Origin of the sequence: Neorhizobium sp. LjRoot104, from assembly GCF_964253725.1 — a bacterium.
GTDB lineage: Bacteria > Pseudomonadota > Alphaproteobacteria > Rhizobiales > Rhizobiaceae > Neorhizobium.
The window spans coordinates 1,560,799-1,617,214 of the sequence record NZ_CAXURS020000001.1 but is presented as its reverse complement, the minus strand read 5'-3'; the positions used below and the strand labels follow the sequence as shown (position 1 = coordinate 1,617,214).

The 56,416-nt window shown below is 62.0% G+C and carries 55 protein-coding genes (1 of these 55 cut by a window edge); 30 read left to right on the top strand and 25 right to left on the bottom strand.

What is annotated here, in order from left to right:
* Positions 1–51: the final stretch of a hypothetical protein gene (locus tag ACSQ8R_RS08230; RefSeq protein WP_436252891.1), read on the top strand. 129 nt of this gene lie to the left of the window's left edge; the window shows 51 of its 180 coding nt (coding positions 130–180); its start codon lies beyond the left edge, outside the window; the stop codon is at positions 49–51.
* Between the two features lie 69 nt (positions 52–120).
* Here ACSQ8R_RS08230 and ACSQ8R_RS08225 read toward each other — a convergent pair whose 3' ends face one another.
* Positions 121–381, bottom strand: a complete 261-nt coding sequence (locus ACSQ8R_RS08225) for a DUF2171 domain-containing protein (protein WP_436252890.1) — start codon at positions 379–381, stop codon at positions 121–123.
* A 103-nt stretch (positions 382–484) separates the two neighbouring features.
* Positions 485–826 (bottom strand): hypothetical protein, encoded by a 342-nt coding sequence (locus ACSQ8R_RS08220; RefSeq protein WP_436252889.1) that lies wholly within the window; start codon positions 824–826, stop codon positions 485–487.
* 248 nt (positions 827–1,074) lie between these two features.
* Here ACSQ8R_RS08220 and ACSQ8R_RS08215 point away from each other — a divergent pair, with 248 nt between their 5' ends.
* The 4 genes from ACSQ8R_RS08215 (at position 1,075) to ACSQ8R_RS08200 (ending at position 5,033) form a co-directional block, all read left to right on the top strand.
* Positions 1,075–2,361, top strand: a complete 1,287-nt coding sequence (locus tag ACSQ8R_RS08215; RefSeq protein WP_436252888.1) for an efflux RND transporter periplasmic adaptor subunit — start codon at positions 1,075–1,077, stop codon at positions 2,359–2,361.
* Positions 2,362–2,372: 11 nt separating this feature from the next.
* Positions 2,373–3,089 (top strand): ABC transporter ATP-binding protein, encoded by a 717-nt coding sequence (locus tag ACSQ8R_RS08210; protein ID WP_436252887.1) that lies wholly within the window; start codon positions 2,373–2,375, stop codon positions 3,087–3,089.
* Entirely contained in the window at positions 3,079–4,284 is a 1,206-nt protein-coding gene (locus tag ACSQ8R_RS08205) for an ABC transporter permease (RefSeq protein WP_436255414.1), read from the top strand. Before ACSQ8R_RS08210 ends, ACSQ8R_RS08205 begins: the two co-directional genes overlap by 11 nt.
* Positions 4,285–4,409: 125 nt before the next feature.
* The gene (locus ACSQ8R_RS08200; protein WP_436252886.1) at positions 4,410–5,033 is read left to right on the top strand and encodes a GntR family transcriptional regulator; all 624 of its coding nucleotides are present in this window, start codon (positions 4,410–4,412) and stop codon (positions 5,031–5,033) included.
* 6 nt (positions 5,034–5,039) lie between these two features.
* On the opposite strand, the gene sufA is transcribed toward ACSQ8R_RS08200, so the two are convergent.
* From sufA to ACSQ8R_RS08160, 8 genes are all read right to left on the bottom strand, one after another.
* Complete coding sequence (gene sufA, locus ACSQ8R_RS08195; protein WP_436252885.1) at positions 5,040–5,429, bottom strand: Fe-S cluster assembly scaffold SufA; 390 nt, start codon at positions 5,427–5,429, stop codon at positions 5,040–5,042.
* Positions 5,430–5,506: 77 nt separating this feature from the next.
* Positions 5,507–5,887, bottom strand: coding sequence for an SUF system Fe-S cluster assembly protein (locus tag ACSQ8R_RS08190; protein ID WP_436252884.1), 381 nt, complete (start codon positions 5,885–5,887; stop codon positions 5,507–5,509).
* A gap of 11 nt (positions 5,888–5,898) precedes the next feature.
* Complete coding sequence (locus ACSQ8R_RS08185; RefSeq protein WP_436252883.1) at positions 5,899–7,140, bottom strand: cysteine desulfurase; 1,242 nt, start codon at positions 7,138–7,140, stop codon at positions 5,899–5,901.
* A 14-nt stretch (positions 7,141–7,154) separates the two neighbouring features.
* Positions 7,155–8,429 (bottom strand): Fe-S cluster assembly protein SufD, encoded by a 1,275-nt coding sequence (gene sufD, locus ACSQ8R_RS08180; protein ID WP_436252882.1) that lies wholly within the window; start codon positions 8,427–8,429, stop codon positions 7,155–7,157.
* Between the two features lie 23 nt (positions 8,430–8,452).
* A complete protein-coding gene (gene sufC, locus ACSQ8R_RS08175; RefSeq protein ID WP_007752089.1) occupies positions 8,453–9,208 on the bottom strand; it encodes a Fe-S cluster assembly ATPase SufC in 756 nt (251 codons plus the stop codon).
* 63 nt (positions 9,209–9,271) lie between these two features.
* Positions 9,272–9,493 carry a hypothetical protein gene (locus ACSQ8R_RS08170; RefSeq protein WP_436252881.1) on the bottom strand — a complete coding sequence of 74 codons (222 nt, stop codon included), beginning with the start codon at positions 9,491–9,493 and terminating at the stop codon, positions 9,272–9,274.
* Positions 9,493–10,962 carry a Fe-S cluster assembly protein SufB gene (sufB, locus tag ACSQ8R_RS08165; RefSeq protein WP_436252880.1) on the bottom strand — a complete coding sequence of 490 codons (1,470 nt, stop codon included), beginning with the start codon at positions 10,960–10,962 and terminating at the stop codon, positions 9,493–9,495. The genes ACSQ8R_RS08170 and sufB overlap by 1 nt, the downstream gene beginning before the upstream one ends.
* A 147-nt stretch (positions 10,963–11,109) precedes the next feature.
* Complete coding sequence (locus tag ACSQ8R_RS08160; protein ID WP_436252879.1) at positions 11,110–12,276, bottom strand: cysteine desulfurase family protein; 1,167 nt, start codon at positions 12,274–12,276, stop codon at positions 11,110–11,112.
* 240 nt (positions 12,277–12,516) lie between these two features.
* Between ACSQ8R_RS08160 and ACSQ8R_RS08155 the strand changes: the two genes are divergently transcribed.
* Positions 12,517–13,194: an alpha/beta hydrolase gene (locus ACSQ8R_RS08155; RefSeq protein ID WP_345921760.1), complete on the top strand. Its 678-nt coding sequence runs from the start codon at positions 12,517–12,519 to the stop codon at positions 13,192–13,194.
* A 43-nt stretch (positions 13,195–13,237) separates the two neighbouring features.
* On the opposite strand, the gene ACSQ8R_RS08150 is transcribed toward ACSQ8R_RS08155, so the two are convergent.
* Positions 13,238–14,425 carry a diguanylate cyclase domain-containing protein gene (locus ACSQ8R_RS08150; RefSeq protein ID WP_436252878.1) on the bottom strand — a complete coding sequence of 396 codons (1,188 nt, stop codon included), beginning with the start codon at positions 14,423–14,425 and terminating at the stop codon, positions 13,238–13,240.
* A 266-nt stretch (positions 14,426–14,691) separates the two neighbouring features.
* Here ACSQ8R_RS08150 and tyrS point away from each other — a divergent pair, with 266 nt between their 5' ends.
* Positions 14,692–15,945 carry a tyrosine--tRNA ligase gene (gene tyrS / locus ACSQ8R_RS08145; RefSeq protein ID WP_436252877.1) on the top strand — a complete coding sequence of 418 codons (1,254 nt, stop codon included), beginning with the start codon at positions 14,692–14,694 and terminating at the stop codon, positions 15,943–15,945.
* Positions 15,946–15,996: 51 nt separating this feature from the next.
* Here tyrS and ACSQ8R_RS08140 read toward each other — a convergent pair whose 3' ends face one another.
* Complete coding sequence (locus tag ACSQ8R_RS08140) at positions 15,997–19,398, bottom strand: hypothetical protein (RefSeq protein WP_436252876.1); 3,402 nt, start codon at positions 19,396–19,398, stop codon at positions 15,997–15,999.
* Between the two features lie 126 nt (positions 19,399–19,524).
* Between ACSQ8R_RS08140 and ACSQ8R_RS08135 the strand changes: the two genes are divergently transcribed.
* The 5 genes from ACSQ8R_RS08135 (at position 19,525) to ACSQ8R_RS08115 (ending at position 24,426) form a co-directional block, all read left to right on the top strand.
* Complete coding sequence (locus ACSQ8R_RS08135) at positions 19,525–19,992, top strand: peroxiredoxin (RefSeq protein WP_436252875.1); 468 nt, start codon at positions 19,525–19,527, stop codon at positions 19,990–19,992.
* A gap of 15 nt (positions 19,993–20,007) precedes the next feature.
* Positions 20,008–20,835: a ferritin-like domain-containing protein gene (locus ACSQ8R_RS08130; RefSeq protein ID WP_436252874.1), complete on the top strand. Its 828-nt coding sequence runs from the start codon at positions 20,008–20,010 to the stop codon at positions 20,833–20,835.
* A 92-nt stretch (positions 20,836–20,927) separates the two neighbouring features.
* On the top strand, positions 20,928–22,241 hold the full coding sequence (locus tag ACSQ8R_RS08125; RefSeq protein ID WP_436252873.1) for a M23 family metallopeptidase: 1,314 nt from the start codon (positions 20,928–20,930) through the stop codon (positions 22,239–22,241).
* 210 nt (positions 22,242–22,451) lie between these two features.
* Positions 22,452–24,005, top strand: a complete 1,554-nt coding sequence (locus ACSQ8R_RS08120; protein WP_436252872.1) for a DEAD/DEAH box helicase — start codon at positions 22,452–22,454, stop codon at positions 24,003–24,005.
* A gap of 7 nt (positions 24,006–24,012) precedes the next feature.
* Complete coding sequence (locus ACSQ8R_RS08115) at positions 24,013–24,426, top strand: NUDIX domain-containing protein (RefSeq protein WP_436252871.1); 414 nt, start codon at positions 24,013–24,015, stop codon at positions 24,424–24,426.
* A gap of 180 nt (positions 24,427–24,606) precedes the next feature.
* Here the strand turns inward: ACSQ8R_RS08115 and ACSQ8R_RS08110 are convergent, their stop codons facing one another.
* From ACSQ8R_RS08110 to ACSQ8R_RS08080, 7 genes are read right to left on the bottom strand one after another with little or no spacing between them, the layout of a single operon-like run.
* Positions 24,607–24,933 carry a TfoX/Sxy family protein gene (locus ACSQ8R_RS08110; protein WP_046640343.1) on the bottom strand — a complete coding sequence of 109 codons (327 nt, stop codon included), beginning with the start codon at positions 24,931–24,933 and terminating at the stop codon, positions 24,607–24,609.
* A gap of 4 nt (positions 24,934–24,937) precedes the next feature.
* Entirely contained in the window at positions 24,938–26,572 is a 1,635-nt protein-coding gene (locus ACSQ8R_RS08105) for an NTP transferase domain-containing protein (protein WP_436255413.1), read from the bottom strand.
* Between the two features lie 4 nt (positions 26,573–26,576).
* The gene (locus ACSQ8R_RS08100) at positions 26,577–27,272 is read right to left on the bottom strand and encodes an XdhC family protein (RefSeq protein WP_436252870.1); all 696 of its coding nucleotides are present in this window, start codon (positions 27,270–27,272) and stop codon (positions 26,577–26,579) included.
* The gene (locus tag ACSQ8R_RS08095) at positions 27,272–27,598 is read right to left on the bottom strand and encodes an XdhC family protein (RefSeq protein WP_210009699.1); all 327 of its coding nucleotides are present in this window, start codon (positions 27,596–27,598) and stop codon (positions 27,272–27,274) included. The genes ACSQ8R_RS08100 and ACSQ8R_RS08095 overlap by 1 nt, the downstream gene beginning before the upstream one ends.
* On the bottom strand, positions 27,595–28,860 hold the full coding sequence (locus tag ACSQ8R_RS08090) for a vWA domain-containing protein (RefSeq protein ID WP_436255412.1): 1,266 nt from the start codon (positions 28,858–28,860) through the stop codon (positions 27,595–27,597). The genes ACSQ8R_RS08095 and ACSQ8R_RS08090 overlap by 4 nt, the downstream gene beginning before the upstream one ends.
* Before the next feature lie 29 nt (positions 28,861–28,889).
* Complete coding sequence (locus ACSQ8R_RS08085) at positions 28,890–29,819, bottom strand: AAA family ATPase (RefSeq protein WP_436252869.1); 930 nt, start codon at positions 29,817–29,819, stop codon at positions 28,890–28,892.
* Positions 29,820–29,843: 24 nt separating this feature from the next.
* Positions 29,844–30,344: a flavin reductase gene (locus ACSQ8R_RS08080; protein ID WP_436252868.1), complete on the bottom strand. Its 501-nt coding sequence runs from the start codon at positions 30,342–30,344 to the stop codon at positions 29,844–29,846.
* 173 nt (positions 30,345–30,517) lie between these two features.
* Here ACSQ8R_RS08080 and ACSQ8R_RS08075 point away from each other — a divergent pair, with 173 nt between their 5' ends.
* The 6 genes from ACSQ8R_RS08075 to ACSQ8R_RS08050 all read left to right on the top strand — a co-directional run bounded on the left by ACSQ8R_RS08075 (position 30,518) and on the right by ACSQ8R_RS08050 (position 37,774).
* On the top strand, positions 30,518–31,591 hold the full coding sequence (locus ACSQ8R_RS08075) for an ABC transporter substrate-binding protein (protein WP_436252867.1): 1,074 nt from the start codon (positions 30,518–30,520) through the stop codon (positions 31,589–31,591).
* A gap of 61 nt (positions 31,592–31,652) precedes the next feature.
* Positions 31,653–32,342, top strand: coding sequence for a ribulose-phosphate 3-epimerase (gene rpe / locus ACSQ8R_RS08070; protein ID WP_436252866.1), 690 nt, complete (start codon positions 31,653–31,655; stop codon positions 32,340–32,342).
* Positions 32,339–33,076 (top strand): DUF2259 domain-containing protein, encoded by a 738-nt coding sequence (locus ACSQ8R_RS08065; protein WP_436252865.1) that lies wholly within the window; start codon positions 32,339–32,341, stop codon positions 33,074–33,076. Before rpe ends, ACSQ8R_RS08065 begins: the two co-directional genes overlap by 4 nt.
* An 85-nt stretch (positions 33,077–33,161) precedes the next feature.
* A complete protein-coding gene (gene purB / locus ACSQ8R_RS08060; RefSeq protein ID WP_436252864.1) occupies positions 33,162–34,469 on the top strand; it encodes an adenylosuccinate lyase in 1,308 nt (435 codons plus the stop codon).
* Between the two features lie 31 nt (positions 34,470–34,500).
* Positions 34,501–35,055: an RBBP9/YdeN family alpha/beta hydrolase gene (locus tag ACSQ8R_RS08055; protein ID WP_436252863.1), complete on the top strand. Its 555-nt coding sequence runs from the start codon at positions 34,501–34,503 to the stop codon at positions 35,053–35,055.
* A gap of 127 nt (positions 35,056–35,182) precedes the next feature.
* Complete coding sequence (locus ACSQ8R_RS08050; protein ID WP_436252862.1) at positions 35,183–37,774, top strand: sensor domain-containing protein; 2,592 nt, start codon at positions 35,183–35,185, stop codon at positions 37,772–37,774.
* A gap of 77 nt (positions 37,775–37,851) precedes the next feature.
* On the opposite strand, the gene ACSQ8R_RS08045 is transcribed toward ACSQ8R_RS08050, so the two are convergent.
* Positions 37,852–38,166, bottom strand: a complete 315-nt coding sequence (locus ACSQ8R_RS08045; protein ID WP_436252861.1) for a DUF1476 domain-containing protein — start codon at positions 38,164–38,166, stop codon at positions 37,852–37,854.
* Positions 38,167–38,905: 739 nt separating this feature from the next.
* Here ACSQ8R_RS08045 and purC point away from each other — a divergent pair.
* The 12 genes from purC (at position 38,906) to ACSQ8R_RS07985 (ending at position 47,753) form a co-directional block, all read left to right on the top strand.
* The gene (purC, locus tag ACSQ8R_RS08040; RefSeq protein ID WP_007770061.1) at positions 38,906–39,670 is read left to right on the top strand and encodes a phosphoribosylaminoimidazolesuccinocarboxamide synthase; all 765 of its coding nucleotides are present in this window, start codon (positions 38,906–38,908) and stop codon (positions 39,668–39,670) included.
* A 16-nt stretch (positions 39,671–39,686) separates the two neighbouring features.
* Positions 39,687–39,929, top strand: a complete 243-nt coding sequence (gene purS, locus ACSQ8R_RS08035; RefSeq protein ID WP_007770062.1) for a phosphoribosylformylglycinamidine synthase subunit PurS — start codon at positions 39,687–39,689, stop codon at positions 39,927–39,929.
* 19 nt (positions 39,930–39,948) lie between these two features.
* Entirely contained in the window at positions 39,949–40,206 is a 258-nt protein-coding gene (locus ACSQ8R_RS08030; protein WP_436252860.1) for a hypothetical protein, read from the top strand.
* Positions 40,203–40,883, top strand: a complete 681-nt coding sequence (gene purQ / locus ACSQ8R_RS08025) for a phosphoribosylformylglycinamidine synthase subunit PurQ (RefSeq protein WP_436252859.1) — start codon at positions 40,203–40,205, stop codon at positions 40,881–40,883. The genes ACSQ8R_RS08030 and purQ overlap by 4 nt, the downstream gene beginning before the upstream one ends.
* A gap of 56 nt (positions 40,884–40,939) precedes the next feature.
* A complete protein-coding gene (locus ACSQ8R_RS08020; protein ID WP_436252858.1) occupies positions 40,940–41,338 on the top strand; it encodes a hypothetical protein in 399 nt (132 codons plus the stop codon).
* A gap of 220 nt (positions 41,339–41,558) precedes the next feature.
* Entirely contained in the window at positions 41,559–42,113 is a 555-nt protein-coding gene (locus ACSQ8R_RS08015; protein WP_436252857.1) for an acyloxyacyl hydrolase, read from the top strand.
* A gap of 159 nt (positions 42,114–42,272) precedes the next feature.
* Positions 42,273–44,480, top strand: a complete 2,208-nt coding sequence (purL, locus tag ACSQ8R_RS08010) for a phosphoribosylformylglycinamidine synthase subunit PurL (protein WP_436252856.1) — start codon at positions 42,273–42,275, stop codon at positions 44,478–44,480.
* 149 nt (positions 44,481–44,629) lie between these two features.
* Positions 44,630–45,313: a hypothetical protein gene (locus ACSQ8R_RS08005; protein ID WP_436252855.1), complete on the top strand. Its 684-nt coding sequence runs from the start codon at positions 44,630–44,632 to the stop codon at positions 45,311–45,313.
* A 107-nt stretch (positions 45,314–45,420) separates the two neighbouring features.
* The gene (locus ACSQ8R_RS08000; protein WP_007770085.1) at positions 45,421–45,657 is read left to right on the top strand and encodes a BolA family protein; all 237 of its coding nucleotides are present in this window, start codon (positions 45,421–45,423) and stop codon (positions 45,655–45,657) included.
* A gap of 3 nt (positions 45,658–45,660) precedes the next feature.
* Positions 45,661–45,924 carry a hypothetical protein gene (locus ACSQ8R_RS07995; RefSeq protein WP_436252854.1) on the top strand — a complete coding sequence of 88 codons (264 nt, stop codon included), beginning with the start codon at positions 45,661–45,663 and terminating at the stop codon, positions 45,922–45,924.
* A 155-nt stretch (positions 45,925–46,079) separates the two neighbouring features.
* Positions 46,080–46,415: a Grx4 family monothiol glutaredoxin gene (gene grxD, locus ACSQ8R_RS07990; protein ID WP_007770088.1), complete on the top strand. Its 336-nt coding sequence runs from the start codon at positions 46,080–46,082 to the stop codon at positions 46,413–46,415.
* 132 nt (positions 46,416–46,547) lie between these two features.
* A complete protein-coding gene (locus ACSQ8R_RS07985; protein ID WP_436255411.1) occupies positions 46,548–47,753 on the top strand; it encodes a multidrug effflux MFS transporter in 1,206 nt (401 codons plus the stop codon).
* A 56-nt stretch (positions 47,754–47,809) separates the two neighbouring features.
* Here ACSQ8R_RS07985 and ACSQ8R_RS07980 read toward each other — a convergent pair whose 3' ends face one another.
* The 5 genes from ACSQ8R_RS07980 to cckA all read right to left on the bottom strand — a co-directional run bounded on the left by ACSQ8R_RS07980 (position 47,810) and on the right by cckA (position 56,395).
* Positions 47,810–48,634, bottom strand: coding sequence for an inositol monophosphatase family protein (locus ACSQ8R_RS07980; protein ID WP_436252853.1), 825 nt, complete (start codon positions 48,632–48,634; stop codon positions 47,810–47,812).
* Between the two features lie 49 nt (positions 48,635–48,683).
* On the bottom strand, positions 48,684–49,550 hold the full coding sequence (ttcA, locus tag ACSQ8R_RS07975) for a tRNA 2-thiocytidine(32) synthetase TtcA (RefSeq protein ID WP_436252852.1): 867 nt from the start codon (positions 49,548–49,550) through the stop codon (positions 48,684–48,686).
* Between the two features lie 53 nt (positions 49,551–49,603).
* Complete coding sequence (alaS, locus tag ACSQ8R_RS07970) at positions 49,604–52,264, bottom strand: alanine--tRNA ligase (RefSeq protein WP_436252851.1); 2,661 nt, start codon at positions 52,262–52,264, stop codon at positions 49,604–49,606.
* Positions 52,265–52,447: 183 nt separating this feature from the next.
* Complete coding sequence (gene recA, locus ACSQ8R_RS07965) at positions 52,448–53,536, bottom strand: recombinase RecA (protein WP_436252850.1); 1,089 nt, start codon at positions 53,534–53,536, stop codon at positions 52,448–52,450.
* Positions 53,537–53,782: 246 nt separating this feature from the next.
* Positions 53,783–56,395 carry a cell cycle histidine kinase CckA gene (gene cckA, locus ACSQ8R_RS07960; protein WP_436252849.1) on the bottom strand — a complete coding sequence of 871 codons (2,613 nt, stop codon included), beginning with the start codon at positions 56,393–56,395 and terminating at the stop codon, positions 53,783–53,785.
* Between the last annotated feature and the right edge of the window lie 21 nt (positions 56,396–56,416).

Below are 56,416 nucleotides of genomic sequence, written 5' to 3'. Positions count from 1 at the left end.
GAAACCGCCTTCCTGCCGGAACGGTTCGGCGTCCCTGGTTCTACCCAGTGATCGCCCGGAATCTGAATACGAAAGGCCGGCGTCTGTTTCCAGGCGCCGGCCTTTTTTCATTCTATCCGATCAGTGAACGGCCTTGCCGCCCTGTTCCTCTTCGAATGTCACCGCGACATCGCCGTCTGCCGACAGGCGAACTCTGTCACCTTCGATATCGGCGACCAGTTCCAGCGGAATGAAGTGGTGGTGGCCTTGATGGCGGCCCTCTCCGCTGTCCCTTTTGGTCAGCTTGATGCGGCTGCCTTCGACGCGGTCGACCGTTCCAACATGGACGCCATCCGCGCCGATGACTTCTGCGTGTTCCTTGATTCTTGCAGCATCGATCATGGAAAATCTCCTTTTCTGCGTTTTCGACAACGCGCGAGTGAAGATATCGATGCATGCCCTTCGAAAATGTGAGGGCTATTCTCCCCTCGGAGAACTGCCGGAACTATTGATGCAGGGTATAGGAGCCCATTTTGCAGAAGTCCTGCGTATCTTCCATGTCTTCAAGCTTGGAATCCTCCGAGAATTCGAAGCGCATGTCGTATTTGCAGGAACGGCGGCCATCGCGGATGGTGATCTTGATGCTCTGGCCCGGCTCCAGGACGTCATCGCCGAAAACGTCTTCCTCCCAGTCATCCACGCCTTCCGGCGAGGTATAAAAGCGCTCCAGTGTACCCTTGGTTTTATTGATCAGGGTGAACACAAGATCGTCTGCGGCGTGAGCGACACCCGCGGACATCACAACAACTGCGCAAACGCCAGCCAACACCGAGAATTTCTTAATCATAACACTACACCCCTGCCCGTCATTGGGTGCGTTATTACTACCACTCGGCTCTTAAGGCATGGTGAAACGGCGGGTATTCTGACATGCCGCAGGTTACCGATATTTAAGTTTTACCGCTTCCGGTTTCATGCCATTGAGAGAGAAGACGAATTCCGTCTGGCGACCACGCTTGCGACGGATTGCGCCGCATGACGGCGCGGCGGGAGGCTTGGCCCCGGCTGTATCGCTACCCAGCAAAGGACGAACCGTTGAACGTGCAGAACACATCCGACCCGGCAACAAAGACCAGCGGCACGCCCGATCTCGCCGCGATCCTGGCCGCTTCGGGAAACCAGCGCAAGAAGCGCCGCTGGGTCTGGCCGACGGTCCTTATCGTTCTCGTAGCTGCGGCGGCAGGCGCCTACAGCTATTTCGGCAGCAGCGGCCCGCGCTACGACTACACCACCCAGCCGGCGAAGAACGGGGGCCTCTCGGTGATCGTCACGGCGACCGGGTCGGTCCAGCCGACGGATCAGGTGGATATATCGAGCGAACTGTCCGGCACCGTCCGCAAGGTCAATGTCAGCTATAACAGCGCGGTCAAACAGGGCGATGTGCTCGCCGAACTCGACACCAACAAGCAGGAAGCGGATGTTCAGAGCGCCCGCGCTCAACTTGCTTCGGCGAAGGCCAATGTATTGAAGGCCGACGCAGAGGCTGCCTCGGCCAAGAATTCGCTCGACCGCCTGACCGGCCTCGTCAGCAACCGCATTTCGACCCAACAGGAACTGGACGCGGCGAAATTCACCTACGATTCGGCACTTGCCACCAAAGCCGTCAACGAGGCCTCCGTTCTTTCCGCCGAAGCCAATCTGCGGCTGTCGGAACTCAATCTTCTGAAGCTCAAGATCGTGTCGCCGATCGACGGCATCGTGCTGACCCGTGACGTGGACCCCGGCGCGACCGTCGCCTCCTCGCTGAATGCGCCGGTGCTCTTCACTATTGCCGGCGACCTGAAGCGCATGGAACTGCAGGTCGCCGTCGACGAGGCGGATGTCGGCCATGTTCAGGAAGGCCAGACGGCGAAATTCTCGGTCGATGCCTATCCCGATCGCAATTTTCCGGCCACCATCCAGGCGGTCCGCTTTGCATCGGAAACCGTCTCCAACGTCGTCACCTACAAGGCGATCCTGACGGTCGACAACGCCGATCTGCTGCTGCGTCCGGGCATGACGGCAACAGCGGACATCACCGTGCAATCGGTCACCGATGCGCTCCTCGTGCCGAATGCGGCGCTGCGCTATTCGCCGCCGACAACGGCGCGCAGCCGCGGCAATTTCCTGACCCGGCTTTTCGCGCCGCCGCGCCCGCGCGGCAATCGCGGTGGCGACAATGCCTCGAGTGCTGGCCGTGCCGTCTGGGTCCTGCGCGCCGGGGTGCCGACACGGGTTCAGGTCGAGACCGGCCCGACTGACGGGCAGTTCACGGTGCTGAAATCCGGAGAGGTCAGACAAGGCGATCTGCTGATCACGGACGCCGTAGCCCGGGCGAACTGAGGAGGGTTTTGATGACGCTCCCTCCCATCATCGCCTTCAGGCAGGTCTCGAAATTCTACGGGCACGGCGAAGCGACGATCCGTGCTCTCGACCATATCGACCTGTCGATCACGGCGGGCGAATTCGTATCGATCATGGGTCCGTCCGGCTCGGGAAAATCCACGGCGATGAACATCATCGGCGGGCTCGACGTCCCTTCGTCCGGCGAATATCTGTTCCAGGGCATTCCGACGAGCGGCTTCGACCGCGCACAGCTGACGCTGCTGCGACGTCACATGCTCGGATTCGTGTTCCAGGGCTTCAACCTTCTCGCCCGCACATCCGCCGTCGAAAATGTCGAACTCCCCCTCGTCTATCGCGGCATGGATCACCGAGAGCGGCGCAGCCGGGCAATGACCGCGCTGGAACAGGTGGGCCTCAAGGGCCGCGAAGGGCATACGACCCAGGAGCTTTCCGGAGGCCAGCAGCAGCGCGTGGCGATCGCACGCGCCATCGTCACCGATCCCGCCGTGCTGCTCGCCGACGAGCCGACCGGCAATCTCGACACAAGGACCAGCGCCGAGATCATGGAGCTGATCACTCGGCTCAATCGTGACAACGGCATTACCATCATCATGGTCACCCATGAGGAGGATATCGCAGCCTATGGCAAGCGGCTCCTGCGGTTCGTCGACGGCCATCTCGCCTCCGATCAGGCCCAAGTGAAGGAACATGCCCTTGTTCTTTGAGACGGCGAAGCTGGCCTGGCGTGCAATCAGCCGCAACATGCTGCGGTCCTTCCTCACCGTTCTCGGCGTGGTGATCGGCGTTGCGGCCGTGATCGCCATGGTGACTGTCGGCAATGGCACGACGGCGAAGGTGCAGGCAGAGCTATCCCGCCTCGGCACCAACACGCTTTTCGTCCGTCCGGGCCAATGGGGACCGGGACGCGCCAGCAGTGAAGCCAAGCGCTTCAACGACAAGGATGTCCTGGCGATCCAGGAACAGGTGACCGGACTTCGCGCCGTCGCCCCGCTGAACCGCGGCACGGCAACCGTGATTGCGGGCGGCGCCAACCATTCCTCGAGCGTGATCGGCACCACCAACGATTATCTGACCGCCCAGGACTGGGACCTCGCGCTCGGCCGGCAGTTCCTCGCCAACGAGGACCGCGGCAGCCAGGCCGCCTGCATCATCGGGGAGACGGTTCGCAAGGAACTGTTTGGCTCGGTCAACCCGGTCGGGCAGAGTATCCGCGTCAGCAATGTCGCCTGCCCGGTCGTCGGCGTGCTTGCCGTCAAGGGCCAGTCCGGCATGGGCGACGACCAGGACGACACAGTCATCATGCCCCTGAAACTGCACCAGCGGCGGATCGGCGGCACGACGACGATCAGCAGCATCATCCTGTCGGCGCAGGACGGCGTGGCAACCGCAAAAGTCCAGTCGGACGTCGAAAGCCTGTTGCGCGAACGGCGCAGGATCGCGATCGGACGCGAGGACGATTTCTCGGTCAACGACATGTCGCAGATCGCCGCGGCGATGACCGGCACCACCGTGCTTCTGACCGGCCTCCTCGGCGCCGTCGCGGCCGTCAGCCTGCTGGTCGGCGGCATCGGCATCATGAACATCATGCTGGTGTCGGTCACCGAGCGCACCCGCGAGATCGGCATTCGCCTGGCGATCGGTGCCCTTGAGCGGCAGGTGCTGACCCAGTTCCTCGTCGAAGCGGTGATGCTGTCAATCTTCGGCGGCGTCAGCGGCATTGTCGCCGGCCTTGCGCTTGCCTATGGCGTCGTGAGCTTTCTCGGCGTGCCCTTCGTCGCAAGCCCGACGATCATCCTGCTCGCGTTTGCCTTCTCGGCAATGATCGGCATGGTGTTCGGCTACTTTCCGGCCCGCCGCGCGGCACAGCTCAATCCGATCGAAGCGCTCCGCCACGAATGATCGGGCATCGCCTGGCGTTTCCGCAGCGGCGCCATCAATTGCATATCTTTCTCTGATATATCACTCGCGCTTGCCATTCCGAATGCGACATGCCACACCGTGATATATCAGCAAAGGTGAGGCGCATGGCATCCGAGGCGGAATCGCTCAGCAGGCAGGCTTATCGCCGGCTCGAAAACCTGATCGTCACGATGAAGCTGCAGCCCGGTGCGCTGGTCACGGAAAGGGAGCTCATCGGCCTGGCGGGCCAGGGCCGAACGCCGGTGCGCGAAGCAATTCAGAAGCTCGAATGGCAGGGATTGATTCGGGTGCGGCCACGCGTTGGGCTGCAGGTCAGCGAGATCATCGAGAGCGACCACGACAGCATCATGCAGGTCAGGCGCCAGCTCGAACCGGTCGTCGCGGCGCTGGTCGCCGAACGTGCGAGCGAGGAACAGCGCTCTGCCCTGCTCGACTGCGCCAAGGCGATGGGCGCCGCTGCGGCGACCGGAGACATCCCCGGGTTTCTGGAGGCCGACAAGCGTTTCGACGAGATCCTCGAGGACGCCTGCCCCAACCGGTTCCTGACGTCGGCACTGGCGCCGCTCCAGACCCATTCCAGACGGCGTTGGTTCTCGACCGCTTCAGTCGAACGAATGGATCAGGCCGTCACGCTGCATGTCGCCGTCATCCGTGCCATCAGGTCGGGCGACGCGGAGGCTGCGCGAAGAGTGATGGAAACGCTCCTCGCCTATCTTACCGATTCATGAGGGAGATCAGACGCGGGCTTCGGCTTCGCGCTGTTTAGCAAGCGCTGCGAGATCCGCAGGCTTCAGCTCGACCGACTCGCCGCAGCCGCAGGCGGACGTCTGGTTGGGATTGACGAAGGTGAAGCCGGAACGCATCTGCGTGACTTCGAAATCCATCTGGGTGCCGAGGAGATAGAGAACGGCGGAAGGCTCGATCCAGACGTTCGCGCCGTCATGCTCGATCATGTCGTCCTTGGCATTGGGCTCGGTGACGAGATCGACCGTATATTCCATGCCGGCACAGCCGCCCTTCTTGATCCCGACACGCAGGCCCTTGGCCTCCGCTCCGGAATTGGCGACGAGTTGCTTGACGCGGGTGGCGGCGGCATCGGTCATCGTCATCACTGCAAAGCCCATGGGCTCATTCTCCTTCCGCACGCGGATTCAAGGTCCGGTGTTTCACGATTCAAATGTAGTACCGACCGATTAACCGATCAATACCAGCCGACAGCCACCTGGGCTTCTTCGGACATGCGCTCCGGCGTCCACGGCGGATCGAAAGTCATCTCGACTTCGACGCCGGACACGCCCTCGACGGCGCCGACGGCGTTTTCCACCCAGCCCGGCATTTCGCCGGCGACCGGGCAGCCGGGTGCTGTCAGCGTCATCATGATCTTCACCATGCGGTCGTCCTCGATGTCGATCTTGTAGATCAAGCCGAGTTCGAAGATGTCGGCAGGAATTTCCGGATCATAGACCGTTTTCAGCGCGCCGATGACGTCGTCGCTCAATCGCGCTAGCTCTTCGGCCGGAATAGCAGATTGGATCAGTCCTTCGCGGGCATCCCACTTCAATTCCGTTTCATCCGCGGCCATGGCAGTAGTCCTCAAGCAAAGAAATTTCGGGCATAGTCGAGCGCGTCGGCCAGCGCATCCACTTCGGCACGGGTATTGTACATGCCGAACGATGCCCTGCATGTGGAGGTGACGCCGAAGCGCTTCAAGAGCGGCATGGCGCAATGGGTACCAGCGCGAACCGCCACGCCTTTGCGGTCGATCACCATCGAGACATCATGCGCATGGATGCCCGCGAGCTCGAAGGAGAAGATGCCGCCCTTGCCGGGCGCATTGCCGATGATGCGCAGCGAATTGATCGCGCGCAGGCGTTCCGCGGCGTAAGCGGCCAGATCCGCCTCGTGGCGGGCGATCGCGGCGCGGCCGACCTTGTCCATGTAGTCGAGCGCGTAACCAAGCCCGATCGCCTGGACGATCGGCGGCGTGCCCGCTTCGAAACGATGCGGCGGATCGTTATAGGTGACGATATCCTCGGTGACATCGACGATCATCTCGCCGCCGCCCTGGAACGGACGCATCTGCCTCAGCCGATCCGACTTGCCGTAAAGCACGCCGATGCCCGATGGGCCGTAGAGCTTGTGGCCGGTCATCACGTACCAGTCGCAATCGATGTCGCGGACATCGACCGGCATGTGAACGGCGCCCTGGCTGCCGTCGATCAGCACCGGGATGCCGCGCTCATGGGCGATGCGGCAGACTTCCTTGACGGGTACCACGGTGCCGAGCGCGTTCGACATATGGGTGATGGCGACCAGCTTGGTCCTCTCCGTGAGAGACTTCTCGAAGTCCTCGATATGGAAGGCGCCGTCGTCATCGACCGGCACCCAGACCAGCTTGGCGCCCTGCCGCTCGCGGATGAAATGCCAGGGCACGATGTTGGAATGGTGCTCCATGATGGTGACGACGATCTCGTCGTCGGCACCGATATTCGGCATGCCCCAGCCATAGGCGACCGTGTTGATCGCCTCGGTCGAGTTCTTGGTGAAGACAATCTCGTCCACCGAACCGGCATTCAGGAACAGGCGCACCTTTTCGCGCGCCGCTTCATAGGCGTCGGTCGCCGCATTCGAGAGGTAATGCAGGCCGCGATGGACGTTGGCATACTCATTCGAATAGGCGTGACTGATCGCGTCGATCACCACCTGCGGTTTCTGGGCCGAGGCGCCGTTGTCGAGATAGACCAGCGGTTTGCCGTGCACCATCGTCGACAGGATCGGAAAATCCCGGCGGATTGCCTCCACATCGTAGGTCGTCGAAGGCGCACTCTGGTCCATGTCAGGCCCCTATCTTACGCATGCTTTTCAAGCCAGGCCGAGATGACGCCTTCCAGCGCCTCGACCAGCTGTTCATCCTCGAGTTCCTCGACGATCTCGGCGACGAAGGCGTTGACCAGCATGGCCCGCGCCTTGTTTTCCGGAACGCCGCGCGCCATCAGGTAGAAAAGATGGCTGCTCTCGATATCGGCAACCGTCGCGCCATGGCCGCAGACCACGTCGTCGGCGAAAATTTCGAGTTCCGGCTTGACCGAGAACCCGCCATCGTCGGTCAGCAGCAACGTGTTGCAGGACATCTTGGCGTCGGTCTTCTGGGCATCCGGAGCGACCCGGATCATGCCCTGGAAAACGCCGTTCGCACGGTCGAACACCACGTTGCGGATGATTTCGGTCGAATTGGTGTGCGGCACGTTGTGGCCGAGAACCAGCGTGACGTCGGTGTGGCTTTCGCTTCCGAGCAGGTTGACGCCGCGCAGCATCAGCTCGGCGCCCTGGCCCGCCACGTCGATGCGCAGTTCCTGGCGCACCAGCTTGCCGCCGGCATTGATGACGAACAGCCGCAGCTTCGCATCGGTGCCGAGCTTTACGCGGATCTGGCCGAGATGGGTGTCGGCGGCGCCCTGTTGCTGCAGGATGATCCAGGTAACGTCGGCGCCGTCTTCCAGTGCGATGTCACTGATCGAGGACACGAGCGCTGCACCTTCACTCACCGACCGGTGACGCTCGATGACCGTCGCCTTCGATGCGGCGCCGAACGAGACCGGGAAGCGCGTATGGACCTGGCCGGCCGCATGCAGGGCCTGCAGTTCGATCGGCGCGTCGAGTTCCGTATCGGCCGGGACCGTGATCGCATAACCATCGCGCACGAAGCTGCCGTTGATACGGCCGATCGCATCGTCCTTGTCGAGCGCCGTCAGGCCGGCAGCGGCCGAACCGTCGGCGAGCCTGTCCTTGAAGAGCGCGATCTCGACGCCTTCCACGGCGACCTTGGCATCGGCGCTACCCTGCAGGATCGAAAGCACCCTCGATCCCTCGACCAGCGGCGCGGCCGGATCGATGGCGGACACCAGCGTGACCTCGGGTACGCTGCGCAGCAGGTTCTTGAGGTCGGTGTAATGCCAGGCCTCGATGCGGCGGGTCGGCAGGCCAGCCTTCTTGAGCTCGTCCAGAAGCCGGTCGCGCGTGCCGATCACCGCGCCATTGCCCGGCAGTTCACCGATCTGGGCGCCAAAGGCTTCGACCAAAGCGGTTTCGGCAGCCGTGAGACGGCTTGTCGTCTGCATGTTCATGACAACATCCTTCCTCGGGCCGCTTAAGCCGCTTCCCCGATGATATCGGCATAGCCGTTCTCTTCCAGCTCCAGCGCGAGCGCCTTGTCGCCGGAGCGGATGATCTGGCCCTTGTAGAGAACGTGGACCGTGTCCGGCACGATGTAATCGAGCAGGCGCTGGTAGTGGGTGATTACGATCGTGGCGCGGTCCGGCGACTTCAGCGCGTTGACGCCGTCGGCGACGATCTTCAGCGCGTCGATGTCGAGGCCTGAATCAGTCTCGTCCAGGATGCAGAGCTTCGGCTCGAGCAGCGCCATCTGCAGGATTTCGGCGCGCTTCTTCTCGCCGCCGGAGAAACCGACGTTGAGCGGACGGCGCAGCATGGCCTGGTCGATCTTCAGCTTCTCGGCGGCGTCCTTGACACGGCGGATGAAGTCCGGCGTCGTCAGTTCCGCTTCGCCGCGCGCCTTGCGCTGCTCGTTCATCGCGACCTTCAGGAACTGCATGGTGGCGACGCCCGGAATTTCGAGCGGATACTGGAAGGCGAGGAAAATGCCCTTCGACGCGCGTTCGGCCGGGTCGAGTTCCAGAATGCTCTCGCCGTTGTAGAGGATGTCGCCCTCGGTGACTTCGTAATCCTGGCGGCCTGACAGGATGTAGGAAAGGGTCGACTTGCCGGAACCGTTCGGGCCCATGATGGCGGCGATTTCGCCGGCCTTCACCGTGAGGTTCAGGCCGCGGATGATTTCGGTGCCGTCTTCGGCGATACGGGCGTGCAGGTTCTTGATCTCAAGCATTGTAAATTCCAATCTTCGTTTGTTCTTCCGGAGCAAGCGCGGCGCCTTGAGCGCCCGTCATGCTCACTCCACGATGTCCAGTCGTCTGCCAATCCGCTCCAGTTGCAGCTTGACCGTCGCGATATCGCCGTCCTGCACGGTTTCGTGCGACATGAACGCAGCCATATGCTGCTTCATCGACCGCATCTCCGCCCGCATCCCAGTCATCTCGTCCTTCAGAGAGACGATGTCCGCCCGCATGAGAGGAAGATGCTCCAGAATGAGGTTTTCGACCTTCTCATTCATCAGCCAACGCTCCCTTCGAGCGAGATGCCGATAAGTTTCTGCGCTTCGACGGCGAATTCCATCGGCAACTGCTGGATGACATCCTTGACGAAGCCGTTGACGATCAGCGCGATCGCTTCCTCTTCAGGAATGCCGCGCTGCATGACGTAGAACTTCTGGTCCTCGGAGATCTTCGACGTCGTCGCCTCGTGTTCGATCTGCGCCGATGCATTCTTCACATCGATATAGGGCACGGTATGCGCACCGCATTGGTCGCCGATCAGGAGCGAGTCGCAATTGGTGAAGTTGCGGGCATTCGCGGCCCGGCGGTTGATCGAGACCTGACCGCGATAGGTATTGTTCGAATTGCCGGCGGAAATGCCCTTAGAGATGATGCGGCTCGACGTGTTCTTGCCGAGATGGATCATCTTGGTGCCGCTGTCGATCTGCTGATAGCCGTTGGAGACGGCGATCGAATAGAACTCGCCGCGCGAGTCGTCGCCGCGCAGAATGCAGCTCGGATATTTCCAGGTGATTGCCGAACCGGTCTCGACCTGGGTCCAGGAGATTTTTGAGCGGGCGCCGCGGCAATCGCCACGCTTGGTGACGAAGTTGTAGATGCCGCCTTTGCCTTGCGCATCGCCCGGATACCAGTTCTGCACCGTCGAATACTTGATCTCGGCATCATCGAGGGCGATCAGTTCGACCACGGCGGCGTGCAGCTGGTTCTCGTCGCGCTGGGGTGCCGTGCAGCCTTCGAGGTAGGAAACGTAGGCTCCCTCTTCGGCGATGATCAGCGTGCGCTCGAACTGGCCGGTGTTCTTTTCGTTGATGCGGAAATAGGTGGACAGCTCCATCGGGCACCGCACGCCCTTCGGCACGAAGACGAAGGATCCGTCGGTGAACACGGCGGCGTTCAGCGTCGCATAGAAATTGTCCGAAGTCGGCACGACCGAGCCGAGATACTTCTTGATGAGCTCGGGATGTTCGCGGATCGCTTCGGAGATCGACATGAAGATCACGCCGGCCTTCTGCAGTTCCTTCTTGAAGGTCGTCACGACCGACACCGAGTCGAAGACGGCATCGACTGCGACCCGCGGCGTCTCGACGCCGGCCAGAATTTCCTGTTCGCGCAACGGAATTCCGAGCTTCTCGTAGACCTTCAACAGCTCCGGATCGACTTCTTCAAGCGACTTCGGGCCGGCGGTGCTTTTCGGCGCGGCATAATAATAAAGGTCGTTGAAATCGATCTTCGGATATTCGACGCGCGCCCAGGTGGGCTCTTCCATGGTCAGCCAGCGGCGATAGGCGTCGAGACGCCATTCCAGCATCCAGTCCGGCTCCTGCTTCTTGGCCGAGATGAAACGGATGATCTCTTCCGAAAGACCTTTTGGCGCCTTGTCCACTTCGATGACGGTTTCGAAACCGTATTTGTACTGGTCCACATCGATCTGGCGAACCTGATCGATTGTTTCCTGCACGGCAGCCATGTTCTACTCCAAATCTTGCCGGTTCAAATTCCGGCAATTCTTGTCATCAATCGTGGGGGACAATTACCCCCTTCATGTAGGCGCCAGAAGGCGGTTTTCACACCTTTTGGCAAGCGGAAATTTGCGCAAGCGCAATTTTGGAGGCGGTCACGCCGCCTCGCCCGCCGGTTTTCGCCGGCCGGCAATCTTGGCGAAGGCAGCAAGCGCCCGCGCGATATCGTCCTGCGTCGTATCGGGCCCGAGCGAAATCCGCAGAGCCCCGAGCTTCGGATCATGCCCCATCGCCGTCAAAACATGGCTCTCGCCGACTTTTCCCGCCGAGCACGCGGAACCGGCGGAAAGTGCGATACCTTCGAGATCGAAAGCGATCTGGCCCGTCTCCGACTTCAGCCCCGGCAAAGTGAAAAAGCAGGTATTCGCCACACGCAGAACTGTTTCGCCATGAATGATGGCATCGGGGGCAGCCTCACGCATTCCTGCTTCCAGCCGGTGGCGAAGCCGTTCGATCACCGCATTGCGCTCATCGAGATTCTCGCGGGCAGCCTGGGCTGCGGCGCCGAAGCCGACAATGGCATGGAAATTCTCCGTGCCGGATCGATGCCCCTTTTCCTGGCCGCCGCCGCGGATCAATGGTTTCGGCATCAGCACTTCGCCGCGCGAGACGAGGGCGCCGACGCCCTTCGGGCCACCGATCTTGTGCGACGACAGGATCAGGAAATCCGCATCCAGCACATCGATGTCCACCGGAATGCGGCCGACCGCCTGAACAGCGTCCACCACCATCAAGCCGCCATGGGCATGAGCGATGTCGGCCGCCTCCGCCACGGGCTGAACGATGCCGGTCTCGTTGTTGACCAGCATCACCGCGACCATCGGCATGCCGGCGGTCCGATCATGTTCGGCGAGCAGCGCCTGGAGCGCAGAGAGATCGACGACACCCGCCGGCGTCACCGGCACTTCGGTCACCTGGGTCGGATCGAAGCGACCGCCCTCGCGGATCGCCGGATGCTCGATTGCCGAGACATAGACGCGGCTCAGCGCCAGGGGCGCCCGGCCCATGCGGAATTCGGGCGTCAGGACATGATTGGCCGCCTCCGTCGCACCGCTGACGAATGTCACATGCGCGGGCTCCGCACCGACCAGCGCCGCCACCTGCCGACGCGCCTTGTCGATCGCGGCCCGGGCGGCCCTGCCCTCGCCGTGAACCGACGAAGCATTTCCGGGCAGTTGCAGCGCATCCAGCATGGCGGCGCGGGCCGGCGCACTCAAGGGCGCGGTCGCATTCCAGTCCAGATATGTGCGGTTCAGCGCCATTGCCTGATCGGCTTCCGTTTCTAGATAGAGGTTGAATTACACATGGGCGGACGGGGGACCCGCATTTTCCTTGAAATTTCCGTCGCCCTTGCCGTAAGAGACATCGCATCGGGCGCGCATCCAAGTGCCGCCCAAAGTTTCGAATGGTTCTAAACTGAGTTTAGAAAAGCTGAGCGTCTTCGTCAAGTCAAACTCGACGTGATACTCGTTTGGAACCTGAACATATTGACCGGAGTACCGATGCCCGAAGTCATTTTCAACGGCCCAGCCGGCCGCCTTGAAGGTCGTTACCAGCCATCCAAGGAAAAGAGCGCCCCGATCGCCATCATCCTGCACCCGCACCCGCAGTTCGGCGGCACGATGAACAACCAGATCGTCTACCAGCTCTTTTATATGTTCCAGAAGCGCGGTTTTACGACACTGCGGTTCAATTTCCGCGGTATCGGGCGCAGCCAGGGCGAATTCGACCACGGGGCCGGCGAGCTTTCGGATGCCGCTTCTGCGCTCGACTGGGTGCAGAGCCTGCATCCCGATTCGAAGAGCTGTTGGGTCGCCGGTTATTCCTTCGGCGCCTGGATCGGCATGCAGCTGCTGATGCGCCGTCCCGAGATCGAAGGCTTCATGTCGATCGCGCCGCAGCCGAATATCTACGACTTCTCGTTCCTCGCCCCCTGCCCGTCATCCGGTCTGATCATCAACGGGGACAGCGACAAGGTTGCCCCTGAGAAGGATGTCAACGGGCTCGTGGAAAAGCTGAAGACGCAGAAGGGCATCCTGATCACCCACCGGATGGTCGAGGGTGCCAACCACTTCTTCAACGGTCAGGTGGAAACGTTGATGGGCGAATGCGAAGACTATCTCGATCGCCGCCTCAACGGCGAACTGGTGCCGGAACCGGCGGCCAAGCGCATTCGCTGATCGCTTTCAAAAACGCTGAAAACGGCCGCTTCGGCGGCCGTTTTCATTTGACGGCCTTGATCGATTTCGGCTGCGGAGAGCCGATACGCCGCGCCTGCCTGACACGATTGCGGCCGGAACGCTTGGCTTCGTAGAGAGCGGCATCGGCGTCCCGCATCGCCCCTGCAAGATCACCGCCCGGCGCAAGTTCCGCCACGCCGAAACTCGCGGTCACCGCGAAGGAGGACGGAAGCCCGCTGACGGTTATCTCCATGGTCCCGCCGCGGAGCGCCTGCGCAGCCAGTGTCGCCATATCGAGCGTCGTGCTCGGCAGGAAGATCGCGAATTCCTCGCCGCCGATACGGCCGACCACGGCGTTCTTGGCGGCGTTTGTCTGCAACAGATCGCCGAAGGCCTGGATCACCAGGTCGCCACCGTGGTGGCCATAGGTGTCGTTGATGCGCTTGAAATGGTCGAGATCGCAGATGATGACCGCGTGCGCGGCCTTCGGCGCCAGCGCCATGGCGGCCTTGACGCCATTCTCGAAGCCGCGGCGATTGGCCAGACCGGAAAGCGCATCCCTCTCGGAATTGCTGCGCTCGTCCGCCATGATCTCCAGGACGAGAACCGACAGCAGCGTCAATCCGACCGCGACCATGAGCACCGCCGTCGAGCTTTGCGAGATCAGCGCGTAGTTGGTGCCGATATAATCCTTGGCGGTCGTGCCGGCCCCCGCAATCACGGCAAGGCTCGCCTTGACGAAGAAATGCAGGCCGGTCGCGAGCAGCAGATACCCGAGCGCCCGGTCGATCGCCAGCCGACGCGTCGATGAAAGGACCGCCGCCGCGCTCGAAAGGAGCACCAAGGCGAACGGTGTCTGGTAGGAAAAAGCATGACCAACCGTGCCGCGCGGCAGGTCGTAGATCAGCAGATCGAGGCCGATGCTCGCCACCAGGAAACAGCCCGCCCAGACGGGAGCGACCTTCCAGCCGTAGAGGGCGCCGATACCGATCCTGAGCAGGATCATGCCGCCGAGCACCGATGTGAACGCGCAGATCGCCCAGAATTTCGTCAGATACGCATAAGCGACCAGCAATTCACACACTGCCGAGAGCGATGCGACGGTAAAACCGCCAGCGAACCAGAGCGCAGCCGTCCGCGACCGGCTGCGCGTGGAAACCACGACGAAGACCGCACCGAAGCATATGGCGATGATAAAATTCACCGCGAGGAAAAAGGCAGCCCCGTTCATCAGCCCATCAATGCAGGAGACCTGCACACCACCCGGTTACCGTGTCCGGGCAGGATGTTAAAAGCGTATGAAACAAGAAACCGTTAATGCATAGTTGTCCTTCTAGCACCCGCTATTGCGTCCCCCCGAAACTGCCTGGCCTCTTGCTGGTCGCCGTCCATTTGTAGCGCTGATCACAGCCAACATCACTTTTGAAGTGATTACCGGCAAAAACAGTGCTAGACGCGCGGCCACATATCCCAAACCCATCCTGCCAGAGTTAGATCATGTCCAGGTTCAAGTCCGATTTCCTCCGCACGCTCGACGAGCGCGGTTTCATCCACCAGGTCTCCGACGAGACCGGTCTCGACGAACTGTTTTCGAAGGAAATCGTCACCGGCTATATCGGCTTCGACCCGACGGCGCCAAGCCTGCACGCCGGCAGCCTGATCCAGATCATGATGCTGCACTGGATGCAGCATACCGGTCACCGGCCGATTTCGCTGATGGGCGGCGGCACCGGGATGGTCGGCGATCCCTCGTTCAAGGACGAAGCACGCCAGCTGATGACGATCGACACGATCGAAGGCAATATCGCCTCGATCAAGCGCGTCTTCTCGAACTACCTCGCCTATGGTGACGGCCCGAGGCAAGCGCTAATGATCAACAATGCCGACTGGCTGCGCGGCCTCAACTATCTCGAATTCCTGCGCGACGTCGGCCGGCATTTCTCGGTCAACCGAATGCTGTCCTTCGAGAGCGTCAAGACGCGGCTCGACCGCGAGCAGTCACTGTCCTTCCTGGAATTCAACTACATGATCCTCCAGGCCTATGACTTCGTGGAACTCGCCAAGCGGACCGGCTGCCGGCTGCAGATGGGCGGCTCGGACCAGTGGGGCAATATCGTCAACGGCATCGACCTCGGTCACCGCATGGGGACGCAGCAGCTTTTTGCGCTGACCTCGCCGCTTCTGACCACGTCATCCGGCGCCAAGATGGGCAAATCGGCGACGGGCGCCGTCTGGCTCAACCCGGACATGCTGTCGGCCTATGACTTCTGGCAGTACTGGCGCAATACCGAGGATGCGGACGTATCCCGCTTCCTGAAGCTCTACACGACGCTGCCGATGGACGAGATCGCAAGGCTTTCAGCGCTCGGCGGTTCGGAGATCAACGAGGTCAAGAAGATCCTCGCGACTGAAATCACGGCCATCCTGCACGGTCGAGCAGCGGCGGAGGAAGCCGCCGAGACCGCCCGCAAGACGTTCGAGGAAGGTGGGCTTTCCGAGAACCTGCCGTCCGTCGAGGTTCCCACGGCCGATCTCGAAGCCGGGATCGGTCTGTTGTCGCTGATCGTGCGCGCCGGCCTTGCCGGTTCGAACGGCGAAGCGCGCCGTCACGTCCAAGGCGGCGCCGTGCGCATCAACGACCAGGCCGTCAGCGACGAACGCATGATGATCGGCACCGGCGAGATCACCGGCGACGGCGTGATCAAGCTTTCGCTCGGCAAGAAGAAGCACATTCTGGTGCGCCCGGCCTGAACCGGGCGTCTCCAATAGCGAGTTTGAACGGGCCGCCACGAGCGGCCCTTTTCATTGGAATTCGAAGATCTGGCGGAAGATGCCCGGCGCGATCAGCGACAGCGGGTTAACGGTCAACCTCGGCTTCTCGAACGGGCCTTCGAGCTTGAAGGTGATGCCGAGCAGGCCGCGATCGCGGCCATTGCCGAGAATGGCGCCGATCAGCGGCAACTCGCCGAAAAGCCGGTTCAAGCCGTAAGCCGGCATGAACGTTCCGGTCATCTCCATATTCCCCTTGGCGTCGCGCACCAGGCCCTGGAAAGTCGCACCGATCTGTTCGCCGCGCACCACACCGTTTTCTATGGCAAACGAACCATTCCGATACAGCAGGCTTGCAAAACCACGCTGGAATTTTGCCGAATTGACATCGATATTCTTCTTCGTTGCAGTGTTCAGGCTGCGGCCTTCCTGGTCCGGCGTCGCGACAAGAGACTGAAGCTTGGCTTCGTTGACCAGCGCGAAATTGCGCAGATCGATGGCTCCCGTCCAGGCGTCGCCCTGCGCCTTCAGGCGCAGGTTCAGGAGGCCGCCGCGCATGTTGTCGTAGAGGTTCATGAAGCGAACGATGGCGCCCGCGTCGCCGCTGGTGATCGAGATCGTGTCGCCTGCATTCATCTCGCTGACGACCGCCTGCCCGCTTTCCGTCGAGCCGGAAAAATCGGCCGTCGAAATATTGCCGCCACGGCTCGAAAACAGGAACGACACGTTCGAGAGGGTCTGGTCGTTGAAGCCGATCATGCGGTCGAGCTTGCCTCGCACGGTGGCGTTGCTCGTATCGTCGTCACCACGCTTGGCGCCGCTGCCGCTCTTTCCGCCTGCCCGGATCTTGGTGACCACGGGCCGCATGTCGACGACGGAGCCGCTGATCGAGACGTCGAAATTGCCCTTGGCACGTTTGACGCTCACCGCATAATTGTCGGAAGGCGAGAGCTGCATGTGCGAGAAGTCCGCCGACGTCAGGCTGCCGCCATTGAGCGCAAGGCTGCCGCGCGCGCCAAAACCGTCGCCCGAGAGTTCGAAATTGCGGATATCGGTACGCTCTCCCGTATCGGTCAGCTCGAATTGGGCCTTGGCCGGAATGCCCCCGCCCTTGGTCCAGCCAAGCCATGGCACGGAAAGGGTGGCCCGGCTGAGGTCGAGCGATACCGCCTGGCGGGTTTCGTCGATCCGCGTCAACTGAGCCGTCACCGTTCCGTCGATCACCTCGGAAAGGCCGGGTGCGAGTTTCTCCCGCTGATCGTTGTTGAGAACGGTCTTGATGATCCGCTCGCGCTTTGTCGGAGACGCCGGATCGACCGGTTCGACCAGCGTGATGTCAGCCGGCACATTGTCGATCGTCCCCTTGGCCCCGAGTCGCGCCGTCTGGTTGTCGATATCGAGCGTGCCATCCAAACCGGCGATCTTGCGACCGGAAAACTGCGGGCCGAGCGTGACGTCGTCCAGCTCGATATGGGCATTCCAGGTGGGCTTCGGCGGGTTGTGAGCCAATATCAGGCCCATGCGGGCCTTGAGATCGACGCGTGCGTGGCCGGAAAAATCCTCCGGCTTGAACTCGGTCCCCTTCAACGCATTGATCGGCCGGAAATTCGCAAGCTCCGTCACCGCGTCGGCAGGCCCCGCAATCTTGAGCGAAAGGTCGGCCATCAGCGGCTTGGCATAGGTGGACGGGATCGAGAACCGCCCGCCTTCGACGGCGACGAACCGACCGGATGGGAAGAAGGAGGAGGCGCGCGCGACATCGACCTGCATCACTTCCCCCTTCAGGTCGAAACGACCGTCGATATCGCGCAGCGGCGGCACGTCGCCGGGAAGATTGATCCGGGCATTGGCGAGGTCGAAGCCGATCTGCAGCTCGTTCTTGTCGAGTTCCATCGGAATGCCGGGCCCCTTCATCCGGCCGGCCGGTATGAAGACGGCGATCGAACCGTTGGTAATGGTGCCGCCGAACATATTGTCCATCACCCAGTCACGCGGTTTTCGCGCCATCCAGAAGGGCCAGAGCTGCTTGACCCCGGTCACCTCCATATGCGGCAGCTGCGCCCCGAAACTGATCTCGGGAGACTGGTTGCCGAACCGCACCTTCAGGGCGCCGGCCATACGGCCGAGAGGGCTGGAAACGGCCATCTCATCGAACTGAAGCTCGCGATCCGCCGACAGGTAGCGCCCGTTCGCCTTGAGATCGAAGCGCGCCGGCTGCTCGCTCGTCGAGGCTCCAACGGCCGTTGCTCCGCTGATCAGAACGTCGAGACCGAAACCGGGACGCTTGTCGTCCGGATTGAGCCGGTTGAGATCGATCATCGCGCCTGTAAACGGCAGGATGGTCGGTCCGAAACGTGCCTCGGATTTCAACAGCTCGATCGAATTCTTCGAGAAGTCGTAGGCCACATTGATTTTGGCGCCGCTCAAGGTCTGCTGGATACCGTCGAAATAGAAATGGCCGGGAGACTGGCGAAGCGTCGCGGTGATAGCCGGCTTTGCTGCCTCGCGTGAGCGAACCGCCGAAAGATCGAGATCGAGGGAGCCTTCGATCCCCTCGCGCGGCTGGCCGTCCTCGGTTCGCTGCAGCATGAAGGATGTCACCTCGAGGCCGGTCAGTTTGGCCGAGAGTGACGACGTGACACCTTCGACGGTCTTCGACGCTGCAACGAGAACCGCCTTGCGGCCATTGAGGCTGATCGCACCGTTGATCTCGATCTCGCCTTCGGCGCTCTGCGTCAGCTCGATATCGTCGACGACCAGCACGATCGGCTTGCGCCCGGGTGCTGCCGGCAGCAGGATTTCGATACCGGCGATGCTGACGGAACCCGTCCCGGTTCGCTCGATGAGCGCACGAGCTTCGTCGAGGCGCTGGAAAATCTCTTCCAGCAGCGCCGGCATGGCATCGATGCGGACTTCAGAGATCGGCAACGGGTCGCCCGAGGGCAACTGCGCGGTGTCGAGACGGATATGTTCCGCCTCCATGTGCTTGATCGACACGCGGCCGCCGAGAAGCGCCAGCGGATCGACCGCCATGCGCATGGCGCCGGCGCGGCTCAGGTGTTCGCCGGTCGCCTGTTCGACGATATCGACGTCACGCGCCTCCAGTGCGAGGCGTAACCTCGAATCGAACCGGATGGCGGTCGAGCCGACAGTGGCGGCGTAGCGCGGACCGATAGCATTGTTGATCGCACTCTGGGCGCGCGACGACAGCGTGCTGTCGACCATGCCGCCCTCGATGGCGAAAACGGCGCTGCCGATTGCGAGAACCAGCAGCAGGAGGAAAAGCAGCACCGTCTTGCCGAATCGCCGGCCGCGCCGGCTTGGCAGCGGGCAGTGCACGATAATGGGATCCTCGACCTGCGCGGAAGGCAATTCATGCAACGGAACGAGTTCTTTCCGGCTGAAACTGACCCTTTCTCCGCGAATTTCCGACATCAGGTTGAGGACTCGTCTTTCTGCAATGGTATCGAACCGGGCGCGACTGCTCTGGACGTCGCTCGGGCGAATATATACCGATTGCGGCAAATATCACTCACGATACCGGCGAAAGAAAGGAAATCCATGGCCGACCTGACCATTGGCGACATCGCACCAGACTTCGAACTTCCACGCGACGGCAGCGGCACCGTTTCCCTCAAGGCATTTTCGGGAAAACCCGTTGTGCTCTACTTCTATCCGAAGGACGACACGCAGGCCTGCACCCAGGAGGCAATCTCGTTTACCGGCCTCTTGCCGGAATTCGAAAAGGCGGGCGGATCGGTGATCGGTGTTTCGCCCGACAACGTCAAGAAGCATGACAAGTTCGCCAAGAAGCATGGCCTTTCGGTCATCCTCGCGGCTGACGAGGACACCGCCCTTGCCAATCTCTACGGGGTCTGGAAGGAGAAGAGCATGTATGGCCGCACCTATATGGGCGTGGAACGCACGACCTTCCTGATCGGAGCCGATGGGCGCATCGCCCGGATTTGGCCTAAAGTGAAGGTGGCAGGCCATGCCGAGGAGGTACTTGAAAGCCTCAAGGCTTTGTAGGCAGGAGACAAATCGATGGCCGGCGAGTTCTCGATCACCTCGTTGAGAGGCGGCGCAACGGCGGCAATCCTGTCGGCCGATCTCGATATCAAGACGCGGCTGGCGCAGGACACCGCCACCCGCTGGTTCGCGCGGCGCCTGTCGCTCCGCTCGCCACTCGATCCGCCCCTTCCCGAGCGTCCCGGCCGGCCGGCGAAACCCGAACTGGTGCCGCCAAAGGCGGTCGGCAAGCGCTCGCTGCACACCGCCAGCGGCCGTATCGCGACGCTGCATGCGATCGCCCATATCGAACTCAATGCCGTCGACCTGGCGCTCGACATCGTCGCCCGCTTTGCGACCGAGCCGGTGCCGAACTCCTTCTTCGACGGATGGATGCAGGTGGCTTTCGAGGAGGCGAAACATTTCCGCATGGTGCGCGCTCGATTGAACGACATGGGCGCCGACTATGGCGACATGCCCGCCCATGACGGGCTCTGGCAGGCGGCCCACTCCACCCGTAACGACCTCACCGCCCGCCTCGCCGTCGTACCGCTCATTCTGGAAGCCCGCGGGCTCGACGTGACGCCATCGCTGCAGACCAAGATGCGCGAGACCGGCGACCTCGAAAGCGCGGCCATCCTCGACGTCATCTACAATGACGAGAAAGGCCATGTGGCGATCGGCGCCAAATGGTTCCGCTTCCTGTGCGCCCGCGAGCGCAAGGACCCCGCAGCGACGTTCCAGCAGTTGGTACGCACCAATTTCCGCGGATCGCTCAAGGCGCCGTTCAACGACATCGCCCGGGCTGAGGCGGGCCTGACGCCGTCATTCTACCGGTCGCTGACCTCCACCAGCCACGCCTGAACGCCCCGAAATAAAGCATTCATTAACCATATCCATGTGTAATCCCACGAATGGAACAGCGGCCGAACGAGTCGCATCTCCGGGAGATCCGCGTGGCGAAGGGAACCGAAAACCGGGTGTTTGGGAAGCGGGCACCTCAGCACGTTCTCATTTTCGCCAGCGGTGAAACGATCCGCCACATGACCATCCGGCCGTGGATGGCCGCGTTGACCTTCTGTTTTCTCGGTGTTTTCGCGATCGGTTATCTCGGTGCCACCTCCTATCTGGTCATCCGCGACGACCTGATCGGCGCGACCATGGCGCGGCAGGCCCGCATGCAGCACGATTACGAGGACCGGATCGCCGCGCTGCGCGCGCAAGTTGACCGCATCACCTCGCGCCAGCTTCTCGACCAGCAGGTGGTCGAGCAGAAGGTCGAAAAACTGCTGGAGCAGCAGAACGCCCTCTTTTCGCGCCACGGCAAACTCGGTTCGCTTCTGAACCGCGCCGAGGAGTCCGGCCTCACGACGCCGGAGACGCCGGCACCGACCATGCTGCAGCCTCCGGCCAAGGAACGTCAGGCCTCGCTTACCGGTGGCAGCGGCGGCGTCAAGGCGATCGAGAAACTCCTCTCCGGCGAAACCGCCGCAGCGCCGCTCCAGACGTCGGCCGCGCTGGGCTATGCGCCGTTGCGCGAAAACATCGCCGACAGGGCCGACCGGGTGTTTTCCAAGGTAACCCTGTCACTGAAGACCATCGAGAAGGAACAGCTTGCCAAGATCGCCAACCTGACGACGGGCGCCTCGGAAACCGCAGACGCGATCGCCGCGATCCTGAAGCGGACCGGCGTCGAGGTGGCATCCGCAGACAGGGTGACGGAAGACGCCACGAACGGCGTCGGTGGCCCGTATGTCGCGCCGCAAACCAATATCGGTGCCTTCGATGCCTCGCTCGACGAGCTCGATGCCGCGCTCAGCCGGCTGGAAGCCGTGCGCGAGACGGCGCGCGACCTGCCCTTTGGCAATCCCGCTCCCGGCCGTCCGGTTACCAGCCGCTACGGAAACCGCATCGATCCTTTCCTCGGCCGGCTGGCACTGCATGCGGGCATCGATTTTCAGGCCTCGACCGGTGACGACGTAAAAAGCACCGGCGCCGGCACCGTGATCTCGGCCGGCTCCGCCAGCGGTTACGGCAATATGGTCGAGATCGACCATGGCCAGGGCATCACGACGCGCTACGGCCATATGTCCAAGATCCTGGTGAAGGAAGGCGACGAAGTTGCCGCCGGTGACGTGATCGGCAAGGCAGGCTCGACCGGCCGGTCCACCGGACCGCACGTCCATTACGAGGTCCGCCGCGACGGCAATCCGATCGATCCCGTTCACTTCCTCAACGCCGGCATGAAGCTCACCACCTACCTCAATTGAGGCAAGCTCCCGACCAAAAGGCAATTCTTTGCCGTAAGAACGGTAGCCGGCTTGCCCCGCGAGCATCTTCATTCACCAATCCGGCGGCCAATTGCCTTGCTTTCCTTGACTTTTGGACATTTTGGTCCTATGTCGCGGGCCAGTTGTCGAGCAGCCATGCATCGACTCCCATAGTGTTCGTTTAGAACCGGAACGGAAACAGAATTCCCTTTGACCACATTTGCTGATCTTGGCCTGAGCCAGAAAGTCCTTTCCGCTGTCACAGACGCGGGTTATACGATCCCCACGCCGATCCAGGCAGGGGCAATCCCGCATGCTCTGCAGCGCCGCGATATCTGCGGTATCGCACAGACCGGCACCGGCAAGACGGCCTCCTTCGTTCTCCCGATGCTGACGCTTCTGGAAAAGGGCCGCGCCCGCGCCCGCATGCCGCGCACGCTGATCCTCGAGCCGACCCGCGAACTCGCCGCCCAGGTCGCCGAAAATTTTGAAAAATACGGCAAGAACCACAAGCTGAACGTCGCGCTTTTGATCGGCGGCGTGTCCTTCGACGACCAGGACCGCAAGCTGGAACGCGGCGCCGACGTGCTGATCTGCACCCCCGGCCGCCTGCTCGACCATTGCGAGCGCGGCAAACTGCTGATGACCGGCGTCGAAATTCTCGTCATCGACGAGGCCGACCGCATGCTCGACATGGGCTTCATCCCGGATATCGAACGGATCGCCAAGATGATCCCGTTCACCCGCCAGACGCTGTTCTTCTCGGCGACCATGCCGCCGGAAATCCAGAAGCTGGCCGATCGCTTCCTGCAGAACCCGGAACGGATCGAAGTCGCCAAGCCCTCGTCTACCGCCAAGACCGTGACGCAGCGCCTCGTCGCTTCGCACAACAAGGACTACGAGAAGCGCGCCGTGCTGCGCGATCTCATCAAGGCGCAGGACGATCTCAAGAACGCGATCATCTTCTGCAACCGCAAGGTCGATGTGGCGGATCTTTTCCGCTCGCTCGAACGGCACGGCTTCTCGGTCGGCGCCCTGCATGGCGACATGGACCAGCGCTCCCGCACGACGATGCTGCAGAATTTCCGCGACGGCAATATCCAGCTTCTCGTCGCCTCCGACGTCGCCGCGCGCGGCCTCGACCTGCCGGATGTGGGCCATGTCTTCAACTTCGACGTTCCGATCCATGCGGAGGACTATGTCCACCGCATCGGCCGGACCGGACGCGCAGGCCGCTCGGGCCGTGCGTTCACCCTCGTCACCCGCTCCGACACCAAATATCTCGACGCCATCGAAAAGCTCATCAACGAGAAGATCGAATGGCTGAACGGCGACATTTCCGCCCTGCCCGCCCCCATGGAAAGCCATGAGAGCGAACGCGGTGGCCGCAAGGGCCGTGATCGTGATAAGGAGCGCGGCCGCGGCAGACGAAGCGATTCGGGACGTGCTGATTCTGGACGCGGCGATTCGAGTCACAAGGCTGACACGAAGATCCAGGATAATCCGATAGAAGCAGTCGAAGAGGCATTTGTGGAAGCCAGGGTGGAAAACGTGAAACCGGAACGCAAGGCAGACAGGAAGCCGCAGAACAACGGCGGCAACCGCAATTCGCGGCCGACACCTGCACCGGCACCCGCGAACGACGACAATCGCGAGCGTCGCCAGCGTTACCACCGCGACCACGACGACGGCCCGACCCCGGTCGGCTTCGGCGACGACATCCCGGCTTTCATGCTGATCGTCGCGAACGCCGCCAAGGCCTGAAGATTCCGTGGCAAAACCCGGCATTGATTTCCCCGGCGTCGGCGCCGGGCTCGTGATCCTGCGCGACGACGGCAAGGTTCTGCTTTGCCGTCGGCTGAAGGCGCCGGAAGCGGGCTTCTGGAACATTGTCGGCGGCAAGGTCGATCCGATGGAGCCTTCGTCGGAAGCCGCCCGCCGCGAGGCGGAAGAGGAAACAGGCCTCAAGATCGGCAAGATCGATTTTCTCTGCGTCGCGGAGGAGATCATCGAGACCGACCGGCAGCACTGGGTCTCGCTGATCTATATGACGCGCGATTTCACCGGCGAGCCTTCGCTCACGGAGCCGGACAAATTGTCCGATATCGGCTGGTTCGACCCGAACGATCCACCGCAACCGCTCTCGCCCTTTTCTGCCAAGGCCTTTGCGCTTCTTTCAAAATGACCCCAAACGAAAGCCGCTCCGGAGAACCGAAGCGGCCATCTTGATGAAATCATTTTGACAAAATTTCCGGACGTGGCCCTGGTCGAGAGATTCGGCAGCCCACGCCCCTCAATACGGGGTGGACGGTACGCTTCGCATTCTGGCAAGCAAGATGCTAGATTTAGCACTGAGGGGCCGGGGTCAGGATTTCGAGTTGGCACGCACGGCCGCGTCGAATGCAAGCCGCACCCATTTGCGCATCTCGTCAGGATCGTCGAACGCGTCTTCCGGCACCGACCAGTAGGGCATCAGCACCGGTTTTCCCTTCTTTCCCTCATAGAACCATTGCCTGGCACCGGCCGCTTCGAAGTCCGGCGCGCTGACCGCATCCACCTTCAGCATGATCTCGCCGCGCAGATCGATCGCGACGATCAAACCATCGTGATAGATGCCCTTGCCGCCGAACATGCGGCGGATGGAAACGGGGCCGAGCCCCTCGAACATGTCCTCGATGTCGGAATTGTCCATTCGGCTACCTTTTCAAAACCCCGCCCGCGGCCGTCACCGCCTCGGGCGTATCGACGTCCAGATGCGCGGCAGGCCCGATATCCACATCGATCACCGAAAGTCCGGAGGTCTCGATGATCGCACGGGCGCCGACATCGCCTTCCAGCCGCAATACGGCATCATAGGCGATCCGCGGAAGAATGATCGGGTTGCCGCGCTTCCCGTCCGACACCGAACGGACCACGACACCGCCGCCAGCCTCCCGGAAGGCGGCGATCAGCATGTTCAGATGCGCCGTGGTGACGCCGGGCATGTCGGCCAGCATGACCAGGATGCCGTCCTTGCCGGCCAGTTCTGGGCTTGAAAACCCGGCAACCAGCGAGCCTGCCATGCCGGACCCGTAGTCCGGATTGAAATGAGAGCGCAGATCGAGGCCGGCAAGCGCCGCCTCGATCTCGTCGCGTCGATGGCCGGTCACCGCGACGACCGGCGAAGCCTCCGACGCCAGCACCCTCTCTGCCGTGCGGCGGACGAGCGGGACGCCGTCGAATTCGGCGAGCAGCTTGTGCGGCCCGTCCTTGCCCATGCGCCGCGCCTGGCCGGCGGCGAGCATCAGGGCGCCGACCGACAAGGTCGCTGCCTTTTCCGCCGTGGCGTCGCGCGGGCGCGGCCGGGTCGGGATTTCCATCAGCAGGCCGCCGACACCCATGCCGGTAATATCGAAGGAGGTCGGCGTCTCGCCGGCCATCAGCCGGTTCAGCACCCAGTCGAAACCGTTTTCCTTCGGCGAACGGGCGCAACCCGGCGCACCCAGCACCGGAATATCGCCGATTCGCCCGAGAACCAGGAGATTGCCGGGGTCCACGGGCATGCCGACATGATCCACCTCACCACCCGCGCGGCGGATGGCGGCGGGAATGACATCCTCCGGATCAGCCACTGCCGAGGCCCCGAACACGACAATCATAGCCGGCTCATTAATTTCGTCCCGGCGAAGCTGTTGAAGAACCTCGGTCAGTCGCTCGGTGGAATGCGGAATGCGGATCTCTTTTATTAGCCGACTACCGGATGACGCAAGCCTCTGCTCCAGCAACTTCGCGGTCCGATCCATGACCGACGCTTTCAGCGAAGGAAGCTCGGTTGCGACCAGCGTCACCGCGCGGGGATGGAAGGCCTTTACCTCGAAAGCGATCGATTCTGCCAGCAGCGCCGCCGCCGCGGAGACCTTTGCGCCGCCGACGGCAAGCGGAATGATCTTGACGGTCGCCACCATGTCGCCGGCCCGCACCGCCACATGGTCGGCAAGACAGGCAAGCGTGATCGCCGGGTCGATGCGGTTCAGCGCATCGACCACCGCCTTGTCGGCGACGAACAGACCGTCCACCTTGGCATAGATGTTGACGCGGCCGGTGGTCGCCTCCGAGAAACGCAGATTGTCCGGGGCGATCGCCTCGACAATCGCCTGGGCGGCGGCGTCCTCCAGCATGTCACCCGGTTCGAGCCGGACCGCGACGACGGATTGGACGCCTTCGCCAGAAAGCCGGGCGATATCATCCGCCGACAACATTTGCCCTTTCGACATGCGGCCGGCCGGAAGCCGTATGCTATGCGCCAGCACTACGCCTTCCGCATCGCCAAGTTCGAACGTCCCGTATCTCATCATGTCACCTCGCGGCGACAAGGTCGCGCCGGCGGAACGCCTGGACGATCTGGGCCAGCGTGGCGAGCGCGATTTCGGCAGGGCTCGCGGCTCCGATGTCGAGGCCGATCGGAGCGGCTATGCGGCCGATCTCGTTGTCGGTGCGGCCCATCTCTCTAAGCCGCTCCACACGCTTCGCATGGGTTTTCCGGCTCCCGAGCGCGCCGACATAAAAGCACCCGACCCGCAGTGCTTCGGAGAGCGGGAAATCGTCGATCTTCGGATCATGGGTGACGGCCGCCAGTGCCGTATAGGCGTCGAGCGGGTGGCTCTTCAGCACGTCTTCTGGCCAATCGGCGATCAGTTGCACGCCTTCGAACCGCTCTTCGGTCGCAAAAGCCGTGCGCGGATCGATGATCGTCAGGTCATACCCGGCGACTGGCGCCAGCCTCGCGAGCGCCTGACTGATATGGACGGCGCCGATCACCACGATGCGCGGCGGCGGCAGGTGCACGTTGAGGAACAGCGACCGGCCTTCGACCTCCACGGTTCCCGCCTTGCCGCTGCGAAACGTCCTGGCGATCTCCTCGCCGAGCGGACCGGAGGTGGCCTCGCCTTCGAGGATCACCCTCACCTCGTCGCCGGCGAGATCGGTGACGACCACGGCAGCCCTGCGGGAGCGCCTGATGGCGTTGAGCTTCGTCAGTGCTTCGAGCTGCATCAGCCGAGCCTTTCCACATACACCCGGATCCGGCCGCCACAGGACAGGCCGACCCGCCAGGCGGTCTCGTCGGCAACGCCGAATTCCAGCATTTTCGGGGCGCCGCTCTCGATCACGTCGAGCGCTTCGGTGATGACAGCGCCCTCGACGCAACCGCCGGAGACGGAGCCTTCGAAATTGCCATCGCCGTCGATGACGAGATGGCTGCCGGTCGGCCGCGGCGCCGAACCCCAGGTCTCGATCACCGTGGCTATCGCCACGTTGCGGCCGGCCTGCTTCCAGCTCTCGGCGGTCAGCAAGGGGTCCAGAATCTCGGAAACAGTCATGCGACCCTCCTTATGTCGATATAACGCCGCGGGTCCGCGGCCTTTGTGTGATCACCCGACAACGCAATCGCCAAATCGGCGAGCGTCTGCAGATTGTGGACGGCGCGAAACTCGTCCACATGCGGCAGCATGGCCCGCACGCCACGCGCCCGCGCCTCGAAACCATCGAAGCGCAACAGCGGATTCAGCCAGATCAGGCGGCGGCAGGAACGGTGCAGCCTATCCATTTCCCGTTCCAGTTCCTCGACGCCTTCCCGCTCCAGGCCGTCGGTGATGAGCAGCACTACGGCGCCCTGCCCCAGCACGCGGCGGGACCAGAGCCGGTTGAATTCGGCAAGCGTCGCGCCGATCCGCGTTCCGCCGGACCAGTCGCGCACCGCGGCGGTGCAGCCCGACAGCGCTTCGTCCGGATCGCGGCGGCGCATCTGGCGGGTGACGTTGGTCAACCGGGTGCCAAACAGGAAGGTATGCACCCGGGTGCGTTTTTCCGTCAGCGCATGCAGAAAATGCAGGAAAATCCGGGTGTACTGGCTCATCGAGCCGGAAATATCGGCAAGCACGACGAGCGGCGGCGGCGTGGTCTTGCGCTGGCGGAAGCGCGGCAAAATGAGATCGCCGCCGCTCTTCATCGCCTGGCGCATCGTGGCGCGCGGGTCGATCCGCGGCGGGCGGTTGGACGGCCGGAACCGGCGCGTCGCTACCTTGTCCAAAGGCAGGGCGAGCCTAACCAGTTGGCGCCGGGCTTCGGCCAGTTCGGCCGCGCTCATCTGAGCAAAATCCATGCGCTTGAGGATTTCCCCGGCAGAGGTCGTGAAGCGGGAATCCACTTCGATCTCCGGCGGTTTCTTGCGGTTCGGGGGCTCCGGCTGGTCGGCGGTCAGCGCCTCGCTGACGCGGGTGGCGCCGGCCTTCTGCTTTTCCCGCTCCCGATTGTCGGCAGCCTTAGGCGACATCATCGCTATCATCTTGCCGACCAGATCGCGGGAGCGCCAGAACAGGCGAAAGGCCTCGTCGAAGACCGGCTGGTCCTCGTGCCGCCTGACGAAGACAGCCGACAGTGCCGCGTGGAACTCCTCGCGCGAACCGATGCCGATCGCATCGACTGCCGCAATCGCATCAGCGGCAGCGGCAGGGCCGGTCTTCAGCCCGGCACGGCGCAATACGCGGGAAAAATAGACGAGATTGTCGGCAAGCCGGCCGTCATCGCCGGTCCTGCCCAGACCGTATCCTCCAGCGCCGGCCGCAACCGGAGGGACGATCATTCCGTCGTGGCTCAAGCCTGCCATCGCCCCTATCCTGCTGCCAGAAGTTCGGCCTTCACCTCGGAAAGCACGCGTTCACCCTCTCCGCCTTTGATGCGGGCGATATCGTCCTGATATTTCAAAAGCGTTCCGAGCGTATCGGCGATCGTTTCCGGATCGAGGGCGATCCGGTCGAGCTCGGTCAGCGCCGTCGCCCAGTCGATGGTTTCGGCAACGCCGGGGTTCTTGAAGAGATCGACTGTTCGGAGCTTCTGCACGTAGGCGACCACCTGCCGCGACAGCGTTTCCGAACATTGCGGCACCTTGCGGCGGATGATCTCCAGTTCCTGGGCCGCATCCGGATAATCGACCCAGTGATAGAGGCAGCGCCGCTTCAGCGCGTCGTGGATCTCGCGGGTGCGGTTGGTGGTGATGATGACGATCGGCGGTTCTTGCGCCTTGATCGTGCCGAGCTCGGGGATCGTCACCTGGAAATCGGACAGCACTTCGAGCAGGAACGCTTCGAAGGCTTCGTCGGTGCGGTCGAGCTCGTCGATCAGGAAGACCGGCGCCGGGCCACCCGGCTGGCCAAGCGCCTGCAGCACCGGCCGGCGGATCAGGTGGCGCTCGGAAAAGAGATCCGCCTCAATGCGGGTGCGATCCTTGATACCGGAGGCTTCCGAAAGGCGGATGTCCAGCATCTGGGCCGGATAATTCCATTCGTAAACAGCCGAGGAGATATCGAGGCCCTCGTAACACTGCAGCCGGATCAGCGGCCGGTTCAGTGCCTTGGCCAGCGTCTTGGCGATCTCGGTCTTGCCGACGCCGGCTTCTCCTTCGAGGAAGAGCGGGCGCTTCATCTTCAGCGCCAGGAAGATCACCGTGCCGAGCGAGCGTCCGGCAAGATAATCCTCGGCGCCCAGAAGCGCGATCGTCTCGTCGATCGAGGTCGGTAGAGCGCTCGTTTTTGCTTCAGGCATAATCGCACCCTTTCAAACGGCATCCTATAAGCTACGAAAGCCGCGATCCAGATAGATGAGCGAGGGGTTCCCCTCGCCGAAATGCATGGCCTTCACCTCGCCAAACATGACGAAATGCGTCGAAACCCGCTTTATGTCGGTCAGCCGGCAATCGAAGCTGACGACGGCATCCGCCAGCACCGGAGCGCCGGTCACCAGTGTCTTCCAATTTCCGAGTGCAAACCGCTCCTCGGCGGGAATGCCGCTCAGGCCCGCAAACCCCGTCGCCAGCGCCTGATGATGCGCCGCCAGAGAATTCAAGGCAAAGACGCCGCTCCTCTCGAAGATGGCATTGCTCGCGTTGCTGCCGTTGAGGCAGACAAGCACGGTCGGCGGGTTGTCCGAGACCGAGCAGGCTGCCGTCACCGTCACGCCGCGCCGCACGCCCTCGAATTCCGTTGTCACAACCTGGACGTGGCCAGCATATCGTGCCATGCCGTTGCGGTAGTGGACGGGATCGAGGAGAGGCTGGTCCGTCAAAGGCATCTCTTGAAAGGCATCGGGGGCTGTTGTCAGTCCCGCATTACTCTTCGAGATATGGTGGCAAAAACCCTTGATGTCCACCGGAGTTGCGGCTTTTTACTTTCAAAAGCCGATTCTCTTTGACGGCTGCGATGAGAAAGCTAAATGTCGCTTCGAGAAAGAATCCCAGGAAAAACATGACAGCACGACGTTTCATCATCGCCGGACTGCTGGCTTCGTTTCTCGGATGCGGATCGGCACCGGCGGCAGTGATCGGAGTCGTCGCGCCGCGTTCCGGCCCCTACGCACCGCTCGGCACCCAGGTCTTCCAGGGCGCACGCGCGGCAGCGGAAGCCGGCGGCGATACCGTGGTCGAAATCGACGAAAGCTGTGACGAAAACGGCGGCGCTGCCGCGGCCAAAAACCTCACCGCTGCCAAGGTGTCCGCCGCTATCGGTTTCCTCTGCGTCGAGACGCTCTCCACAGCATTGCCGCTGCTGAAGGCCGGCCAGATTCCGGCTATTACCGTTTCGGTGCGCTCGAAAATCCTGATGGAAGACACGCTGCGCAACGGCTGGCCGTTCTTCCGCATGGCGCCGGCCGAAGGCGACGAGGCGAAAAAACTGGCCGAAACCATCCTTGGCATCTGGAAGGCGGAGCCGGTCGCGCTGGTCGAGGACGGCACGATCTACGGCCGCGAGCTTGCCAGCGCAATCCGCCAGCATCTTGAACCGATGGGCATGACGCCGATCTTCACCGACACGTTTCGACCTGGTCAGGAGCAGCAGGTGGCGCTGGTGCGCCGCCTCGCCAAGGCGGGTGCAAGCCATGTGTTCGTCGGCGGCGACCGCAACGACATGGCGATCATCGCCCGGGACGCCGCTTCCGAAAACTTTCCCCTCACCTTGCTTGGCGGCGACAACCTGCGTGCGGCCAACCGTCCGGTGCCCTTACGCGACGGGGTTCTGGCGGTCGCGCTCCCGGATTATGCCGCATTGCCATCCGCGGCCCCCGCCGTCGCGGCCTTGCGCGCGAAAAATATCGACGCGGACGGTTATCTGCTGCCTGCCTATGCCGCGACCGAACTCGTTCACCAGGCGGCGACCGCGGCGGCAGGCCAGCCCCTGGTACAGACGATCGGCAGCCGTTCCTTCAATACGGTGATCGGCCCTATTGCCTTCGATCGCGGCCATGAACTTAAGGAAAATCCGTTCCGCCTGCTCGAATGGCGTGGATCGACGTTCGTGCTCTCGCGTCCTGCGACTGACTGACGATTGTTCCGCCCACGCCGCAATGTTAGAGGGACCTTCGACAACCGGAGACATTCGACCCATGACGCTCGCCACCGCCCTGCCGATCCGTATCGCCCCGTCCATTCTCGCGGCCGATTTTTCAAAGCTCGGCCAGGAAGTGCGCGACGCCGTCGAAGCGGGAGCCGAATGGGTCCATCTCGACGTGATGGACGGGCATTTCGTGCCGAACATCTCCTTCGGACCTGACGTCATCAAGTCGCTGCGATCCTACACCACAGCCTTTTTCGACTGCCACCTGATGATCTCGCCGGCCGATCCCTACCTCGAAGCCTTCGCCAAGGCGGGATGCGACGGCATTACGGTACATGTCGAGGCCGGGCCGCACCTGCACCGCTCGCTTCAGACGATCCGCTCGCTCGGCAAGAAGGTTGGTGTCACGCTCAACCCGGCAACGCCGCTTTCGACCATCGAAAACGTGCTCGACGATATCGACCTGATCCTGATCATGAGCGTCAATCCGGGCTTCGGCGGCCAGAAGTTCATTCCGGCGATGACGGACAAGATTCGCGCTGCCAAGGCGATGATCGGCAGCCGGCCGATCGAGCTGGAAGTCGATGGCGGCATTACCGCCGAGACGATCGGCGCGGCAACCGCTGCGGGCGCCAATGTCTTCGTTGCAGGATCCGCGGTTTACAAAGGCGATGGAATCGCGGCTTATCGTGAGAACATCGCTCGGCTGAAAGCCGCTGCGGAGGACGGACGCAGATGATATCAGCCTTGCGATCTTCGGTTCCGGCATTTGCGGCGATGTTGTTCGCCGGTTCAACATCCGCTGCCGATATCGCAAGCGTCCGCCCGATCGGCTTTTCCGCCGACGGCGCCGTTTTCGCCTTCGAGGAATATGGCATCCAGGACGGATCCGGCTTTCCATATGCCAATATCTACGCGCTGGACCTCAACAAGGATACCTACCTGCCGGGAACACCGTTCCGGGTCCGGCTGGAAGAGGATGGGGCGACGATCGCCAAAGCCCGCTGGCAGGTCCACAATGACGCCGAAGTGATGGTCGAAACCCATGAGCTCGCCAATCATCCAGGTGAACTCGTGGCTTTCAACCCGATCACCGAGATCGGTAACGACCCCCATCAGCTCCGCTATCGCAGCGTGCCGGCAGTGCCGCCGGTCGGAGACGCCAACACGCTCGTCCTCGACGAGGTCCCGCAGCCACTCGGCCCGCAATGTGAAGGCATAGTCAAAAAGACGGTCTCCCTGCGCCTTCGTTTTACCGAACGGAACGGAAAGCCTGTCAACGACGTGGTCCACGAAGACCAGCGCATTCCGGCTTCACGCGGCTGCGTCACCGGTTACCGGCTCGCCGGTGTCGTCAGCGGCTCGTCGCTCGAAGGCGCTCCGGTCGAAGTCGCATTTGTCATGGTCCTCAGCGCCGGTTTCGAGGGGGAGAATGGACGCTGGATCGCAATTCCGGTCAAGACCGCGCCCTAATCCTGTTTGATTGCCTCAAAAACTTGAGCTTGGCCGCGCTTCTTGCTACAGCGCAGCCGACACACGTGAAGGAAACGACAAGCCCATGATCCCCCGTTACTCGCGGCCCGAAATGGTCGCCATCTGGTCGCCCGAAACAAGATTCCGCATCTGGTTCGAAATCGAGGCGCATGCCTGCGATGCACTGGCGGCGATCGGCGTGATCCCGAAGTCGGCAGCGGAGACGATCTGGGCAAAGGGCGGGTCGGCCACGTTCGATGTCGCCCGCATCGACGAGATCGAGGCTGTCACCAAGCATGACGTCATCGCCTTCCTTACTCATCTCGCCGAATTCGTCGGCCCGGACAGCCGCTTCATCCATCAGGGCATGACGTCTTCCGACGTGCTCGACACCTGCTTCAGCGTCCAGCTGGTGCGAGCCACGGATCTGCTGCTGGCAGATATCGACAAGCTGCTGGAAGCGCTGAAGCGCCGCGCCTTCGAACACAAGGACACGGTCACGATCGGCCGCAGCCACGGCATCCATGCGGAGCCGACGACGTTCGGCGTCAAGCTTGCCCAGGCCTATGCGGAATTCGACCGCAACAAGACCCGCCTGCTCGAAGCCCGCGACGAGATCGCCACCTGCGCGATTTCAGGCGCAGTCGGCACCTTTGCCAATATCGATCCGCGCGTCGAGGAACATGTCGCCGCCGCCATGGGCCTGAAGCCGGAACCGGTATCGACCCAGGTCATCCCGCGCGACCGTCACGCCATGTATTTCGCGATATTGGGCGTCATCGCCTCGTCGATCGAGCGCCTTGCGATCGAAGTCCGCCACCTGCAGCGCACCGAGGTTCTGGAAGCCGAGGAGTATTTCTCGCCGGGCCAGAAGGGCTCGTCGGCAATGCCGCACAAGCGCAATCCGGTGCTGACCGAAAACCTGACCGGCCTTGCCCGCATGGTGCGTTCCTACGCGTTGCCGGCCATGGAAAACGTGGCGCTCTGGCACGAACGCGACATTTCGCACTCCTCGGTCGAGCGCATGATCGGCCCGGACGCGACGGTCACGCTCGATTTCGCGCTGGCGCGCATGACCAGCGTGATCGACAAGCTGCTCGTCTACCCCGAGAACATGATGAAGAATATGAACAAGTTCCGAGGGCTTGTTCACTCGCAGCGGGTTCTGCTTGCCCTTACGCAGGCCGGCGTCTCCCGCGAGGACGCCTATCGTCTCGTGCAGCGCAACGCGATGAAAGTCTGGGAAGAAGGCAAGGATTTCCTCGAGGAGCTGCTGGCGGACCAGGAAGTCCGTGCCGCACTGTCCGAAGAGGACCTGCGCGAGAAATTCGACCTCGGCTATCACACCAAGCATGTGGACACGATCTTCCGCCGGGTTTTCGGCGAGGCTTGATCTTGACCGTCGGCGAACACAGATAGGCGCCATGAAGGCATCCGAAGCAGATATACTGATCGTCCCCGGCTATACCAATTCCGGACCGCATCACTGGCAGACCCGTTGGGAGCAGAAACTCACGACGGCTCGGCGGGTCGAGCAGGAGGAATGGTCGAAGCCGGTGCGCGAGGACTGGGTGGCCCGTGTCGCCGAAGAGGTGAACCGTGCGACACGACCCGTCGTTCTTGTCGCCCATTCGCTCGGCATCCCGACGGTCATCCACGCCGTACCGCTGTTCACCAAACCGGTGGCCGGCGCCTTTTTCGTTGCCCCGCCGGAAGTGGACAATCCCTCCATCCGGCCCAAGCACCTGCTGACCTTCGGCCCCTACCCGCGCGATCCGCTCCCCTTCCCGTCGCTGACTGTCGCAAGCCGCAATGACCGGTTCGGTTCCTATGAACACGCCGACGACATCGCTTCCGCCTGGGGTTCGATGCTGGTCGATGCCGGGGAAGCCGGCCACATCAACCAGGATTCCGGCCATGGGCCCTGGCCGGAAGGCACCATGGTTTTTGCCCAGTTCCTCAGCCGCCTGAAGCCTTGAAAACATACTGGAATCGACAGCCGCCCCATAATTTCCGGGTGTGTCAATTCGAACAGCAATTTTAAGCTGGATTTAATTGACACTTGCTAAAGTGCCAGCTCATTTTGTTGCGAGCCAGGCTGTGCCGATGCCGTCAAATGTTCTCCCACGCCCTTTGGTCTCCGGCCCTGGAGACGAAATCGGTGTTCTTGAGACGGTGTTCGAGGCAGCCCCCTTCCCGATTGCCATCATCGATCACACCGCTGCGCTCCTATTTGCAAATGGCACGTTCAAACGGGAATGGCTTGACGAAAGCCGGAAGCCGGCGGTCTTTTCGGACCTCCTGCATCCCGATGACGAAGCCGAATTCAATCAGGCGATCCAGGGCCTGAACATCGATTCCCAGGCAACGCGCCTGGATCTGCGCGTCATGCACCCGACCGGTTCGCAGCGATGGGCGCTGGCCACTTTCGCGCCGCTCGGCAAGAACCTCAAAGGGCAGTTTCTGTTTGCCGCCCATCTGAGCGACATCACCGACCAAAAGCGGCAGTTCGAAGAGCTTGCCGAACGCGAAAGCCGCTGGAACAACGCGCTGGTAAGCTCCGTCTCAGGCGTGTGGGACCACAACTACGCGACGGGACAGAAATATTACTCGCCGGTGTGGCGGCAGATCCGGGGAATGTCGCCGGAGGACCCGCTGGCCGCGAGCACGGAGGATTGGCTGGAGCTTGTTCATCCGGACGATCATGACCGTGTCATCCATGCCATGGAACGTCAGAATGCCGGCGACCCTGCCTATGCCGTCTTCGACTATCGCGAACGCCACAAGCAGGGGCATTGGGTCTGGATCGAATGCCGGGGCGCCTGCGTCGGATGGGACGCGAACGGCAAGGCCACCCGTGTGGTTGGCACGGACACGGACATCACCGCCCGCAAGGCCGCCGAAGAGAAGACCGCGCAGATGTCGCGGCGGCTCGACATGGCGCTCGAAATATCCGGTATCGGCGTCTACGAATCCGACTTCTCCACCGGCGAGGTGGAATGGGACGAACGGATGTTCCGGATCTACGGGATGGAGAAGAGCGAGGAAGTGAAGATCGGCGGGCTCTGGGAGAGCTTCCTGCACCCCGACGATGCGGCCCGCGTTCAGGCAAACGTCTCCGCCCATATCGCGGAAGGCAAACGCTTCTCGGACCAATACCGCGTGATACTGCGCGACGGCTCCGAACGCGTCGTGCGGACGCGCACAATGTCTTTCATCGACGGCAACGGTCACCAGAAAATGGTCGGCGCCAATTGGGATGTCACGGCCGACGTTACACTTCACCGCGAACTCGAACGGGCAAAGACCCTTGCCGAGGCCCGCAATCGCGAACTTGAGGCCGCCCGTACCAGCATCGAGCACAATGCGATGCACGACTACCTGACCGACCTCCCGAACCGGCGTTACCTTGACGAGATGCTGGACCGCGTGGCGGCGGAATGCGCCCGCGACGGACACGGCATCGCGATCCTTCACATCGACCTCGACCGCTTCAAGCAGATCAACGACACCCTCGGCCACAGTGCCGGCGACATGATGCTGAAGCATGCGGCGAAAATCCTCAAGGGCACGATCCGCAAGGGGGATTTCGTCGCCCGTATCGGCGGCGACGAATTCGTCATCCTGTCGAAATTCGAGGGATCGCCGCGCAAGCTTTCGCATCTGGCCGACCGCATCATCCGGGAATTGCGCAAGCCGGTATCCTATGAGGGCCACGACTGCCGTTTCGGCGCCAGCATCGGCATCGCCTGCCATACGGGAGCGGATGTCGATGCGAGACAGCTTCTCCTGAACGCCGATATCGCCCTCTACCGAGCCAAGAACCGCGGCCGCAACCGGCATGAATTCTTCTCTGCCGAGACCCAGAACGAGATCATCAGCACCAGGCGCATTTCAGACGAGATCCTTCTTGCTCTCGAGCGAGACGAATTCATTCCGTATTACCAGCTGCAGTTCGATGCGCAGACGCTGGAGATCTCCGGCGTGGAAACGCTGGCGCGCTGGATGCACCCGGAACGCGGCATCCTGTCTCCCGACAAGTTCCTCGATATGGCCGAGGAGCTCGACGTCGTCTCGGTGATCGACGGGACCATCCTCGACAGGGCGCTTGCCGATTTCCGGGATTGGCGCGCGCATGGCCTTTCGATCCCAAAACTTTCGGTCAACGTTTCCTACCGGCGGCTGCGCGACGCCTCGCTGTCGCGCAAGCTCAAGAAACTCAAGATCGAGCCTGGCACCGTATCCTTCGAGCTGCTCGAATCGATCTTCCTCGACGACTGCGACGAGGATGTCCTGAGGAACCTGGCACACATCAGGAAGCTCGGCATCGAGATCGAAATCGACGATTTCGGTACCGGCCACGCCTCGATCATCGGCCTCCTGCGGCTCAATCCGCGTGCGCTGAAGATCGATCGCGAACTCGTTCGCCTGGTCTCGCAGTCGCAAAAGCAACGCAAGATGGTCGGATCGATCATCGAAATCGGCAAGTCGCTGAATATCGAGGTCGTCGCGGAAGGTGTCGAGACCACCGAACAGATCCGCATCCTGCGCGATCTCGGCTGCGACGTCCTGCAGGGGTATGCACTCGCAAGGCCGATGGCGCGCGCGGGCATTCCGGACTTCATAATTTCTGGCCGCTGGCGCCCCAGCGAAATACCGCAGCCCGACAGTCGAAAACGGCACCCCAACGGCGGCTGAGAACCCGGTTTTACGCACAGAAAGAAAAGCCGCGCCCGACCGGGCGCAGCTGTCACGTCAAGCTGACGAAATACGGCTTACTGGTTCTCGATCTGATCGACCGCCTGAGCCAGAAGCTCCACCATCTTGGTACGGATATCCTGGTCGGAAATGGAGACGCCGGCGGCATCGAGATCGCCGCGCAGCTTGCGGAACACATCCTCGTCGCCCGCTTCCTCGAAGTCGGCAACGACGACTTCCTTTGCATACGCGTCAGCATCCGCCTTGCCAAGCAGACCGGCCGCCCAGAGGCCGACGAGCTTGTTGCGGCGGGCGAGCGCCTTGAACTTCAATTCCTGGTCCAGGGCAAACTTGTTTTCAAAGGCTTTTTCGCGATCGCTGAGGCCACTCATCTCGGGTCTCCCAAAGTGAACTTGTATGGGACCCCATTAATCAAAAGACGAGCCAAGCGCAATCGGCGGGCTGTCGATTCCGGTGCAGACGAAAGCGGAATCGTGGCAGGCAATTGACGAATGCGAATTTGCCTCGAGGAAACCCGGAGGCGGCGTTGATCTTGCCCTGCGCAGTTTCAATCAGATGTCCGTCGTTTCCCTGGCGGCGTCCGCCGGCAGGTCTGGCATCGCCAATCGCCACTCGTCACCTGGAATCGCGACACCGGCTGCGTCGAAATCATGACGCAATTTGGTGGCTAAGTCCCCAGGAGCCTTGCTGTCGAGGGTGGAAAATCCCAAACCCTGGGGCATAGGCGCTTGCATCGGCAATGCCGAGCAGGGAGGCACCCACAGGCCCATCCAGCCCCTGCGGCGAGTTTGCGCACGAAACCGCAAGCTATGGTACAGGTAAATTGGTCCTCAACGGCTGTCGCCCGGCCACAAAGAGCATATATGTCATGGGTCCCTGCTTTTCCTGTTCATTACCGCCCTTTCAGCCCGGACATCCCAGTTGCTAGAGCGAAACCTTCGAGAACCCGTGTAATCTGAAGCTCACTGATTCCTGGTTGCGCTTCGCCAACCCCTCGCCCACAAAGGTTTTGGAGGCCCGCATTGTGAAACCCGTTCTTTTCCGTTAAGGGACCGCTCAACATCATCCATTGCGTCCGTCAGGGACGCCAACAACAACGAGACAAGAATCATGAACCGTCGCCGCCGTATCTACGAAGGCAAGGCCAAGATCCTCTATGAAGGCCCGGAGCCCGGCACGCTTATCCAGTTCTTCAAGGACGACGCCACCGCCTTCAACAAGAAGAAACATGACGTCATCGACGGCAAGGGCGTCCTCAACAACCGCATCTCGGAATACCTCTTCACCCATCTGAACAAGATCGGCATCCCGACGCATTTCATCCGCCGGCTCAACATGCGCGAACAGCTGATCAAGGAAGTGGAGATGATTCCGCTCGAGATCGTGGTGCGCAACGTTGCCGCCGGATCGCTCTCGACCCGCCTCGGCATCGAGGAAGGCATGGTCCTGCCGCGCTCGATCATCGAGTTCTACTACAAGTCCGATGCGCTCGCCGACCCTATGGTCTCGGAAGAACATATCACCGCTTTCGGCTGGGCAAACCCTGCCGAGCTCGACGACATCATGGCGCTCGCCATCCGCGTCAACGACTTCCTCTCGGGGCTCTTCCTCGGCGTCGGCATCCAGCTCGTCGACTTCAAGATCGAATGCGGCCGCCTGTTCGAGGGCGACATGATGCGCATCATCCTTGCCGACGAAATCTCACCGGACAGCTGCCGCCTCTGGGATATCGAGACCAGGGAAAAGATGGACAAGGACCGTTTCCGGCGTGATCTCGGCGGGCTCGTGGAAGCCTATTCGGAAGTCGCCCGGCGTCTCGGCATCATCAATGAAAACGAACCGATCCGCGGGACCGGACCGGTTCTCGTCAAGTAATCTGGGGGTTGGATCAGTGATCAAGGCACGCGTGACGGTCACGCTCAAGAACGGCGTTCTCGATCCGCAGGGCAAGGCCATCGAAGGCGCGCTCGGCAGTCTCGGTTTTTCCGGGGTCGGACATGTTCGCCAGGGCAAGGTCTTCGACCTCGAACTCGAGGGTACCGACAAGGCGAAAGCCGAGGCGGACCTGAAAGCCATGTGCGAGAAGCTGCTGGCAAACACTGTGATTGAGAACTATACTATCGCCCTCGACTGAAGGTTGCGGGAAGCGCGGGATGGCTGAGATCACAAGTGAGTTGATGTATGAGCTTCTCAAGAAGATTCATCAGCGATTTGACAAGGTCGAACTATCAATTGGTGAGTTGCGGGCCGACCACATGACCTTGAGAGGACAACTCCACGTTCTCCAGGGGGATGTGAATAATCTTCGCGTCACGGTTGGTCATATCGAAAACCGACTCGATCGTATCGAAAACCGCCTCGTGCTGCGCGAGCTCGCCGAGGCCCAGGCAAGGTTTGAACCGCACCCATGAAATCCGCCGTCGTTCAGCTTCCCGGTCTCAATCGCGATCGCGACATGATCGCCGCCCTCACCAAGATTTCAGGCAAGGCGCCGATCACCATCTGGCAGACCGAGACCGGTATTCCGGATGATATCGACCTCATCGTCATTCCGGGCGGTTTTTCCTATGGCGATTACCTGCGCTGCGGAGCGATCGCGGCCCGCATGCCGGTCATGCAGGCGATCAGGGACAAGGCCGACAAGGGCGTCAAGGTGCTCGGTGTCTGCAACGGTTTCCAGATCCTGGTCGAAGCCGGCATGCTGCCCGGCGCATTGATGCGCAATTCGTCGCTGAAATTCGTCTGCAAGGAAGTGAAGCTCGAAGTGGTGAATGCCGATACGGATTTCACCCGCGCCTATGAGAAGGGCCAGGTGCTTCGCTGCCCGGTCGCCCATCACGACGGCAACTATTTCGTCGATGCGGACACGCTGGCCGGTATGGAAGATCGTGGCGAAATCGTCTTCCGTTATGCCGAGGGCACCAACCCGAACGGCTCCCTGAACGACATCGCAGGCGTCATGAACACGCGCGGCAACGTGCTCGGCATGATGCCGCATCCTGAAAACCTGATCGAAGCCGCCCATGGCGGCAGCGACGGGCGCGGGATTTTCGCCTCGGCGCTCGATGTGATCGCCGCGACCGCCTGAACCTTCATCTTATCCGGATCGATCCCAGAACGATCGAAACCACGTCAGGACGTTTGATGCCGTTCACTTGTCGCCTGCTCGCTGCATTTCCTGTCGCCGCTCTTGGCATGGCGCTTTCCGCCTGCCAATCGGAACGCCCGGCGGCGGTAACGGCGAACCGTGCGGCGCTGCCGACGATGGAACGCGTGGCGCTCGCCGCCAATAGCTGCTGGTTCAAGTCGGGCGACGCGGCCTTCAAGCCCTATCGGCTGGCACCGGAACTCAACTCCTTCTCCGGCCGGCCGCGCATTCTCGCCGTGCCACGCAACAGCCCCGAATCGCGTCCGATGCTGGTGGTGCAGGCGGAGGGCAATCCGGCCCGCCTCGACGCGTTCGGTCCGATGATGAGCGGCCCGGATGGTGAAAGAATCAAGCGCGACGTGCTGCGCTGGGCGAGCGGCGCGAGCGGCTGCTGATATTAACCATTTGAATTTACATCCCTGTAAACAATCTGTTGCAGCTCTGCACCGGCCTGCCCGAATCTTTGCGTTTTTTCGCCACAAGTCATAATGGTCTGTGAACCGGCGCTGGACGGGCGCTACCCGTCATTGTACCACTTTCGTCATCGAGAAGCGCGCGGCCCGTATCGGGATCGCGCCAGCCGCAGAAAATCGCGGCGCGTATGAGGGCGATGGAATGAACAAGGTATTTTTTGGATCCGTGGTCGGCGCAATTCTTTCGGCGTCGGCGCTGTCTTCTTCGGCCCTTGCGCAGGAACGGCTGTTCGATGAAGTGCGAATCGGGGTTTCCGGTTCGATCCAGAGCAAGAGCACGTTCGAAAAGGGCGCATTCCCGTCCGCCACCGTCTTCTTCGACCCCTTCGACCAGCGCCATGCCCAGAGCTTCATGGATCACATGCTGCGTCCGCGCGTCCATGTCGGCGCGATCGTATCGACGGCAGGCGAAGCGAGCCAGGTCTTTGCCGGCTTTACCTGGACCGCACCGATCACCGACCGCATCTTCGTCGATCTCGGCTTCGGCGGCGCCTTCAACAACGGCAACCTCGACAAGCCGAACGACGGTCCGAAGCTCGGCTGCCATGTGCTCTTCCATGAATCGCTTGGTCTCGGCTACAACATCACCAACAACTGGCGTGTCCTTGCGACCGTCGAGCACTCTTCGAACGCCGATCTGTGCGATCACAACGACGGCCTCTCCTACGCAGGCATCGCCGTCGGCTACAAGTTCTGATCCAGATAGAGCATTTTCAACTGAAGCGCCGGTTTTCCGGCGCTTTTTGTTTGCCGGCCGCAACGCGGTAGCGCTGCATGGCAGTATTTTCCTGTCGCGCCGCTTGGCGACATAGGCTAAAGAGCGCCAAGAGCTTGGCCCTTCAATCCAGAGAAGATCATGACCATTCCGAACAGTATCGCGATCACCCCCGAACTCGTCGCCTCACATGGCCTGAAGCCCGACGAATATCAGCGGATTCTCGATCTGATCGGTCGTGAGCCGACGTTCACGGAACTCGGCATCTTCTCGGCCATGTGGAACGAGCACTGCTCCTACAAATCCTCGAAGAAGTGGCTGCGAACGCTGCCGACCAAGGGGCCGCGCGTCATTCAAGGGCCGGGCGAGAATGCCGGCGTCGTCGATATCGACGATGGCGATTGCGTCGTCTTCAAGATGGAGAGCCACAACCACCCGTCCTATATCGAGCCCTACCAGGGCGCGGCGACGGGCGTGGGCGGCATTCTGCGCGACGTCTTCACCATGGGCGCCCGCCCGATCGCGGCCATGAACGCGCTGCGCTTCGGCGCGCCAGACCACCCGAAGACCAAGCATCTTGTGTCCGGCGTGGTTGCCGGCGTCGGCGGTTACGGCAATTCCTTCGGCGTACCGACGGTCGGCGGCGAAGTGGAGTTCGATCCGCGCTACAACGGCAATATCCTGGTCAACGCATTCGCGGCCGGGCTTGCCAAATCCAACGCGATCTTCCTGTCTGAAGCCAAGGGCGTCGGTCTGCCGGTCGTCTATCTCGGCGCCAAGACCGGCCGCGACGGTGTCGGCGGAGCGACGATGGCATCGGCCGAATTCGACGAGTCCATCGAAGAGAAACGCCCGACCGTCCAGGTCGGCGATCCCTTCACCGAAAAGTGCCTGCTGGAAGCCTGCCTCGAACTGATGGCGACCGGCGCGGTGATCGCGATCCAGGACATGGGTGCCGCCGGCCTCACCTGCTCCGCCGTCGAAATGGGCGCCAAGGGCGACCTCGGCATCGAACTCGACCTCGACAAGGTGCCGGTGCGCGAGGACCGGATGACGGCCTACGAGATGATGCTTTCGGAAAGCCAGGAGCGCATGCTCATGGTTCTGCAGCCGGAAAAGGAAGAGCAGGCCAAGGCGATCTTCGTCAAATGGGGCCTCGATTTCGCCATCGTCGGCAAGACCACCGACGACCTGCGCTTCCGCGTCCTGCATCAGGGCGAAGAAGTCGCCAACCTGCCGATCAAGGATCTCGGAGACCAGGCCCCGGAATACGATCGGCCATGGGTCCAGTCGAATGTTCGCGCAGCCCTGCCCCCCTCGCAGGTCGCCGCACCCGCTGACTATAACCAGGCCCTGTTGAAGCTTGTCGGTTCGGCCAACCAGTCCAGCCGCCGCTGGGTCTGGGAACAGTATGACACGCTGATCCAGGGCAATTCGCTGCAGCGCCCGGGCGGTGATGCCGGCGTCGTTCGCATCGAGACCCATCCGACCAAGGCGCTCGCCTTCTCCTCCGACGTCACGCCACGCTATGTCGAGGCCGATCCGTTCGAAGGCGGCAAGCAGGCGGTCGCCGAATGCTGGCGCAATATCGTCGCGACCGGCGCCGAGCCGCTCGCGGCCACCGACAACCTCAATTTCGGCAATCCGGAAAAGCCGGAAATCATGGGCCAGCTGGTCGGCGCCATCAAGGGCATCGGCGAGGCCTGCAGGGCGCTGGATTTCCCGATCGTTTCCGGCAACGTGTCGCTCTACAACGAGACCAACGGCGTCGCGATCCTGCCGACCCCGACGATTGCCGGCGTCGGCCTGTTGCCCGACTGGCAGAAGATGGCGAAGATCGGTTCTGCCAACGACGGCGACAAGCTGATCATGATCGGCACGGACGGCAGCCATCTCGGCTCGTCGGTCTATCTGCGCGACGTCCTCGACACGATCGATGGCCCGCCCCCGGAAGTCGATCTGAAGGCGGAGCGCCGCAACGGAGATTTCATCCGTTCACTCATCCGCAACGGTCAGGTAACGGCCTGCCACGACATTTCCTCTGGCGGTCTTGCGATCACGCTTGCCGAAATGGCGATGGCTTCGGCCAAGGGCATGAAGGTCAGCCTCAAGGAGCAGCGCGGCCCGGTCCATGCACTGCTGTTCGGCGAAGACCAGGCCCGCTATGTCATCGCGGTGCCAACCGATCTCGCCAATTTCGTGCAGGCGAATGCTGAAGGCGCAGGTGTGCCCTTCCGCACGCTCGGTACCGTCGCTGGCGACAGCTTGTTGGTGGACGATCTCATCAGCATTGCGGTCCCGCAGCTTGCGGAAGCCCACGAAAGCTGGTTCCCGGCCTTCATGGCCTGACCCATCCAGATCGCCCTCGTGCCATGACCGCGGTTTCCGATCGCGGTTTATTGGCACAGGTGAACAAATTTGAGGCGCGAGGGATTGATGGACTCGGGCTGTCCCGATAAGCATGGCGGTTTTCTGAGATATGAAAGTAAGCGCGCACAATGCTTATGCCGATTTTGACCTGGTTGAGGTCATCGGGCCCGACCTGGCACTACAAGCGCATCTGGCTCGATGCACTGATCATCACCCTTTGCCTGAACGTTCTGGCCTGGATGATTTTTTCGAAGATGGGAATGTCCACCCACGATATCTTCAATGAAGACGGCCCCATCGAAGACATTCAATCTGCTTCGCTTGCCATCACCGCCCTTTTTGCCGTCATGGCAGCATTGGGGACCCGGATATTGGCCCGTTTCGTCGCAATCGCGACGGCCTGCATCTCCATCGTCTTCTTCATGCGCGAGATGCCAATATGCCGTGGAAGTATGACAGTTTTTTGTGTGTCGAAGACCTGGCTCCCGATTATTATCGGCCTTGTCGCTCTCGTCCTGCTGCTTGCGACCATCGTGTTCGAGTATCGCCATAGAGGGGGTGTTCTTCGAGCCATTCATCCGCGCCTTTCGTGGCCGCTGGCCCTGGTTGCCGCCGTTCTCGGATGCAGCCAGCTTGCCGAGCATTTCGATATTGTCGTGATGGAGGAGAGCATTGAATCCTACGGTTTCATGATCCTGACCCTGAGTTCCGTCTGGCTTTTTCGATTCTCCCGCACGCAGCATCTTCCACCGCTCAGAACCCGGGCCAAAGCCAGCCTCCACAAGGTGAAACACGTATTCTTGCACCATTGAGGCGGAGCTCTTCGATCCAGCTTTGACCGGAGAGCAGCTTTGAGGCAGTGTATCCTGACAAAAGGTTCTGCGGTTTTGAGTCCGCGGAGGAGAAAAGGGATGACGTCATGGCTATGAGACCCGGTGAAATCGAAGACCTGATCAAGGCCGGCATTCCCGGTGCCAAGGTCACCATCCGGGATCTTGCTGGCGACGGCGACCACTATGCCGCGGAAGTGGTGGCGGAAGCGTTCCGGGGAAAGAGCCGGGTGCAGCAGCACCAGATGGTCTACGAGGCTCTGAAGGGCAATATGGGCGGCGTGCTTCATGCGCTGGCATTGCAGACTTCGGCTCCGGCGGAGTGAGCGATGGCTGACCTGATCAAGGAGATCGTTACCGGCCTCGTCGAAACTGCCCTGAAGGAACTTCTCGGCAAGTCGCATGGCCGCACTCCCGCCAAACGCAAGAAGCGGCAGGTCCGCTCGGCCACTACCGGGCGTTTCGCCAAGAAGACCGCAGGCACCAAGACCACACGCACCAAGACCACAAGCAGCCGTGCGGCGAAACCGGCGACGAAACAGGTGAGCCGCCGGCGCACGACGGCAAGCCGCAGCAAGCAGCGCAGCCGCTGACCCTAATCTAGCGGCTCAAGGCTTAGGCAGCTGTCTCGCGACGCAATAAGCGCATTCCTGCGGACTATTCCGCTGGAATTCCCGATGCCACATTGCTATTTAAGGCAGATGACGCAGCGCAGCGGCCCTTGAAACCGCATGTGAAAGGATAGGACATGAGCGGAATTACCGATTTTATCGCCAACGAAGTGAAGACCAATGACGTGGTTCTCTTCATGAAGGGCACCCCGCAGTTCCCCCAGTGTGGTTTCTCGGGCCAGGTCGTGCAGATCCTCGACTATCTCGGCCTGGACTACAAGGGCGTCAACGTGCTCGCAGATGCGGAAATCCGCCAGGGCATCAAGGACTATTCCAACTGGCCGACCATTCCGCAGCTTTACGTCAAGGGCGAGTTCATCGGCGGTTGCGATATCGTCCGCGAGATGTTCCAGTCCGGCGAACTGCAGACTCACCTGCAGGAACAGGGCATCAGCGTCCGCGGCGCGGCCTGAGATTTTCCGGGCTCCGGCCCGGGATTTTTAGAAGACATTTTCAAGGCGCCGCTCCCAACGGCGCCTTTCACGTTGTTTTAGGAAACTGCTGTGACCAATCCTTCACAACCGGCCCCGGCCCGCCTGCGCGGCATGGGTCGGGTCGAATTCATCGCGATGATGGCGATGCTGATGGCCATCAATTCGCTTGCCATCGACATCATGCTCCCCGGCCTGCAGGAAATCGGCGCCTCGCTCGGCGTGGTCAACGAGAACCATCGGCAATATGTCGTTTCGGCCTATCTCTTCGGCCTCGGCGCCGCGCAGATCATCTATGGATCGATCTCCGACCGTTTCGGTCGCAGGAATCCGATGCTCTTCGGCCTCGGCCTCTATTTCGTCTGCGCGGTCGGCGCCGTCATCGCGCCGTCATTCGGCGCGCTGCTGGTCCTTCGCTTCATCCAGGGCGCAGGAGCGGCCGCAACCCGGGTGATTTCCATTTCGATCGTGCGCGACGTATACGGCGGCCGCGCCATGGCGGAAGTCATGTCGCTGATCATGATGGTCTTCATGGTCGTGCCGGTCATCGCGCCGGCCACGGGCCAGGTGATCATGCTGTTCGGCAACTGGCACCTGATCTTCGTGTTCATGGCGGTCGCCTCGCTCTGTATCGGCTTCTGGATGTATTCGCGCCTTCCGGAAACGCTCGATCCGGCCGATGTACGTCCCTTCACCATGTCCTCGATTTTGCACGCCTTCCAGATGGTTCTGACCAATCGCCTCGCCCTCTGCTACACGATTGCCAGCACATTCATTTTCGGCGCAATGTTCGGCTTCATCAACTCGGCACAGCAGATCTATGTCGGGATCTACGGTCTCGGCGTCTGGTTTCCGCTGGTCTTCGCCTGCGTGGCGGTGTTCATGTCTGCCGCATCCTTCCTGAACGCCCGGTTTGTCGGACGTTTCGGCATGCGGCGCCTTTCGCACGGCTCGCTGCTTGGCTTCATCGGCATCACGTTCGTCTGGATGCTCGTGCAGATCTTCGGGCCTCAACCCATGCCGCTCGTGATATTCATCGTGTTTTTCGGGCTCGCGATGTTCCAGTTCGGTTGGATCGGCTCGAACTTCAATTCGCTTGCCATGGAGCCACTTGGCCATGTCGCCGGAACTGCCTCCGCCGTCCTCGGCTTCATGAGCACGGTCGGCGGGGCGCTGATCGGGGTTGCGATCGGCCAGTCCTTCAACGGCACGGCGCTGCCGCTGGTCGCGGGTTTCTTCACCGTCTCGATCATCGGGCTGATCTTCGTGCTGATCGGCGAAAAGGGAAAACTCTTCCAGCCGCATAATCCGAAGATCTGATCTCCCCCAGTAAAAGGCCGGAGCAATCCGGCCTTTTGCTGGGAATCGCCATCATTTCAGTGGCCGATGATCTCGTTGCGCAGCATCTGCCAGCTTTCCTTGTCGGTAGCGAGCAGCAGCCCGCCGTCGACATGGTGCGGCATGTATGGGGAGCCGTCGAAGCGCGCCACGTAACCACCCGCCTCCGTGCCGATCAGCGTGCCGGCCAGGTGGTCCCAGGGCATCAGCTTGTTGTAGAGCACGAACTGCACGTGGCCGCCCGCAAAGGTACGGTATTCGTGAGCCGAGCAGCGGTAGTTGGCGAAGAACCGGACCTTGGCGAGATTGCCGAGGATCCGCTCCCGCTCGCCACCGAAGAAATATCCGGGGGACGCCATGCCGATCATGGCATCGATCGGCCGGGATTCTGCGACCGCGAGCCGGATCGCCTCGCCGTCCGGCCGTCGCAGGAAGGCGCCGGCGCCCCTTTCCGCCATGACCCAGTCGTCGCCCATCGGATCGTAGATGATGCCGGCGACCGTCTCGCCCTTCCAGACGACGGAGGCCATGACGCCGAAGGCCGGGATGCCCGAGGCGAAGTTGAACGTGCCGTCGACCGGATCGACCACCACCGCGAAGTCCGCGTCGGCAAGCCTGGCGAGCAAAGACGGGTCGGCCGCCACTGATTCCTCACCGACGAAGAGCGCGTCGGGCGCGAACGCTTCGAGCTCGCGCCGGATCATCCGCTCGGCCGCCTCGTCGGCTTCCGTCACCAGGTCGGACGGCTCGCTCTTGGAGCGCACATCGCCGCTGCCGAGCCGCCGGAAACGCGGCAGGATTTCTGCCTTGGCGGCAAGCCGCAGAAGATCGGCAAGCTTCGTGATGTCGAGCGGAAGGGTCATGACGACTGTCTCTTGGGGCTAGTGCGGGAAGGTTGGGGTCGGGAGCAATTCACACGTCTTGAGCGGATTGCAGGCCGGAGAAATCGAAAAGTTTCGGATCGAGCAGGTGCGACGGGTTCACACGCGCGAGCGCACGCAGCATCGTATCCTTGCGGCCCGGCATACGGGCCTCGATATCGGCAAGCATCGCCTTCATGGCGTTGCGCTGCAGGCCATCCTGCGAGCCGCAGAGATCGCAGGGGATGATCGGGAACCGCATGGCAGTGGCGAATTTGGCCAGATCGTCCTCGGCGCAATAAGCGAGCGGCCTCAGCACCATCACGTCGCCCTCGTCGTTCAACAGCTTTGCCGGCATGCCGGCGAGCCTGCCTCCATGGAAAAAATTCATGAAGAAGGTCTCAAGTATGTCTTCCCGGTGATGGCCGAGCACCAGAGCATCGCAGCCCTCTTCGCGGGCGATCCGGTAGAGGTTGCCGCGCCGAAGCCTCGAACAGAGCGAGCAATAGGTGGCACCTTCCGGCACCTTTTCCTTCACGATCGAATAGGTATCGCGATATTCGATGCGGTGTCTGACGCCGATCGAAGCCAGATAGTCGGGCAGCACGTGTTTCGGGAAATTCGGCTGGCCCTGGTCGAGATTGCAGGCGACGAGTTCGACGGGCAGCAGGCCGCGCCATTGCAGATCGAGCAGCACCGCCAGCAGCGAATAGGAATCCTTGCCGCCGGACAAGCCCACCAGCCAGCGCTTCCGGCCGTTCAGCATGCCGAAATCATCGAAGGCCTGCCGCACCTGCCGGAGCAGGCGCTTGCGCAGCTTGTTGAACGAGACCGAGCTCGGCGCATCCCGAAAGAGCGCCGGCACGAGGCCGTTTTCGACCTCATCCAGCTCGTCATCGATCGTGGCCGTCACGCCCATTGGTTTTCCCTTGAAGCCGAAAAGCGGGCTATGCCCGCTTGCGGTGCTGATCGTCAGGCGCCGAGAGCGGCCGCCACCGCGTCGAGCGCCTCGTTGGCCTTGGCGCCATCGGGTCCGCCGGCCTGGGCCATGTCCGGCCGGCCGCCGCCGCCCTTGCCGCCAAGCGCCACGGATGCGATGCGGACAAGATCCACGGCGCTGAAACGGTCGACCAGATCCGGCGTCACCGCGACCACGGCGCTCGCCTTGCCGTCTTCCGAAACCCCGATCAGCGTGACGACGCCGGAGCCGAGGCTCGCCTTGCCTTCATCCGCCAGGCCCTTGAGGTCCTTGGCATCGATGCCGCTCAGCGCCTTGCCCATGAACTTGATGCCGCCGATCTCCTTGAAATCGCCGGCCGAGCCGCCCTGCCCGCCACCCATGGCAAGCCGGCGCCTGGCATCCGCCAGTTCCTTCTCAAGCTTGCGGCGCTCGTCGAGCAGCGCTTCGACGCGCGAAACCAATTCCGCCGGCTGCACCTTCAAGGCGCCTGCGAGCGTCTTGACGCGCTCGTCCTGTTCGGCGAGATAGGCCCGCGCCGCCTCGCCCGTCACCGCCTCGACACGACGAACACCGGCGCCGACGGCGCTTTCGCCGAGAACGCGGACAAGGCCGATATCGCCGGTCGCATTGACATGCGTGCCGCCGCAGAGCTCGATCGAATAAGGCTTGCCGGCCTTCGGCCCTTCGATCGCCTTGCCCATCGCAACGACGCGGACTTCATCGCCATATTTTTCGCCGAACAGCGCCATGGCGCCTTCCGCGATGGCGTCATCGACGCTCATCAGGCGCGTGGTGACCGGCGCATTCTGGAGGATGATGGCATTCGCCATGTCCTCGACCTTCTGCAACTCCTCGGCCGACATCGGCTTCGGATGCGACACGTCGAAACGCAGCCGCTCCGGCGCCACCAGCGAACCCTTCTGGGCCACATGGGTGCCGAGCACTTCACGAAGCGCCTCATGCAGAAGGTGAGTAGCCGAATGGTTGGAACGCAGCCGCGAGCGGCGGGCATGATCGACCGTCAGCGCCACCGCATCACCGACCTTCAACGTGCCCTCGGCGACGGTCGCGATGTGGACGAACAGGCCCTCGCCCTTTTTCTGGGTATCAGAGACGTCGAGCTTGCCATTGTCCGTCGAGATTATCCCGGTATCGCCCATCTGGCCGCCGGATTCGCCGTAGAATGGTGTCTGGTTGACGACGACCTGGACCTGATCGCCGGCCGAAGCGCTGTCCACAGCCTTGCCATCGCGGACGATCGCCTGGACCACGCCTTCGGCCGTTTCAGTGTCGTAGCCGAGGAACTCGGTCGCGCCGTGCTTTTCCTTGAGCTCGAACCAGATCGTTTCCGTCGCCTTGTCGCCGGAACCGGTCCAATGCGACCGGGCTTCCGCCTTCTGGCGCTCCATCGCGTCGGTGAAGCCGGATATATCGACACCGATTTCGCGGGCGCGCAAAGCGTCCTGCGTCAGATCGAGCGGAAAACCGTAGGTGTCGTAGAGCTTGAAAGCGGTCTCGCCATCGAGCATGTCGCCCTTGTGAAGCGTGTTCGTCGCATCCGACAGCAGCGAAAGGCCGCGCTCCAGCGTCTTGCGGAAGCGGTTTTCCTCGAGCTTCAAAGTTTCCGAAATCAGCGATTCAGCGCGCACCAGTTCCGGATAGGCGCGGCCCATCTGCTGGATGAGCGCCGGCAGCAGCTTGAAGAGCAGCGGATCGCGGGCGCCGAGCAGCTGCGCATGGCGCATGGCGCGGCGCATGATGCGGCGGAGTACATAGCCGCGGCCTTCGTTCGACGGCAGCACACCGTCGGCGATCAGGAATGCGGAGGAGCGCAGGTGGTCGGCGATGACGCGGTGGCTGCCGCGATGCTCGCCTTCCGCCTTGACGCCGGTCGCCTCTTCCGAGGCTGAGATCAGCGCCCGGAACAGGTCGATGTCGTAATTGTCGTGCTGGCCCTGCAGGACGGCGGCAACACGCTCCAGGCCCATGCCGGTGTCGATCGACGGACGCGGCAGGTCGATCCGCTCTTCCTTCGTCACCTGCTCGTACTGCATGAAGACGAGGTTCCAGATCTCGATGAACCTATCGCCATCTTCCTCCGGCGAACCGGGAGGTCCGCCCCAGATGTGATCGCCATGGTCATAGAAGATCTCCGAGCAAGGACCGCAGGGGCCGGTATCGCCCATCGCCCAGAAATTGTCGCTGGTCGGAATGCGGATGATCCTGTCGTCCGACAGGCCGGCGATCTTCTTCCAGAGGTCGAAAGCCTCGTCGTCGGTGTGATAAACCGTCACCAGCAGACGCTTGGCATCGAGGCCGAATTCCTTGGTGATCAGGTTCCAGGCAAGCTCGATGGCGCGTTCCTTGAAATAGTCGCCGAAGGAGAAGTTGCCGAGCATTTCGAAGAAGGTGTGATGGCGGGCGGTATAACCGACATTGTCGAGGTCATTGTGCTTGCCGCCGGCGCGAACGCATTTCTGCGCTGTCGTCGCCGTCGAATAGGGGCGCTTCTCAAGGCCAGTGAAGACGTTCTTGAACTGCACCATGCCGGCATTGGTGAACATCAGCGTCGGATCGTTGCGCGGCACCAGCGGACTGGAGGAGACGACCTCGTGTCCGTTCTTTCGGAAATAGTCGAGGAAGGTCGACCGGATTTCATTCACGCCGCTCATGCTACGCCCTTTTTACCGCCGGATGCGGTCCTATTATTCGAAAACCAAAGGCTTGTATCGCCCACACCCACAACTGTCCAGCCGCCCACCGCCTGGCCAAACGAGAAACCGGCCGCACATTTTTCGATGGCGACCGGGCTGATCGTAAGCGGCCGGAGAAAACTCCGAGTGCGGCGGGACCGCTTACAGTTCGGCGGTCGTATCGCCATCGTCGGCATCTGGACCGCCATTCTGCAGGAAGCGGTCGGCGATGAGGCCGGCATTCTGGCGCAGCGACGTCTCGATCTCGCGTGCGAGTTCGGGGTTGTCGCGCAGGAAGGTCTTGGCGTTCTCGCGGCCCTGGCCGAGACGCTGGCTGTTATAGGAGAACCAGGCGCCGGACTTCTCGACGATGCCGGCCTTGACGCCGAGATCGACCAGTTCGCCGGTCTTGGAAACGCCTTCGCCATACATGATGTCGAATTCGACCTGCTTGAAGGGAGGCGCCATCTTGTTCTTGACGACCTTGACGCGGGTCTGGTTGCCGACCACTTCCTCGCGTTCCTTGACCTGGCCGATGCGGCGGATGTCGAGGCGAACCGAGGCGTAGAATTTCAGCGCGTTGCCGCCGGTGGTGGTTTCCGGAGAGCCGAACATCACACCGATCTTCATGCGGATCTGGTTGATGAAGATCACCATCGTCTTGGACTTGGAGATCGACGCCGTCAGCTTGCGCAGCGCCTGGCTCATCAGGCGTGCCTGGAGGCCCGGCAGGCTGTCGCCCATTTCGCCCTCGATTTCGGCACGCGGGGTCAGAGCCGCGACCGAGTCGACGACGAGAACATCGACGGCACCGGAACGGACCAGCGTATCGGTAATTTCAAGCGCCTGTTCACCGGTATCCGGCTGCGAGATCAGCAGGTTCTGGAGATCGACGCCAAGCTTGCGGGCATAGACCGGATCGAGCGCGTGTTCGGCGTCGACGAAGGCGCAGATGCCGCCCTTCTTCTGGGCTTCGGCAATCGTCTGCAGCGCCAGCGTCGTCTTGCCGGAGCTTTCCGGACCGTAGATCTCGATGATGCGGCCCTTCGGCAGACCGCCGATGCCGAGTGCGATATCGAGGCTGAGAGAGCCGGTCGAAACCGTCTCGACCTCGACAATGCTCTCGTTCGCGCCGAGCTTCATGATCGAGCCCTTACCGAAGGACCGTTCGATCTGTGACAGTGCTGCTTCCAGCGCCTTGCTCTTGTCCACGCCTTTATCCTCTACCAGCCGCAACGAGTTCTGTGCCATGTTGATCCCACCTTTAGGTTATTGCCGCCGCGCAAGCAATGAAGCAGCCGATAAAGGTGATGTACCTATTTTGTTCTCATTTGGCAAGCACCGATCAAACGATTGAGTCAAAATAGCTATTTCGATTTCGTTCTCAAAATGTTCCACCGTGCCCGGGTGTTTAAAATTCGTTTGTGAAATCAATGCCACGCCGCGATCCGAAAGCGAATCGGGGCGTCTGGATATTTATGAGAGAGCGTCCGATTCTCACTCCGAATCGAGCATTTCCCGGACCGCCACGGCGAGCTGCTTCAGCGAGAAAGGTTTCGGCAGGAACCCGAACTTGGCGTCGGCCGGCAGGTTGCGGGCAAACGCATCCTCCGCATAACCCGAGACGAAGATGAACTTCATGTCCGGATAGGTTTTGCGCAGCTCGGTCAAAAGCGTCGGGCCGTCCATTTCCGGCATGACGACGTCCGAGACGACGATATCCACCTGGCCCTGGAGCTCTTCCATGATCTCGAGCGCCTCGGTGCCCGAGCCCGCCTCATGCACGGTATAGCCACGGGTTTCCAGCATGCGTTTGCCGCCGCGACGAACTGCCTCCTCGTCCTCGACGAGAAGGACGACCGCCGACTTTCCGGTGAGGTCCAGGTCGTCGGAAACCGGCGCCGACGGAACAGGCGCGAGAACGGCCGGCTGCGCCTGCGCACCGGCTGCGGGAGCGTCCTGGACGACGACAGGCGCTTCGGGAATGTGGCGCGGCAGGAAGATGCGGAAACTGGTGCCGCGGCCGACTTCCGATTCGGGATAGATATAGCCGCCGGACTGCTTGACGATGCCATAGACCATGGAGAGACCGAGGCCCGTGCCCTTGCCCACTTCCTTGGTGGTGAAGAACGGCTCGAAGATCTTGTCCATGATCTCGGCCGAAATGCCGGTTCCGGTGTCGGACACCTCGACCATCACGAAATCCTCGGCCGGCAGATCCGTCTGGTGGAACCCGCCCGCGTCCTCGGCGGAGACATTTCGGGTCTTGATCAGGATCGTGCCGCCCTGGGGCATGGCGTCGCGCGCGTTGACGCAGAGGTTGATCAGCACCTGCTCGAATTGCGACAGGTCGGTGCGCACCGGCCAGAGATCGCGGCCGTAATCCACTTCGAGCTTCACATTGGTGCCGGAAATCAGCCGGTCGACCAGCATGCGCAAGTCGCCGACGACGTCGGTCAGGTTCAAGACCGCCGGCCGCATGGTCTGCTTGCGCGAGAAGGCGAGCAGCTGGCGCACCAGCACGGCGGCGCGGTTGGCGTTGCGCTTGATCTCCATCAGGTCGGCGAAGCTCGCATCGGAGGGCCGTGCCTGCAGCAGAAGATGGTCGGAGGACAGAAGGATCGCGGTCAGGACGTTGTTGAAGTCGTGGGCGATGCCGCCCGCCAGCGTGCCGACCGCATTGAGCTTCTGGGTCTGGGCCATCTGGGTTTCGAGCGCCTTCTGCTCGGTCGTCTCGACGGCATAGACGATCGCGGCCTCTTCCGGCGCCTCGTCGCTCTCGTCGATCACGGCGTTCACATAGAAGCGCACATAGCGGTTCTCATCGCCTGGGTGGCGCGAATCGATCGGGGCGATATCGCCCTGTCCATCCTTGGCAGCGGCAATCGCCTGCATCAGATGCGGGCGGGCATTGTCGTGCACGATGCGGTCGAGTTCGATACCGGCGTCCACGTCGTCGCGCGAAACGACACCGGCGAACAGTTTGAGGAACGGCGCATTGATGCGCAGAATCCGGCCTTCGCCATCGACGGAGGCGATCGCCATCGGCGTGTTGTTGAAGAATCGCGTGAAGCGCATCGCGGAGGCGGACTGGTCGCCCTCGCCGCCCTTCGGCCGCGCCAGCACGATGGTGCGGCTTTCGCCCGGCGCACCGTCGCGGGTGGCGCTGACATTGTGCACCAGCCGCACGGGCAGGCTCTGGCCGTTGGCGCGGCGCAGATCGAGGTCGAGCGTTTCGGTGCGCTTCAGGCCGGGTGCGGCCTGCACCGACTGGATCAGCGCCATGCCCTCGCCCGCGACCAGATCGGCTATTGTCACCGAGCGCGGCACGAATTTGGTCAGGTCGATGCCGAGCCATTCGGCAAGCGTGGCATTCAGGTAGAAGATCTCGCCCTTCTTGCCGGCGGAGAAGAAGCCGGCGGGCGCGTGGTCGAGATAGTCGATGGCGTTCTGCAGTTCGCGGAAGAACCGCTCCTGGTCGTCGCGTTCCGAGGTGATGTCGGTGATCTGCCAGATGTCGAGCTGGCCCTTGCGGCTGTCGGCGGGCGTCAGCAGCCGTGCCTTGAGACGGTACCAATGGGCACCGGAGCCGTTGCCGGTCGTGCGTCCGATCGGCTGGAGAAGCCGGAATTCCTCATGGCCTTCCCGGCCTTCGCGCAGAGCCGTCGTCAACCTGTAAAGCGCCTCGGTCGATTCGCGGGTCTTGGACAGAAGCGCTTCGAGCGACTGCACGTTGCTCGCCTTGGTCGCGCCGGTCATCCGGCCATAGGCGGCATTGGCGTAGAGAATACGGCCCCTTGCGTCGGTGATCAGAATGCCGTCGGGATGGTTGGCCAGGAAACCGCGGGCCAGTTCGTCTGAACGCGACTGCGGCATGACCTCGACGAGGCCGATGATCGAGGAGACCAGGAAGAAGATGCCGACCATCGCGAGAATGCCGAGCAGGCCGAGCACCACTTCGTTGTCGAGCGCATGCTGGAACAGCACGAATCCGGCAGCCACGCCACAGAGAACGAGCGCCAGAAGGACGATCCGGATGATGGTGCCGCCACGCGTCCCTTTTTCCACCAGGGGCGCCTCGTAGTTGCCGCTCTGCTGCAACTTCGTCATCAATTCCTCGCATTTCGACCG

Bases quoted from the DNA above. Each gene is read 5' to 3' on its own strand.
- ACSQ8R_RS08225 (WP_436252890.1), bottom strand. From the start codon at position 381: ATGATCGATGCTGCAAGAATCAAGGAACACGCAGAAGTCATCGGCGCG.
- ACSQ8R_RS08220 (WP_436252889.1), bottom strand. From the start codon at position 826: ATGATTAAGAAATTCTCGGTGTTGGCTGGCGTTTGCGCAGTTGTTGTG.
- ACSQ8R_RS08210 (WP_436252887.1), top strand. From the start codon at position 2,373: ATGACGCTCCCTCCCATCATCGCCTTCAGGCAGGTCTCGAAATTCTAC.
- ACSQ8R_RS08200 (WP_436252886.1), top strand. From the start codon at position 4,410: ATGGCATCCGAGGCGGAATCGCTCAGCAGGCAGGCTTATCGCCGGCTC.
- sufA (WP_436252885.1), bottom strand. From the start codon at position 5,429: ATGGGCTTTGCAGTGATGACGATGACCGATGCCGCCGCCACCCGCGTC.
- ACSQ8R_RS08190 (WP_436252884.1), bottom strand. From the start codon at position 5,887: ATGGCCGCGGATGAAACGGAATTGAAGTGGGATGCCCGCGAAGGACTG.
- ACSQ8R_RS08185 (WP_436252883.1), bottom strand. From the start codon at position 7,140: ATGGACCAGAGTGCGCCTTCGACGACCTACGATGTGGAGGCAATCCGC.
- sufD (WP_436252882.1), bottom strand. From the start codon at position 8,429: ATGAACATGCAGACGACAAGCCGTCTCACGGCTGCCGAAACCGCTTTG.
- sufC (WP_007752089.1), bottom strand. From the start codon at position 9,208: ATGCTTGAGATCAAGAACCTGCACGCCCGTATCGCCGAAGACGGCACC.
- ACSQ8R_RS08170 (WP_436252881.1), bottom strand. From the start codon at position 9,493: ATGAATGAGAAGGTCGAAAACCTCATTCTGGAGCATCTTCCTCTCATG.
- sufB (WP_436252880.1), bottom strand. From the start codon at position 10,962: ATGGCTGCCGTGCAGGAAACAATCGATCAGGTTCGCCAGATCGATGTG.
- ACSQ8R_RS08160 (WP_436252879.1), bottom strand. From the start codon at position 12,276: ATGGCGCTGAACCGCACATATCTGGACTGGAATGCGACCGCGCCCTTG.
- ACSQ8R_RS08155 (WP_345921760.1), top strand. From the start codon at position 12,517: ATGCCCGAAGTCATTTTCAACGGCCCAGCCGGCCGCCTTGAAGGTCGT.
- ACSQ8R_RS08150 (WP_436252878.1), bottom strand. From the start codon at position 14,425: ATGAACGGGGCTGCCTTTTTCCTCGCGGTGAATTTTATCATCGCCATA.
- tyrS (WP_436252877.1), top strand. From the start codon at position 14,692: ATGTCCAGGTTCAAGTCCGATTTCCTCCGCACGCTCGACGAGCGCGGT.
- ACSQ8R_RS08140 (WP_436252876.1), bottom strand. From the start codon at position 19,398: ATGTCGGAAATTCGCGGAGAAAGGGTCAGTTTCAGCCGGAAAGAACTC.
- ACSQ8R_RS08135 (WP_436252875.1), top strand. From the start codon at position 19,525: ATGGCCGACCTGACCATTGGCGACATCGCACCAGACTTCGAACTTCCA.
- ACSQ8R_RS08130 (WP_436252874.1), top strand. From the start codon at position 20,008: ATGGCCGGCGAGTTCTCGATCACCTCGTTGAGAGGCGGCGCAACGGCG.
- ACSQ8R_RS08110 (WP_046640343.1), bottom strand. From the start codon at position 24,933: ATGGACAATTCCGACATCGAGGACATGTTCGAGGGGCTCGGCCCCGTT.
- ACSQ8R_RS08105 (WP_436255413.1), bottom strand. From the start codon at position 26,572: ATGAGATACGGGACGTTCGAACTTGGCGATGCGGAAGGCGTAGTGCTG.
- ACSQ8R_RS08100 (WP_436252870.1), bottom strand. From the start codon at position 27,272: ATGCAGCTCGAAGCACTGACGAAGCTCAACGCCATCAGGCGCTCCCGC.
- ACSQ8R_RS08095 (WP_210009699.1), bottom strand. From the start codon at position 27,598: ATGACTGTTTCCGAGATTCTGGACCCCTTGCTGACCGCCGAGAGCTGG.
- ACSQ8R_RS08090 (WP_436255412.1), bottom strand. From the start codon at position 28,860: ATGATCGTCCCTCCGGTTGCGGCCGGCGCTGGAGGATACGGTCTGGGC.
- ACSQ8R_RS08085 (WP_436252869.1), bottom strand. From the start codon at position 29,819: ATGCCTGAAGCAAAAACGAGCGCTCTACCGACCTCGATCGACGAGACG.
- ACSQ8R_RS08080 (WP_436252868.1), bottom strand. From the start codon at position 30,344: ATGCCTTTGACGGACCAGCCTCTCCTCGATCCCGTCCACTACCGCAAC.
- ACSQ8R_RS08075 (WP_436252867.1), top strand. From the start codon at position 30,518: ATGACAGCACGACGTTTCATCATCGCCGGACTGCTGGCTTCGTTTCTC.
- rpe (WP_436252866.1), top strand. From the start codon at position 31,653: ATGACGCTCGCCACCGCCCTGCCGATCCGTATCGCCCCGTCCATTCTC.
- ACSQ8R_RS08065 (WP_436252865.1), top strand. From the start codon at position 32,339: ATGATATCAGCCTTGCGATCTTCGGTTCCGGCATTTGCGGCGATGTTG.
- purB (WP_436252864.1), top strand. From the start codon at position 33,162: ATGATCCCCCGTTACTCGCGGCCCGAAATGGTCGCCATCTGGTCGCCC.
- ACSQ8R_RS08055 (WP_436252863.1), top strand. From the start codon at position 34,501: ATGAAGGCATCCGAAGCAGATATACTGATCGTCCCCGGCTATACCAAT.
- ACSQ8R_RS08050 (WP_436252862.1), top strand. From the start codon at position 35,183: ATGCCGTCAAATGTTCTCCCACGCCCTTTGGTCTCCGGCCCTGGAGAC.
- ACSQ8R_RS08045 (WP_436252861.1), bottom strand. From the start codon at position 38,166: ATGAGTGGCCTCAGCGATCGCGAAAAAGCCTTTGAAAACAAGTTTGCC.
- purC (WP_007770061.1), top strand. From the start codon at position 38,906: ATGAACCGTCGCCGCCGTATCTACGAAGGCAAGGCCAAGATCCTCTAT.
- ACSQ8R_RS08030 (WP_436252860.1), top strand. From the start codon at position 39,949: ATGGCTGAGATCACAAGTGAGTTGATGTATGAGCTTCTCAAGAAGATT.
- purQ (WP_436252859.1), top strand. From the start codon at position 40,203: ATGAAATCCGCCGTCGTTCAGCTTCCCGGTCTCAATCGCGATCGCGAC.
- ACSQ8R_RS08020 (WP_436252858.1), top strand. From the start codon at position 40,940: ATGCCGTTCACTTGTCGCCTGCTCGCTGCATTTCCTGTCGCCGCTCTT.
- ACSQ8R_RS08015 (WP_436252857.1), top strand. From the start codon at position 41,559: ATGAACAAGGTATTTTTTGGATCCGTGGTCGGCGCAATTCTTTCGGCG.
- purL (WP_436252856.1), top strand. From the start codon at position 42,273: ATGACCATTCCGAACAGTATCGCGATCACCCCCGAACTCGTCGCCTCA.
- ACSQ8R_RS08005 (WP_436252855.1), top strand. From the start codon at position 44,630: ATGCTTATGCCGATTTTGACCTGGTTGAGGTCATCGGGCCCGACCTGG.
- ACSQ8R_RS08000 (WP_007770085.1), top strand. From the start codon at position 45,421: ATGGCTATGAGACCCGGTGAAATCGAAGACCTGATCAAGGCCGGCATT.
- ACSQ8R_RS07995 (WP_436252854.1), top strand. From the start codon at position 45,661: ATGGCTGACCTGATCAAGGAGATCGTTACCGGCCTCGTCGAAACTGCC.
- grxD (WP_007770088.1), top strand. From the start codon at position 46,080: ATGAGCGGAATTACCGATTTTATCGCCAACGAAGTGAAGACCAATGAC.
- ACSQ8R_RS07985 (WP_436255411.1), top strand. From the start codon at position 46,548: ATGGGTCGGGTCGAATTCATCGCGATGATGGCGATGCTGATGGCCATC.
- ACSQ8R_RS07980 (WP_436252853.1), bottom strand. From the start codon at position 48,634: ATGACCCTTCCGCTCGACATCACGAAGCTTGCCGATCTTCTGCGGCTT.
- ttcA (WP_436252852.1), bottom strand. From the start codon at position 49,550: ATGGGCGTGACGGCCACGATCGATGACGAGCTGGATGAGGTCGAAAAC.
- alaS (WP_436252851.1), bottom strand. From the start codon at position 52,264: ATGAGCGGCGTGAATGAAATCCGGTCGACCTTCCTCGACTATTTCCGA.
- recA (WP_436252850.1), bottom strand. From the start codon at position 53,536: ATGGCACAGAACTCGTTGCGGCTGGTAGAGGATAAAGGCGTGGACAAG.
- cckA (WP_436252849.1), bottom strand. From the start codon at position 56,395: ATGACGAAGTTGCAGCAGAGCGGCAACTACGAGGCGCCCCTGGTGGAA.